56 protein-coding genes and 1 pseudogene (1 of these 57 running past the window's edge) are annotated in these 55,103 nt (G+C 72.6%); 24 read left to right on the top strand and 33 right to left on the bottom strand.

Going from position 1 to position 55,103, the window contains the following annotated elements; all coding sequences use genetic code 11:
- Positions 1-125 carry the 3' end of a DM13 domain-containing protein gene (locus tag AC1DW8_RS22355; protein WP_478095914.1) on the top strand. 427 nt of this gene lie to the left of the window's left edge, so only the last 125 of its 552 coding nucleotides appear in the window; the start codon falls outside the window, past its left edge; it ends in the stop codon at positions 123-125.
- Between the two features lie 169 nt (positions 126-294).
- Here AC1DW8_RS22355 and AC1DW8_RS22350 read toward each other — a convergent pair whose 3' ends face one another.
- A complete protein-coding gene (locus tag AC1DW8_RS22350) occupies positions 295-1,563 on the bottom strand; it encodes an NAD(P)/FAD-dependent oxidoreductase (protein ID WP_056822527.1) in 1,269 nt (422 codons plus the stop codon).
- 141 nt (positions 1,564-1,704) lie between these two features.
- On the opposite strand from AC1DW8_RS22350, the gene AC1DW8_RS22345 reads away from it, so the two are divergent.
- Both AC1DW8_RS22345 and AC1DW8_RS22340 read left to right on the top strand, forming a co-directional pair.
- On the top strand, positions 1,705-3,339 hold the full coding sequence (locus tag AC1DW8_RS22345) for a PucR family transcriptional regulator (RefSeq protein ID WP_478095913.1): 1,635 nt from the start codon (positions 1,705-1,707) through the stop codon (positions 3,337-3,339).
- A 28-nt stretch (positions 3,340-3,367) separates the two neighbouring features.
- Positions 3,368-4,051, top strand: a complete 684-nt coding sequence (locus AC1DW8_RS22340; RefSeq protein WP_056771937.1) for a nucleotidyltransferase domain-containing protein — start codon at positions 3,368-3,370, stop codon at positions 4,049-4,051.
- Here AC1DW8_RS22340 and AC1DW8_RS22335 read toward each other — a convergent pair.
- The gene (locus AC1DW8_RS22335) at positions 4,048-4,491 is read right to left on the bottom strand and encodes a VOC family protein (RefSeq protein ID WP_056771939.1); all 444 of its coding nucleotides are present in this window, start codon (positions 4,489-4,491) and stop codon (positions 4,048-4,050) included. The genes AC1DW8_RS22340 and AC1DW8_RS22335 overlap by 4 nt on opposite strands.
- 137 nt (positions 4,492-4,628) lie before the next feature.
- Here AC1DW8_RS22335 and AC1DW8_RS22330 point away from each other — a divergent pair, with 137 nt between their 5' ends.
- On the top strand, positions 4,629-5,096 hold the full coding sequence (locus AC1DW8_RS22330) for a hypothetical protein (protein ID WP_056822532.1): 468 nt from the start codon (positions 4,629-4,631) through the stop codon (positions 5,094-5,096).
- A 99-nt stretch (positions 5,097-5,195) separates the two neighbouring features.
- Here AC1DW8_RS22330 and AC1DW8_RS22325 read toward each other — a convergent pair whose 3' ends face one another.
- Positions 5,196-5,387: a BldC family transcriptional regulator gene (locus AC1DW8_RS22325; protein ID WP_045191048.1), complete on the bottom strand. Its 192-nt coding sequence runs from the start codon at positions 5,385-5,387 to the stop codon at positions 5,196-5,198.
- Between the two features lie 442 nt (positions 5,388-5,829).
- Between AC1DW8_RS22325 and AC1DW8_RS22320 the strand changes: the two genes are divergently transcribed.
- Entirely contained in the window at positions 5,830-6,024 is a 195-nt protein-coding gene (locus AC1DW8_RS22320) for a DUF3073 domain-containing protein (RefSeq protein ID WP_020142456.1), read from the top strand.
- A 253-nt stretch (positions 6,025-6,277) separates the two neighbouring features.
- On the opposite strand, the gene purM is transcribed toward AC1DW8_RS22320, so the two are convergent.
- The 7 genes from purM to AC1DW8_RS22285 form a co-directional block, all read right to left on the bottom strand.
- Positions 6,278-7,408, bottom strand: a complete 1,131-nt coding sequence (purM, locus tag AC1DW8_RS22315; protein WP_478095912.1) for a phosphoribosylformylglycinamidine cyclo-ligase — start codon at positions 7,406-7,408, stop codon at positions 6,278-6,280.
- A 69-nt stretch (positions 7,409-7,477) separates the two neighbouring features.
- Entirely contained in the window at positions 7,478-9,040 is a 1,563-nt protein-coding gene (gene purF, locus AC1DW8_RS22310; protein WP_056771949.1) for an amidophosphoribosyltransferase, read from the bottom strand.
- 42 nt (positions 9,041-9,082) lie between these two features.
- Positions 9,083-9,643 (bottom strand): RNA 2',3'-cyclic phosphodiesterase, encoded by a 561-nt coding sequence (thpR, locus tag AC1DW8_RS22305; RefSeq protein ID WP_478095911.1) that lies wholly within the window; start codon positions 9,641-9,643, stop codon positions 9,083-9,085.
- A complete protein-coding gene (locus AC1DW8_RS22300) occupies positions 9,640-10,842 on the bottom strand; it encodes a CaiB/BaiF CoA transferase family protein (RefSeq protein WP_478095910.1) in 1,203 nt (400 codons plus the stop codon). Before AC1DW8_RS22300 ends, thpR begins: the two co-directional genes overlap by 4 nt.
- Positions 10,839-11,087: a hypothetical protein gene (locus tag AC1DW8_RS22295; RefSeq protein ID WP_056771955.1), complete on the bottom strand. Its 249-nt coding sequence runs from the start codon at positions 11,085-11,087 to the stop codon at positions 10,839-10,841. Before AC1DW8_RS22295 ends, AC1DW8_RS22300 begins: the two co-directional genes overlap by 4 nt.
- On the bottom strand, positions 11,084-11,464 hold the full coding sequence (locus AC1DW8_RS22290) for a sterol carrier family protein (RefSeq protein ID WP_056771958.1): 381 nt from the start codon (positions 11,462-11,464) through the stop codon (positions 11,084-11,086). The genes AC1DW8_RS22295 and AC1DW8_RS22290 overlap by 4 nt, the downstream gene beginning before the upstream one ends.
- 43 nt (positions 11,465-11,507) lie before the next feature.
- Entirely contained in the window at positions 11,508-12,389 is an 882-nt protein-coding gene (locus AC1DW8_RS22285) for an LLM class flavin-dependent oxidoreductase (RefSeq protein WP_056822539.1), read from the bottom strand.
- An 88-nt stretch (positions 12,390-12,477) separates the two neighbouring features.
- On the opposite strand from AC1DW8_RS22285, the gene AC1DW8_RS22280 reads away from it, so the two are divergent.
- Together AC1DW8_RS22280 and AC1DW8_RS22275 are read left to right on the top strand one after the other, a co-directional pair.
- Entirely contained in the window at positions 12,478-12,903 is a 426-nt protein-coding gene (locus AC1DW8_RS22280; RefSeq protein WP_056771963.1) for a VOC family protein, read from the top strand.
- Positions 12,904-13,014: 111 nt separating this feature from the next.
- Positions 13,015-13,833 carry a spermidine synthase gene (locus AC1DW8_RS22275; RefSeq protein ID WP_478095909.1) on the top strand — a complete coding sequence of 273 codons (819 nt, stop codon included), beginning with the start codon at positions 13,015-13,017 and terminating at the stop codon, positions 13,831-13,833.
- An 18-nt stretch (positions 13,834-13,851) separates the two neighbouring features.
- On the opposite strand, the gene purL is transcribed toward AC1DW8_RS22275, so the two are convergent.
- The 5 genes and pseudogenes from purL to AC1DW8_RS22250 all read right to left on the bottom strand — a co-directional run bounded on the left by purL (position 13,852) and on the right by AC1DW8_RS22250 (position 18,605).
- Positions 13,852-16,152: a phosphoribosylformylglycinamidine synthase subunit PurL gene (gene purL / locus AC1DW8_RS22270; RefSeq protein WP_056822541.1), complete on the bottom strand. Its 2,301-nt coding sequence runs from the start codon at positions 16,150-16,152 to the stop codon at positions 13,852-13,854.
- Positions 16,149-16,844 (bottom strand): phosphoribosylformylglycinamidine synthase subunit PurQ, encoded by a 696-nt coding sequence (purQ, locus tag AC1DW8_RS22265; RefSeq protein ID WP_056822544.1) that lies wholly within the window; start codon positions 16,842-16,844, stop codon positions 16,149-16,151. Before purQ ends, purL begins: the two co-directional genes overlap by 4 nt.
- Before the next feature lie 89 nt (positions 16,845-16,933).
- Positions 16,934-17,182: pseudogene (gene purS / locus AC1DW8_RS22260) on the bottom strand (phosphoribosylformylglycinamidine synthase subunit PurS); the annotation flags it as partial.
- Between the two features lie 94 nt (positions 17,183-17,276).
- On the bottom strand, positions 17,277-17,906 hold the full coding sequence (locus AC1DW8_RS22255) for an LURP-one-related family protein (protein ID WP_056822546.1): 630 nt from the start codon (positions 17,904-17,906) through the stop codon (positions 17,277-17,279).
- A gap of 129 nt (positions 17,907-18,035) precedes the next feature.
- Complete coding sequence (locus tag AC1DW8_RS22250; RefSeq protein ID WP_056822549.1) at positions 18,036-18,605, bottom strand: GNAT family N-acetyltransferase; 570 nt, start codon at positions 18,603-18,605, stop codon at positions 18,036-18,038.
- A 120-nt stretch (positions 18,606-18,725) separates the two neighbouring features.
- Here AC1DW8_RS22250 and AC1DW8_RS22245 point away from each other — a divergent pair, with 120 nt between their 5' ends.
- Positions 18,726-20,486, top strand: coding sequence for an HNH endonuclease (locus AC1DW8_RS22245; protein ID WP_478095908.1), 1,761 nt, complete (start codon positions 18,726-18,728; stop codon positions 20,484-20,486).
- Positions 20,487-20,489: 3 nt separating this feature from the next.
- On the opposite strand, the gene AC1DW8_RS22240 is transcribed toward AC1DW8_RS22245, so the two are convergent.
- Genes AC1DW8_RS22240 through purD form a run of 4 tightly spaced genes read right to left on the bottom strand, consistent with a single transcriptional unit; the run spans position 20,490 to position 23,898 of the window.
- Complete coding sequence (locus AC1DW8_RS22240; protein WP_478095907.1) at positions 20,490-20,963, bottom strand: GNAT family N-acetyltransferase; 474 nt, start codon at positions 20,961-20,963, stop codon at positions 20,490-20,492.
- Positions 20,964-20,986: 23 nt separating this feature from the next.
- Complete coding sequence (locus AC1DW8_RS22235) at positions 20,987-21,892, bottom strand: phosphoribosylaminoimidazolesuccinocarboxamide synthase (RefSeq protein WP_056771980.1); 906 nt, start codon at positions 21,890-21,892, stop codon at positions 20,987-20,989.
- Between the two features lie 56 nt (positions 21,893-21,948).
- The gene (locus AC1DW8_RS22230) at positions 21,949-22,584 is read right to left on the bottom strand and encodes an RNA polymerase sigma factor (protein ID WP_478095906.1); all 636 of its coding nucleotides are present in this window, start codon (positions 22,582-22,584) and stop codon (positions 21,949-21,951) included.
- A 36-nt stretch (positions 22,585-22,620) separates the two neighbouring features.
- Positions 22,621-23,898: a phosphoribosylamine--glycine ligase gene (gene purD / locus AC1DW8_RS22225; protein WP_478095905.1), complete on the bottom strand. Its 1,278-nt coding sequence runs from the start codon at positions 23,896-23,898 to the stop codon at positions 22,621-22,623.
- Between purD and AC1DW8_RS22220 the strand changes: the two genes are divergently transcribed.
- Positions 23,789-24,313, top strand: a complete 525-nt coding sequence (locus tag AC1DW8_RS22220; protein WP_478095904.1) for a mycothiol transferase — start codon at positions 23,789-23,791, stop codon at positions 24,311-24,313. The genes purD and AC1DW8_RS22220 overlap by 110 nt on opposite strands.
- Before the next feature lie 9 nt (positions 24,314-24,322).
- On the opposite strand, the gene AC1DW8_RS22215 is transcribed toward AC1DW8_RS22220, so the two are convergent.
- Positions 24,323-24,955 carry a GNAT family N-acetyltransferase gene (locus tag AC1DW8_RS22215; RefSeq protein ID WP_056771986.1) on the bottom strand — a complete coding sequence of 211 codons (633 nt, stop codon included), beginning with the start codon at positions 24,953-24,955 and terminating at the stop codon, positions 24,323-24,325.
- Between the two features lie 59 nt (positions 24,956-25,014).
- Here AC1DW8_RS22215 and AC1DW8_RS22210 point away from each other — a divergent pair, with 59 nt between their 5' ends.
- Positions 25,015-27,333, top strand: coding sequence for a HelD family protein (locus tag AC1DW8_RS22210; protein WP_478095903.1), 2,319 nt, complete (start codon positions 25,015-25,017; stop codon positions 27,331-27,333).
- A gap of 581 nt (positions 27,334-27,914) precedes the next feature.
- On the top strand, positions 27,915-29,492 hold the full coding sequence (locus tag AC1DW8_RS22205) for a M4 family metallopeptidase (RefSeq protein ID WP_478095902.1): 1,578 nt from the start codon (positions 27,915-27,917) through the stop codon (positions 29,490-29,492).
- A 65-nt stretch (positions 29,493-29,557) separates the two neighbouring features.
- Here AC1DW8_RS22205 and lysS read toward each other — a convergent pair whose 3' ends face one another.
- The 7 genes from lysS to AC1DW8_RS22170 all read right to left on the bottom strand — a co-directional run bounded on the left by lysS (position 29,558) and on the right by AC1DW8_RS22170 (position 37,004).
- Positions 29,558-31,351, bottom strand: a complete 1,794-nt coding sequence (lysS, locus tag AC1DW8_RS22200; protein ID WP_478095901.1) for a lysine--tRNA ligase — start codon at positions 31,349-31,351, stop codon at positions 29,558-29,560.
- 59 nt (positions 31,352-31,410) lie between these two features.
- Positions 31,411-32,721 carry an adenylosuccinate synthase gene (locus AC1DW8_RS22195; protein WP_056771996.1) on the bottom strand — a complete coding sequence of 437 codons (1,311 nt, stop codon included), beginning with the start codon at positions 32,719-32,721 and terminating at the stop codon, positions 31,411-31,413.
- A gap of 271 nt (positions 32,722-32,992) precedes the next feature.
- Positions 32,993-33,796 carry a Cof-type HAD-IIB family hydrolase gene (locus tag AC1DW8_RS22190; protein ID WP_056822562.1) on the bottom strand — a complete coding sequence of 268 codons (804 nt, stop codon included), beginning with the start codon at positions 33,794-33,796 and terminating at the stop codon, positions 32,993-32,995.
- A 25-nt stretch (positions 33,797-33,821) separates the two neighbouring features.
- The gene (locus tag AC1DW8_RS22185) at positions 33,822-34,229 is read right to left on the bottom strand and encodes a DUF3151 domain-containing protein (protein WP_056751827.1); all 408 of its coding nucleotides are present in this window, start codon (positions 34,227-34,229) and stop codon (positions 33,822-33,824) included.
- Positions 34,226-35,254, bottom strand: a complete 1,029-nt coding sequence (fbaA, locus tag AC1DW8_RS22180) for a class II fructose-bisphosphate aldolase (RefSeq protein WP_056822563.1) — start codon at positions 35,252-35,254, stop codon at positions 34,226-34,228. The genes AC1DW8_RS22185 and fbaA overlap by 4 nt, the downstream gene beginning before the upstream one ends.
- Before the next feature lie 102 nt (positions 35,255-35,356).
- Positions 35,357-36,145 carry a hypothetical protein gene (locus AC1DW8_RS22175; RefSeq protein WP_478095900.1) on the bottom strand — a complete coding sequence of 263 codons (789 nt, stop codon included), beginning with the start codon at positions 36,143-36,145 and terminating at the stop codon, positions 35,357-35,359.
- A 13-nt stretch (positions 36,146-36,158) separates the two neighbouring features.
- The gene (locus AC1DW8_RS22170) at positions 36,159-37,004 is read right to left on the bottom strand and encodes a GNAT family N-acetyltransferase (protein WP_156415425.1); all 846 of its coding nucleotides are present in this window, start codon (positions 37,002-37,004) and stop codon (positions 36,159-36,161) included.
- A gap of 29 nt (positions 37,005-37,033) precedes the next feature.
- Here AC1DW8_RS22170 and AC1DW8_RS22165 point away from each other — a divergent pair, with 29 nt between their 5' ends.
- Positions 37,034-38,446 carry an NAD(P)/FAD-dependent oxidoreductase gene (locus tag AC1DW8_RS22165; RefSeq protein ID WP_056822565.1) on the top strand — a complete coding sequence of 471 codons (1,413 nt, stop codon included), beginning with the start codon at positions 37,034-37,036 and terminating at the stop codon, positions 38,444-38,446.
- Between the two features lie 76 nt (positions 38,447-38,522).
- Here AC1DW8_RS22165 and AC1DW8_RS22160 read toward each other — a convergent pair whose 3' ends face one another.
- Positions 38,523-39,650 (bottom strand): M24 family metallopeptidase, encoded by a 1,128-nt coding sequence (locus tag AC1DW8_RS22160; protein ID WP_478095899.1) that lies wholly within the window; start codon positions 39,648-39,650, stop codon positions 38,523-38,525.
- Between the two features lie 79 nt (positions 39,651-39,729).
- Between AC1DW8_RS22160 and AC1DW8_RS22155 the strand changes: the two genes are divergently transcribed.
- The 4 genes from AC1DW8_RS22155 to AC1DW8_RS22140 are packed head-to-tail and all read left to right on the top strand — an operon-like array spanning position 39,730 to position 44,028.
- Complete coding sequence (locus AC1DW8_RS22155) at positions 39,730-41,118, top strand: sensor histidine kinase (RefSeq protein ID WP_478095898.1); 1,389 nt, start codon at positions 39,730-39,732, stop codon at positions 41,116-41,118.
- The gene (locus AC1DW8_RS22150) at positions 41,115-41,819 is read left to right on the top strand and encodes a response regulator transcription factor (RefSeq protein ID WP_478095897.1); all 705 of its coding nucleotides are present in this window, start codon (positions 41,115-41,117) and stop codon (positions 41,817-41,819) included. Before AC1DW8_RS22155 ends, AC1DW8_RS22150 begins: the two co-directional genes overlap by 4 nt.
- Before the next feature lie 35 nt (positions 41,820-41,854).
- Positions 41,855-42,781, top strand: coding sequence for an ABC transporter ATP-binding protein (locus AC1DW8_RS22145; protein WP_478095896.1), 927 nt, complete (start codon positions 41,855-41,857; stop codon positions 42,779-42,781).
- Complete coding sequence (locus AC1DW8_RS22140) at positions 42,778-44,028, top strand: ABC transporter permease (RefSeq protein ID WP_478095895.1); 1,251 nt, start codon at positions 42,778-42,780, stop codon at positions 44,026-44,028. The genes AC1DW8_RS22145 and AC1DW8_RS22140 overlap by 4 nt, the downstream gene beginning before the upstream one ends.
- A 2-nt stretch (positions 44,029-44,030) precedes the next feature.
- Here AC1DW8_RS22140 and AC1DW8_RS22135 read toward each other — a convergent pair whose 3' ends face one another.
- Both AC1DW8_RS22135 and AC1DW8_RS22130 read right to left on the bottom strand, forming a co-directional pair.
- Entirely contained in the window at positions 44,031-45,287 is a 1,257-nt protein-coding gene (locus tag AC1DW8_RS22135; RefSeq protein WP_478095894.1) for an MFS transporter, read from the bottom strand.
- Positions 45,288-45,501: 214 nt separating this feature from the next.
- A complete protein-coding gene (locus AC1DW8_RS22130; RefSeq protein WP_478095893.1) occupies positions 45,502-46,674 on the bottom strand; it encodes a citrate/2-methylcitrate synthase in 1,173 nt (390 codons plus the stop codon).
- Positions 46,675-46,792: 118 nt separating this feature from the next.
- Between AC1DW8_RS22130 and AC1DW8_RS22125 the strand changes: the two genes are divergently transcribed.
- The gene (locus AC1DW8_RS22125; RefSeq protein ID WP_478095892.1) at positions 46,793-47,971 is read left to right on the top strand and encodes a citrate/2-methylcitrate synthase; all 1,179 of its coding nucleotides are present in this window, start codon (positions 46,793-46,795) and stop codon (positions 47,969-47,971) included.
- 1 nt (position 47,972) lies between these two features.
- Here AC1DW8_RS22125 and AC1DW8_RS22120 read toward each other — a convergent pair whose 3' ends face one another.
- Positions 47,973-48,641 carry a TrmH family RNA methyltransferase gene (locus AC1DW8_RS22120; RefSeq protein ID WP_056772038.1) on the bottom strand — a complete coding sequence of 223 codons (669 nt, stop codon included), beginning with the start codon at positions 48,639-48,641 and terminating at the stop codon, positions 47,973-47,975.
- A 176-nt stretch (positions 48,642-48,817) separates the two neighbouring features.
- Between AC1DW8_RS22120 and AC1DW8_RS22115 the strand changes: the two genes are divergently transcribed.
- The 4 genes from AC1DW8_RS22115 (at position 48,818) to AC1DW8_RS22100 (ending at position 52,384) form a co-directional block, all read left to right on the top strand.
- Entirely contained in the window at positions 48,818-49,732 is a 915-nt protein-coding gene (locus AC1DW8_RS22115; protein WP_478095891.1) for an SPFH domain-containing protein, read from the top strand.
- A complete protein-coding gene (locus AC1DW8_RS22110; RefSeq protein WP_056772040.1) occupies positions 49,729-50,355 on the top strand; it encodes a hypothetical protein in 627 nt (208 codons plus the stop codon). Before AC1DW8_RS22115 ends, AC1DW8_RS22110 begins: the two co-directional genes overlap by 4 nt.
- A gap of 258 nt (positions 50,356-50,613) precedes the next feature.
- The gene (locus AC1DW8_RS22105; protein ID WP_442296751.1) at positions 50,614-51,342 is read left to right on the top strand and encodes a DedA family protein; all 729 of its coding nucleotides are present in this window, start codon (positions 50,614-50,616) and stop codon (positions 51,340-51,342) included.
- A 91-nt stretch (positions 51,343-51,433) separates the two neighbouring features.
- Positions 51,434-52,384: a TIGR03086 family metal-binding protein gene (locus AC1DW8_RS22100; protein ID WP_478095890.1), complete on the top strand. Its 951-nt coding sequence runs from the start codon at positions 51,434-51,436 to the stop codon at positions 52,382-52,384.
- A 19-nt stretch (positions 52,385-52,403) separates the two neighbouring features.
- On the opposite strand, the gene AC1DW8_RS22095 is transcribed toward AC1DW8_RS22100, so the two are convergent.
- Positions 52,404-53,144: a LemA family protein gene (locus AC1DW8_RS22095; RefSeq protein ID WP_478095889.1), complete on the bottom strand. Its 741-nt coding sequence runs from the start codon at positions 53,142-53,144 to the stop codon at positions 52,404-52,406.
- 143 nt (positions 53,145-53,287) lie between these two features.
- Between AC1DW8_RS22095 and AC1DW8_RS22090 the strand changes: the two genes are divergently transcribed.
- Both AC1DW8_RS22090 and AC1DW8_RS22085 read left to right on the top strand, forming a co-directional pair.
- The gene (locus AC1DW8_RS22090) at positions 53,288-53,581 is read left to right on the top strand and encodes a DUF1905 domain-containing protein (RefSeq protein WP_478095888.1); all 294 of its coding nucleotides are present in this window, start codon (positions 53,288-53,290) and stop codon (positions 53,579-53,581) included.
- Complete coding sequence (locus AC1DW8_RS22085; RefSeq protein WP_478095887.1) at positions 53,578-54,258, top strand: hypothetical protein; 681 nt, start codon at positions 53,578-53,580, stop codon at positions 54,256-54,258. Before AC1DW8_RS22090 ends, AC1DW8_RS22085 begins: the two co-directional genes overlap by 4 nt.
- On the opposite strand, the gene pyrE is transcribed toward AC1DW8_RS22085, so the two are convergent.
- The gene (gene pyrE, locus AC1DW8_RS22080; RefSeq protein WP_056772055.1) at positions 54,222-54,785 is read right to left on the bottom strand and encodes an orotate phosphoribosyltransferase; all 564 of its coding nucleotides are present in this window, start codon (positions 54,783-54,785) and stop codon (positions 54,222-54,224) included. The two genes, AC1DW8_RS22085 and pyrE, sit on opposite strands and share 37 nt — an antisense overlap.
- An 81-nt stretch (positions 54,786-54,866) precedes the next feature.
- On the opposite strand from pyrE, the gene AC1DW8_RS22075 reads away from it, so the two are divergent.
- Positions 54,867-55,103: maleylpyruvate isomerase N-terminal domain-containing protein (locus AC1DW8_RS22075; protein WP_478095886.1), on the top strand; the 237-nt coding region annotated here is incomplete at its 3' end.

Here is a 55,103-nt window from a genome sequence, read left to right as displayed (position 1 = left end):
CCACGGACGGCAACCAGAACTACGCCGTCCCGGCAGGCACGGACCTGTCGGGCCTGACCTCGGTCGTCATCTGGTGCGACCGGTTCGACGTCGCCTTCGGATCGGCACCAATCCGGTCCGCATGACGTCTCCGAACCACGGTTGACGGCTGCCGCCGCACTGAGGGGTCCGGTGGCAGCCGTCTCCGGCGGGCGCTGACGCGCCGCCGATGCGCGGGGGGACGCGCACGGAGGCCCACCTGACGAGTGTCGTCAGGTGGGCCTTGTCCGTGTCTCCCGGCGCTGCCGGGGGCGCTCAGCGGAGCGGGTTGAAGGGCGCGAGCTGCTCGGGCGCGCGGCCGGTGACCATCTGCTCGGCGAGCAGGCGGCCGGTGACCGGGCCGAGGGTGATGCCCCACATGCCGTGGCCGCCGGCGACGAAGACCTTGGGGTTCTTCGAGGCGCCGATGAGCGGGAGCCCGTCGATGGTGCAGGGACGCGAGCCCACCCACTCGTCCTGGCGGTGGTCGAGGTCGGCTCCCTGGAGCAGCGGGCGCGCCGACTCGACGATGGCCTTGATGCGGCGCGGGTCGAGCGCGGCCTCCGGCTGGCGGAACTCCATCATGCCGGCGACGCGGAGGCGGTCACCGACGGGCGTGCAGGCGACGCGCGCAGCCGGGAAGTAGACGGGGCCGTTGGGCAGGTCGTCGACGGCGACGCTGAAGGAGTAGCCGCGGCCGGCCTGGACCACACGCGTGACGCCGAACTCCCGCGCGAGCTTGCCGAGCCACGCGCCGGTCGCGACGACGACCGCGTCGTAGTGCTCGGCCTGGCCGAAGTCGTTCGTCACGAGCACGCCGGTCGGGGTGTCGGTGATGCGCGAGACGGCACTGCCGGTGACGATCTTGCCGCCGCGGGCGGTGACCGAGTCGGCGAGCGCGGCGACGTAGGCGCCCGGGTTGATGAAGCGCTGACCGTGCAGCACGATCGCGGCGCCGATCTCGTCGGACAGGGCCGGCTCGATGGCACGGGCCTCGTCGCCGCTCAGGACGTCGAAGGTGATGTCGCCGCCGGAGGCGTGGATGTGCTCGATCTCCTCGAGCAGGGTCTGGCGCTCCTCGGCCGTGCGGTAGGCGGCGGTGAAGGACTTCGCCTCGTAGGTGTCGGCGTCGACCCCGCCGGCCTTGAGGAGGTCGAAGCTCTGGAGCGAGAGATCGTTGACGGGCACGAGGGCCCCCATGGCCTTCTTCCACGCCGTCATGGTGCTGTGGCGCGTGAAGCCGGTGACGAAGCGGAGGAAGTCCGGGCGCGCGCTCGGCGGCACGTAGACGGGCGAGCTCGGGCTGAGGACGGCGCGCAGGCCGTACTTGAGCACGGCGGGCTCGGGCAGCGGCGTCGCGATGCCGGGCGTCAGCCAGCCCGCGTTGCCCCAGGACGCGCCGGCGGCCACGCCGTCGCGGTCGATGACGGTGACCTCGACGCCACGCTCCTGGAGGAACCAGGCGGTGGCGAGACCGACCATGCCGGCGCCGACGACGGCGACGCGCTCGGGGACGGGGGTACCGGCGGGGGTCACAGCGGCCATGCGATCGACTCCTGGGTCTGGTGCTCGGGTGGTGCCTTGCCTCCATGGTGGGGCCGCGCGTGAACGGGCCCATGGTGCTGCGCTGCCAGTGTTTGCGATCCTTGTTGTGCTGGGAGCACCACACAGGGCCACAATGGTCGTATGCCGTCCACCCCGTCCCGCTCGACCCGACGGTCCGCGACCCGCACCTCGTCGACGACCCCGGTCGGCCTGCCCATCGCTCAGCTCGTCGGCACCCTCGGCGGCGGCCTGCTCACGGTGGTCGTCGACGTCGGAGGTCCGACGGTCGACGACGTCACGCTCGCCGAGCCCGGCTCGGGCGTCTTCGGCCAGGCCGGCGACCTGCTCCTCGGCGTCGGGGTCGAGCGGCCGGCCGAGGCGGCCGCCCTGCTCGAGGGCGCGGCGGCCGTCGACTGCGGCGCCGTCGTGCTGCGGCGGGCCGCGGCCCGCAACCAGCAGGTGCGCGCCGCGGCGGCCCGCTTCCGCGTCAGCCTCGTGGAGCTCGCCGACCACGCGTCGTGGGCGCACGTCGTGTGGCTGCTGCGCGGTGTCCTCGACCGCGCGGCGAGCGGACCGGCGGTGCGCGCGGAGGGCCCGGTGCTCGACGAGCTCTTCGCCCTTGCCGACGCGTGCGCGGCCCTCGTCGCGGCTCCCATCACCATCGAGGACACCCAGTCGCGGGTGCTCGCCTACTCCTCGACACAGGACGTCGCCGACCCGGCGCGCGTCTCGACCATCGTCGGCCGGCGGGTGCCCGACGAGGTCATCGCCAACCTCCGCGGGCGCGGGGTGTTCCGCCGGCTCGCGCGCTCCGACGAGCCCTTCTTCGTCCCGGCCGGGCGCGGCCTGCGGGCCCGCGTCGTCGTACCGGTGCGGGCCGGCACCGAGTGGCTGGGCTCGATCTGGGCCGTCGTCGACGAGGAGCCACCCGAGCAGGTCATGGGCTCGCTCGCCCAGACGGCGTCGGTCGTGGCCCTGCACCTGCTGCGCCTGCGGTCGCAGGCCGACCTCGCCCGACGGGTCTCGGCCGACCGGCTCCGGGCCGTGCTGAGCGGCGACACGCTCGAGGCCGAGGGCTGGCTGCCGGCGCCGCCGTGGCGGGTCGTCGTCCTCGCCGGTGCGCACCGGCCGCGCACCGACCCGACCGGTGAGGGCGCGCCCCGTGACACCGAGCACGAGCTCGACGTGTGGGAGTCCGCTGCTCGGCGCCGCTCGTGGCGCCAGCCGCTCCTCGCGATCTTCGACGGCGTCGCCCTGACCCTCGTGCGAGACGTGCCCGGCGACGCGTCCCCCGGCACGTGGGAGTGGCTGCTCGGCGTCGTCGAGGAGGTCGCGGGTGTCACGCCGACGGCCACGGCGAGCGCCGGCGGCCGGGTCTCGCGCACCGTCGACCTCGACCGCTCGCGACGCGAGGCCACCGAGGTGCAGCGCCTGCGCGACGTCGGCCGCGTCTCGGGCACGACCACGACGGTCGAGGACGCCTGGGCGGCCGTCACCAACGCCCGCGCCCTCGGAGGCATCTGGACCGAGGAGCTGCTCGGTCCGGTCGCCGCCCTGCGCGAGCACGACGAGGCCCACCACACGGCCTACCTCGAGACGGTCGCGGCGTGGCTCGACCACCCGGGCGACCCGCGGGCGGCCGCGGCGCGGGTCCACGTGCACCCCAACACGCTCCGCTACCGGATGCAGCGCCTGTCCGGCGTCGTCGAGCTCGACCTGCACGACCCCGAGACGCGTCTCGCCCTGCGCCTCCAGTTGCGCGCACTCGGCCACTGAGGCGAGCCGCCGGCGCTAGCGTGGCGTCGTGGGCGAGCAGGAGGCGGACGAGCAGGACGAGGTGACGACCGGCGGGCAGCAGTGGCTCGCACCGGACGAGTTCCAGCGGATCTACGGTCCGCAGCACCCGTGGACCCCCGCCGAGGTCCGGGACCTCCTCGCCGGGCTCGACGTGCCCTGGTGGGTGGCCGGCGGCTGGGCCCTCGAGGCCTTCACCGGCGTGGCCCGCGACCACGAGGACATCGACGTCTCGGTGCTCCGTCGCGACGTCGGCGCGATCCGAGCCCACCTCGAGCCGCACTGGCACCTGTGGTCCGCCGGCGACTCAGGCCTGCTGCACCTGCGGCCCGGACGGGAGGTGCCCGAAGACTCCGGCCAGATCTGGGTCCGCGAGCACGCGCTCGCCCCGTGGCGCGGGGAGATCCTGCTCAACCCGGACGTCGACGGACGGTGGCAGTTCAAGCGCGACCCCTCGCTCGTGGTGTCACTGGACGATGCCACGTGGGAGCGCGACGGTGTGCGCTACCTGCGCCCCGAGCTCGTCCTCGCCCACAAGGCCGCCTCGCCACGCCCCAAGGACGACGCCGACCTCGAGGCCGCGCTCCCCCTGCTCGGTGCCGCCCAGGTGGCGGTGCTCCGGCGAGTCGTCGACGCCCAGCCGGCCGGCCATCCGTGGCGGGCTCGCCTGGACGGGGTTCGAGGCGGCGCCTAGGCAGGCGCCTCGCCCAGGTGGACCGTGCCGTCGGCGTCGACCCGGAAGTTCGGGTTGTGCACGAGATCCCAGCGGAAGCCGTCCGGGTCGGCCACGCACGCACTGACCCCACCCCACTCGCGCTCGGTCGGGGCGGAGACGGAGGTCGCGCCGGCAGCCAGCGCGGCGGCATACAACGCCTCGACCTGGCCGACCTCGGTGACGTTGTGGCCCAGCGACACGGGTGGCGCCGAGGAGCCGTGCGCGACGTCGCCGTACTCGCTCGGCATCTGCGCGACGTCCCACAGGGCGAGGAGCACGCCGGGGGCACCCTGGACGAAGGTGATCTCCGGCAGGTGGAGGACGGAGCGGAAGCCGAGCCCGTCGACGTAGAACGCGCGGGAGCGCTCGACGTCGCGGACGCCGAGGGTGATGGCGGTGATCTCGGGTGGGTTCGTCATCCCGCCACGATAGGACCGGCCACCGACGTCGCCGAGCCGTAAGGACCGGATAACCACCTCGTCATGGAGTGCACGACCGGGACGGGATTGACTCGGTGGTGAGCCGGTCAGGGTGACCGGACGAAAGGTGGAAAGCCATGTCTCACAAGCTGACTCGCAGGACCATCCGGTCTCTCTGTGTCGCCGCGGTCGCCCTCCCCGCCCTCGCCGCGGGCACCTCCGCCCAGGCGGGCGGCGTGTCGGGGCCGGCGTTCTACGTCGACCACGAGCTCTACCGGACGGTCGCGACGCCGACCGACCTCAGCGGCACCGGCGCACCCGCGCAGTCGTGGGACACGATCTACAGCTTCGGCGCCGTGCAGCGCAGCGTCGCCACCGCGGCCCCCGGCGACCCCGGCTACAACGGCGGGCGCTGGCAGGTGCACGCCGTCTCGCTGACGAGCACGTATGCCGCGGCGCTGGCGGCCGGCGACCGCGACGGCAACGGCGTGCTCGACGCCGCGGACGAGGTGCAGGCGGCCATCGGCGCCGGAGCCCTCGTCGACGGCGGCGTCGTGAAGTACTTCGTGTGCACGGTCAACCCCGTCCCCCACGGCCGGGCCTGACCACCACGTCCAACCACCGGGTAGCAGTCGGGGGAGGAACACCGTGTGGTGCGCCTCCCCCGACGATCTGACCGGTTTACCCCCAACTTTCCGTCGAGATCAGTGCCCGCCACCCAGAAGGTCGCGCACCTCTGACTCGCGATACCTCCGGTGCCCACCAAGGGTCCGGATCGAAGTCAGCTTTCCTGCCTTGGCCCACCGCGTGACCGTCTTCGGGTCCACACGGAACAGGGCCGCAACCTCGGCAGGAGTCAGTAGCTTCTCGGTCTCGTGTCGATCCTGAGTCGTCATTGTCATATCCCCACCACCCTGTCGCTAGGTGCAGCGACACGCATGCGCCCCAATCGGGGCTCAGTAAAGCAAGGGTAAAGTCTCGGCCAGTCTAATGGCGGTTAAACACTGAAAAGAGTCAAATCGTCCCGCTTCCGAGACACAAGGTGTATACGCCCGACCGGCCGCCCGGAAGCGTACCCGCGACCCCTGACGGTCCGTGGCGGACCCCCGAGCAACCCCCGAGCAACCCCCGAGCGACCTCCGGCCGGTCGGCCCGCTTCGAGCAGGTGCGACGCGCCGCCGATCAGGGGGTGGGGCGGGCGCAGGATTTGCCTCACTCATGTAGCGTTAGCACCACGAGAACACACACATTCCCGGGGCCGCTACGCGGACATCGAAGAACCACCCGGTTCTCCGAGGAGCGATGCCGTCCCGGCACGACGCACGAGGGGGTCACGCCATGGGGCGCGGCCGAGCCAAAGCCAAGCAGACCAAGGTCGCACGGCAGCTCAAGTACTACACACCTGACACGGACTTGAGCGCGCTGGAGCGTGAGCTGCACGGGCCGTCGCAACGCGACGTGTCCAACCAGCCACGATCCGTCGACGACGACGAGTACGACGAATACGGGAAGTGGGCCTCGGGCGGGCGCTGAGCCTGCCTTCCTCTTCCGTCTGCACCTCGTGCGTCGGGTGTTCACACCCGGCGCGCGATCGGTGCTGCCCTCGAGGCGCCTGAGGCTTCCGCCCACGCGGCGAGAGCGTCGGGGTGACGCATCGATGCCCGCACACCCTCCGGGGTGCTGCGGGCTTCGTCATGCCCGCGTCCGCCGGGCGTATGCCGTGTGCCGCGGTACTCCCGTCGGGTCGGGTGTGCCGCCCGGCCGGGTCCCGCGTGACCGCCCGGGCTCAGGCGGTCGGGTGCTGCCCGACGACCTGCACGGCGCCGCCGTCGACGCCCTTGGCGCCGCGCACGATCTCGGCGTCACCGGCGACGAGGCCGTCGGCGTGCGCCCGCTCCTCGGTGGCGACCTCACCGAGACGCCACGCACGGATGCCGCGGGCCTCGCTCAGCTCGATGGCGCGCTCCGCCTGGGCTTCGGGAAGCACCGCGACGAAGCCGATGCCCTGGTTGAGGGTGCGCTCGATGTCGGCCTGCGGCACGCGGCCGAGGTCCTGCACGGTGCGGAAGACGGCAGGCGGGGTCCACGTCGAGCGGTCGACCCGGGCGAAGGTGCCGCTCGGGAGCACACGGGCGAGGTTCGCGGCCAGGCCACCGCCGGTGACGTGGCTCAGGGCGTGCACGTCGACACCCTCGGCGGCGATGAGCTCGAGCAGCGGCTTGGTGTAGATGCGGGTCGGCTCGAGCAGCTCCTCGCCGAGGGTGCGGCCGAAGTCGTCGACGTGCCGGTCGAGCTGCCAGCCGGCGCTCGCGATGACGCGACGCACGAGGCTGTAGCCGTTGCTGTGCAGGCCACTGCTCGCGAGGGCGACCACGACGTCTCCGTCGGCGACGCGCTGGGGACCCAGCACGGCGGAATACTCCACGACGCCGGTGGCAGCGCCGGCGACGTCGTACTCGTCGGGTTCGAGCAGGCCCGGGTGCTCGGCGGTCTCGCCGCCGACGAGGGCGACCCCCGCCTCCTCGCACGCGCGGGCGATGCCGCCGACGATGGCGGCGATGCGCTCCGGGACGACCTTGCCCGTCGCGATGTAGTCGGTCATGAAGAGCGGCTCGGCGCCGCACACGACGATGTCGTCGACGACCATGCCGACGAGGTCGAAGCCGATGGTGTCGTGCACGTCGAGGGCCTGGGCGATGGCGACCTTGGTGCCGACGCCGTCGGTGCTCGTGGCGAGGATCGGGCGGGTCATCCGGGCGATCGCGGTCGCGTCGAACATGCCGGCGAACCCGCCGAGGCCACCGACGACCTCTGGTCTGGTGGCGCGCCGCACCGATGCCTTCATCAGCTCGACGGCCTTGTCACCTGCCTCGACGTCGACTCCGGCCGAGGCATACGTGATGGGGGCATCGCTCACGGGCCCCAGCCTACCGGCGCCAGAGGGACGCCCGGTCCGGCGTCCAGCCGACCGCCCGCCGGAGGGCGGTCAGGGGTGCTGGAGGGCGTTCTCGCCGCCGAGGCCGACCCCGAGGGTCACCCCGTCGACGTCCACCGAGCGGTCGTGGCCGGTGCGCACCGTCAGCGGCAGCGTCTCGAGGACGTGCTTGCCGATGCGACCGTCCTCGGGCAGCTCGATGGGGTACTTCCCGGTGAAGCACGCGGAGCAGAGCTCGTCGGCGGGCTGGTTCGTCGCGCCGATCATGCCCTCCTCGGAGATGTAGCCGAGGGAGTCGGCGCCGATCGAGGCCCTGATCTCCTCGACCTTGAGGCCGGTCGCGATGAGCTCGGCCCGCGTCGCGAAGTCGATGCCGTAGAAGCACGGCCACTGCACGGGCGGCGAGCTGATGCGCACGTGCACCTCGGCCGCGCCGGCCTCGCGGAGCATGCGGATCTGCGCCCGCTGGGTGTTGCCGCGCACGATCGAGTCGTCGACGACGACGAGGCGCTTGCCGCGGATCGTGTGCTCGAGCGGGTTGAGCTTGAGCCGGATGCCGAGCTGGCGCAGGGTCTGCGACGGCTGGATGAAGGTGCGGCCGACGTAGGCGTTCTTGACGAAGCCCTGGCCGAACGGGATCCCCGACTCCTGCGAGTAGCCCACGGCCGCAGGCACGCCCGACTCCGGCACACCGATGACGAGGTCGGCGTCGACGGGGTGCTCGCGCGCCAGCACCCGGCCCATCTCGACGCGGGCCTCGTGCACGACCCGGCCGCGGATGACGGCGTCGGGGCGGGCGAGGTAGACGTACTCGAACACGCAGCCCTTGGGCTGGGGCTCGGCGAACGTGTGCGAGCGCAGGCCGTCCTCGTCGATGACGATGAGCTCACCGGGCTCGACCTCGCGGATGACGGCGGCGCCGATCGTCTGCAGGGCCGCGGTCTCGGACGCGACGACCCAGCCCCGCTCGAGGCGGCCGAGCGCGAGGGGACGCACGCCCCACGGGTCGCGGGCGGCATACAACGTCGTCTCGTCCATGAAGACGAAGGAGAACGCGCCCTTGAGCTTGGGCAGCAGCTCGAGGGCGGCCTGCTCGGGGGTGCGGTCCTCGTCGGCCGCGAGCAGCGTCGTGACGAGGGCGGTGTCGGAGGTGTTGCCGCGGGCGAGCTCGCCGGTGATGCGGGTGCCGCCGAAGTGCTCGTCGACGAGGGCCTTGAGCTCGACCGTGTTGATGAGGTTGCCGTTGTGGGCCAGGGCCAGCGTGCTGTGGCCGGTGCCGCCGAGCGTCGGCTGGGCGTTCTCCCACGTCGAGCCGCCGGTCGTGGAGTAGCGCGTGTGGCCGATCGCGATGTGGCCGCGGAGCGAGCTGAGCGCGGTCTCGTCGAAGACCTGCGACACGAGGCCCATGTCCTTGTAGACGAGGATCTTCTCGCCGTCACCGGTCGCGATGCCGGCCGACTCCTGACCGCGGTGCTGCAACGCATAGAGCCCGAAGTACGTCAGCTTCGCGACGTCCTCTCCGGGAGCCCAGACGCCGAAGACCCCGCAGGCGTCCTGCGGGCCTTTCTCGCCGGGGATGAGGTCATGGTTCAAACGACCGTCGCCACGTGCCACAGCGCCAGTGTCGCACACGCCGGTGGGCGACTCGTCCGCGGTTCACGACCGCAGCGGCAGCTCGGCGAGCACCTCGTAGCGCGGCCGCCGCCCCCGCCCCTCACCGAGGTGGGACTCGACGAGCGCGAGGTGGTCGACCCGCCAGGCCGGCCCCTCCCAGGCGTCGAGCGCGCGGATCCAACGGGTCGCCTCGGTGGGGCGGTGGAAGCGGCCGAGCGTCAGGTGCGGGTGGAAGCGCGTCCCGTCGGGCGTCGCCCCCGCCGCCGTCGACGCACGGCGTATGCCGCCCGCCACCGCTCCGAGGTCACCGCGGACCTGCTCCACGCCCGCCCAGAGCACGCGGGCGGCGTACGGGTTCGGGAAGGCGCCGGCCCCCGCGAGCTGCAGGACGAGGGGATCGCGCCGTGCTGCGGAGCGCCCGAGCGCCTCGGTGAGGTCGTCGAGGCGGGCCTCCGGGACGGCGCCGAGGAAGGCGAGGGTGACGTGCCACTGGTGGCGGTCGGTCCAGCGGATCTCCGGACCCGCCTCGCGCCGCGGCTCGACGTGCGCCTCGAGGTCGTCGAGCACGTCGTCGGGAGGGACGACGGCGACGAAGAGCCTCACGGTGTGGAGGCAGCGCCCGAGGCGATGAGGGCGTCGACGTCGTCGATGCCCCACGCGGCGAGGGCGGCGCGGGTGTCGGCGCCGGGTGTGGACGGTGGGGTGCCGAGTGCGGCCGGGGTGCGCGAGAAGCGGGGCGCCGGGGCCGGCTGGACGAGGCCGTGGTGCTCGACGTAGGTGCCGCGCGCGGCGAGGTGCGGGTGGCCGGGTGCCTCGGCGTAGCTGAGGACCGGCTCGACGCACGCGTCGGTACCTTCGAGGGCAGCCGTCCACTCGTCGCGGGTGCGGCTGCGGAAGGTGTCGGCGAGCAGGGCGCGCAGGGCGGGCCACGTGCGCGGGTCGAGGCGGTCGGGCGCGGTGTCGGTGAGACCGGTCAGGCGCAGCAGCTCGACATAGAACGCGGGCTCGAGCGGACCGACAGCGAGCCAGCCACCGTCGCTCGTCTCGTAGACGTCGTAGAAGGGGGCGCCGGTGTCGAGGAGGTTGGTGCCGCGGCGGTCGGACCACAGCCCGGCGCCCACGAGGCTCATGACGAGCGAGGAGAGGTGGGCGGTGCCGTCCACGATCGCGGCGTCGACGACCTGTCCGCGGCCGCTCGTGCGGGCCTCGAGGAGGGCGGCGAGGACGCCGACGACGAGGTAGAGGGCTCCTCCCCCGAAGTCGCCGACGAGGTTGACGGGGACCTGCGGAGGTCCGCCGGCGCGGCCGATGGCGTGCAGCGCGCCGGTGATGGCGACGTAGCCGATGTCGTGCCCGGCGGCGTGGGCGAGCGGGCCGTCCTGCCCCCACCCGGTCATCCGGCCGTAGACGAGGCGTGGGTTGCGACCGAGGCAGTCGGTGGGCCCGAGCCCGAGCCGCTCGGCGACACCGGGCCGGTAGCCCTCGAGGAGCACGTCGGCCTGCTCGACGAGCGCGAGCGTCGTCGCGAGACCGTCGGGATGCTTGAGGTCGAGGGCGACGGAGGGGCGGCCGCGGCGCAGCAGGTCGCCCTCGGGCGACAGCGGGACGGGCAGCGAGCCCTCACCGGGCCTGTCGATTCGGATGACGTCGGCGCCGAGGTCGGCGAGCAGCATCGCCGCGAAGGGCGCGGGGCCGATGCCGGCGAGCTCGACGACGCGGATGGCGGCAAGGGGTCCCGTGCGCGCGGCAGGTGCGCCCTGGGCGTCCGGCACGCCCTCGGCGTGGCCGACCGGCGGGGTCACGACTGGTCGCGACCCGACCGGTCGAGGAGGATGCCGAGGACACCGGCCAGGCCGGTGCCGATGAAGGCGCCGAGGGCGCCGATGTAGAGCGCGCCCGTGGTCGTCGTGTAGCCCTGCACCTCGTCACCCACGATCGAGATGGCGGCACCCACGATGAAACCCAGCACGGCGCCCGTGATGAGGAAGCGCTTGAAGTTGGGGATGCGGGGACGCTCGGGGCGGGTGGTCGGCGAGGGCTGGGTCACGAGTCCAGCCTAAGCGAGGTGAGCGGAAGCAGGCCGTCGAGGTGGGCCCGCTGACCGCTGGCCCGGACCCGCGCCCCGTCGAGGGCCGCCTCCCAGGCCAGGTCACCGACGGCGAGGCGCAGCCACGTCGCCGCGTCGGTCTCGATGACGTTGGGCGGCGTGCCGCGGGTGTGGACCGGGCCCTCGATGCACTGCACCGCGCCGTGCGGGGGGACGCGCACCTCGACGGTGCGGCCGGGGGCGATGGTCGCGAGCTCCTCGAGCGTGTAGCGGACCGCCGTCGCCGTGGTGCGGCGGTCGGCCTCCCAGCCCGCCTCACGGCAGGCAACGAGGGCGGCATGTCCCTCGGCGACGGGCGTACGGCGGCGTGGCGGCATACCTCGCAGGCTATCGGCGTGCGCCGACGGCCGACCGACGCCCTCAGCGCAGGCGGGGGATGACGTCGGCGACGACCTCGTCGAGGACCTCGCGGGTGGTGTGGAAGGGTTCCGTCGTGCGCGGCCAGTGGGTGATGACGTCGGTGAAGCCGAGGGCCGCGGCGCGGCCCACGGCGTCCTCGAACGCGGCAGCGCTCGACAGCGAGAAGGTCGGAGCCGAGTCGAGGTTGAGGTAGCGGCCGAAGCCCGCGGCGTCGCGGCCGGCGACCTCGAGGGCGGCGTCGACCCTCCGGCTGTGACCGGCCACGAGCTCCCACCACTCGTCGTCGGTGTCGGCGGTGCCGCCGTAGGTCATCCAGCCGTCGCCGCGCTCGACCGCCAGGCCGATCGACTTGGGGCCGTTGGCCGCGATGACGAGCGGCACCCGGTTGCCGGTGTCGCCGCCGCGGACCGGCCCGGGGAGGGTGCGCACGTCGCGGGCGGCATAGAAGCGGCCGTCGACGGTGACGTGGTCGTCACGCAGGAGGCGGTCGAGCAGGTCGGTGAACTCGGTGAAACGGGCGACGCGGTCACGGAGCGTGAGGTCCTCGCCCATGATCCGTGAGTCGAGGTCGCCGCCCGTGCCGATGCCGAGGAGGAACCGTCCGCGCGAGATGTCGTCGAGGGCCAGCACCTCGCGCATGAACTGCACCGGGTGGTGGTTGTTGGGCGACGACACGAACGTGCCGAGACCGATGCGCTCGGTGACGGCAGCGGCCGCGGCGAGCGTCGGCACCGCGGCGAACCACGGCGACTCGGGCAGGCCGCCCCACGTCACGTGGTCGAAGGTCCAGGCGTGGTCGAAGCCCATCTGCTCGGCCGCCCGCCACATCGGCTCGGCCTCGGACCAGGGGTGCTCGGGCAGGATCGCCAGACCGAATCGCATCCCCTGACGGTAGTCCAGAACCGTTGTCGCCGACGGTGCCGGGCCGTAGCGTCGGAGAGGACAACCCACGCCCGCCGAAGGAGCAGCCATGTCCAATCTCGTCGTCCACTTCGAGATCCACGGCTCGGACCCCGCGCGCCTCGCCGACTTCTACGAACGGCTGCTCGGCTGGTCGTTCCAGCAGTTCGGCGACATGCCCTACTGGGCCATCGACACCGGCGACGAGGCGGCGAGTCAGGGAGGCGTCGGCCACGGCATCAACGGGGGCCTGACGCAGCGCCAGGGCCCCGCACCCGAGATCGGCGGGGCCGTCAACGGGGCCAACCTCGTCATCGCCGTCGACGACGTCGACGGCCTCTTCGCCCAGGGCCTCGAGCTGGGCGGGTCCGAGGCCCTCGCGCCGGCCGACATGCCAGGCGTCGGGCGCCTGGCCTACCTCCACGACCCCGACGGCAACGTCTTCGGCCTCATCTCCCCGGTCCTGTCCGACGGCACCACCGCGATGGGGTCGTGACGCCACTGCCACCTACGCTGGTCGCGTGACGCCAGCCCGAGGATCCGACCCCGCTGCACCGTCGTGGGCTACCCCACCGACTGCTGCCCGCACTCTCGCCCTGGATCTCACGTGAGCGCGGGATCGACTGCGGCACAGCACGTCTCGCTCGAGTGGGACGAGCGCGGCGGCGTCACGGTCCACATGGACGGCTCGCCGCAGTCGCACGTCCAGCCCGACGACCCGACCCTGCTCGTCTTCGAGTACATCCAGCACCTGGCGCTCGCCATCGACACCATGCCGCCGGGCCCGCTCGGCGTCACGCACGTCGGCGGCGCCGGACTGACGTTGCCGCGTTGGGTCGAGGCGACCCGTCCGGGCTCGCCCCAGATCGTCCTCGAGCCGGACGAGGCCCTGACCGACCTCGTCCGTCGCGCGATCCCCCTGCCCCGGCGCCACCGCATCCGCGTCCGCCCGGTCGACGGCCTGACGGGCGTGCGCGCGCTCAGGTACGACTCCGCCGACGTCGTCGTGACGGACGCCTACGCGGGAGGGCGCGTGCCGGCGGAGCTCGTCGGGACGGCATACGCCCACGAGGTGGCGCGCGTGCTCAAGCCGACGGGCATCGCTCTCTGGAACCTCGCCGACGAGCCCGGGATGCGCTGGGTCGCAAGGGTGGTCGCGACGGTGGCCACGTCGCTGCCGCACATCGCGGTGACCGCGACGCACGAGGTGCTCAAGGGCCGACGGTTCGGCAACTCGGTGCTCGTCGCCAGCGCGTCGCCGTTGCCGGCGGAGGCGCTGAGGCGGGACGTCGCCCGAGCCAATCTGCCGACCGGGCTGCGTGAAGGCGCGGCACTGACGCGGCTGGTCGCGGGCGCAAAACCCTTTGACGACAGGGGAATGCAGAGCCCGCCACCTCCCGAGGCCGGGAGGTGGCGGGCGCGTTGACGAGCTGAAGCCGGGAGCTCAGGAGCCGAAGACCGCCGGGAGCGTGAACTCGTGCGCCGACGTGAGCTCGGCGACCGAGACGGAGAAGTGGCCGACGACCTCGAGGTCGCGCCCACCGGTCACGCCGATGCGCGCGTGCGGCACGTCACCGAGCATCGCCTCGAACTCGGCCGCGTGACCGGCCGGCACCGCGACGAGCGCGCGGGCGCTCGACTCGGAGAAGAGCGCCGTGAAGGCGTCGAGGGGGTTGCCCTCGGCGTCCGCACCGATCGCGTCGAGTCCGTCGACGGTGACACCGACGCCGTGACGCATGCACGCCTCGGCGAGGGCGATGGCGAGACCACCCTCGGAGAGGTCGTGCGCGGCCTCGACGATGCCGGTGCGCGCCGCCTCGACGAGGACCCGACCGAGGGCCTGCTCGGCCGCGAGGTCGACCTTCGGCGGGAGCCCGCCGAGGTGCTTGTGGACGACGTGCGCCCACTCGGACCCGTCGAGCTCGTCACGCGTCGTGCCGAGGAGGTAGACGTGCGCGTCGTCGCTGCGGAAGCCCGAGCCGGAGCGCTTGGAGACGTCGTCCATGACCCCGAGCACGCCGATGACGGGCGTCGGGTGGATCGCGACGTCGCCGGTCTGGTTGTAGAACGACACGTTGCCGCCCGTGACGGGGATGCCGAGGAAGCGGCACCCTTCGGCGATGCCGCGGATGGCCTCACGGAACTGCCACATGACGCCGGGGTCCTCCGGCGAGCCGAAGTTGAGGCAGTCGGTGACGGCGAGCGGGGCGGCGCCGGCGGTCGCGACGTTGCGGTAGGCCTCGGCGAGCGCGAGCTGCGCACCGGCATACGGGTCGAGCTTGGCGAAGCGGCCGTTGCAGTCGGTCGACACGGCGACGCCGCGGCCCGTCTCCTCGTCGACGCGCACGACGCCCGAGTCATCGGGCTGCGCGAGAGCGGTGTTGCCGAGTACGTAGCGGTCGTACTGGTCGGTGATCCACGACTTGTCGCAGAGATTGGGCGAGCCGAGCAGCGTCAGCAGCTGCGCCCGGATCTCCTCGCCCGTCTGCGGCTTGGCCAGCTCGGCCGTGCCCGCGGCGTTGAGACCGTCGAGGTATGCCGGCCGGGCCAGCGGGCGGTTGTACGTCGGGCCCTCGTGGGCGACCGAGCGCGGCGGCACGTCGACGATGACCTCGCCGTGCCAGGTGATGACGAGGTGGTCGCCGTCGGTGACCTCGCCGATGACGGTGGCCTCGACGTCCCACTTCTCGGTGATGGCCATGAACTCGTCGAGGTGCTTCGGCTCGACGACGGCCATCATGCGCTCCTGCGACTCCGACATGAGGATCTCCTGCGGCTGCAGGCTCGCGTCGCGCAGCGGGACGAGGGAGAGCTCGACCTGCATGCCGCCGTCACCGTTGGAGGCGAGCTCGCTGGTGGCACAGGAGAGCCCGGCACCGCCGAGGTCCTGGATGCCGTCGACGACGCCGGCCGCGTAGAGGTCGAGACAGCACTCGATGAGCACCTTCTCGGCGAACGGGTCGCCGACCTGGACGGCGGGGCGCTTGGTCGGGCCGCCCTCGTCGAAGGTCTCGGACGCGAGCACCGAGACGCCGCCGATGCCGTCGCCGCCGGTCTTGGCGCCGAAGAGGATGACCTTGTTGCCGGGACCCGACGCCTTGGCGAGGTGGATGTCCTCGATGCGCATCGCGCCGACGCAGAGGGCGTTGACGAGCGGGTTGCCCTGGTAGCAGTCGTCGAAGACGACCTCGCCGCCGATGTTGGGTAGGCCGATGCAGTTGCCGTAGCCGCCGACGCCTGCGACGACGCCCGGCAGGACGCGCTGGGTGTCGGGGTGGTGCAGGTTGCCGAAGCGGAGTGGGTCCATGACGGCGATGGGGCGCGCACCCATCGACATGATGTCGCGGATGATGCCGCCGACGCCCGTCGCGGCGCCCTGGTAGGGCTCGACGTAGGACGGGTGGTTGTGCGACTCGACCTTGAAGGTGACGGCCCAGCCGTCACCGATGTCGACGACGCCGGCGTTCTCACCGATGCCGACGAGGAGCTTCTCGCGCATCTCGTCGGTGGTGTTCTCGCCCCAGAGGGAGAAGTGGATCTTGCTCGACTTGTAGGAGCAGTGCTCGCTCCACATGACGGAGTACATCGCGAGCTCGGCGATGGTCGGACGGCGCCCGATGATCTCGCGGATGTTGGCGTACTCGTCGACCTTGAGGCCGAGCTCGGCCCACGGCTGCTCGACGTCGGGCGTCGCCGCGGCGTGCTCGACGGTGTCGAGGAGGGGCGCGGTCTGGGTGTCGCTCATGCGGTGGCTGCGCTCTCGAGGGTCTGCTTGATGATCGAGGTGAAGAAGCCGCGACCGTCGAGGCTCGGGCCGTAGCCCTCCTCGACGGCGTGCTCCGGGTGCGGCATCAGGCCGACGACGTTGCCGCGCTCGTTCGTGATGCCGGCGATGTGGCGGTAGGAGCCGTTGGGGTTGCGCCCCTCGGCGTCGGGGACGTAGCGGAAGACGACCCGGCCCTCGCCCTCGAGCGTGTCGAGCGTCTTCTCGTCGGCGACGAACCCGCCCTCGCCGTTCTTGAGGACGATCGTGATCTCCTGGCCGGCCTCGAAGTCGGACGTCCAGTCGGTGGAGGCGTTCTCGACGACCAGCCGCTGGTCGACGCAGTTGAACTTGCGGTGGTCGTTGCGGATCAGCGCGCCGGGGAGCAGGTGGCTCTCGGTGAGCACCTGGAAGCCGTTGCAGATGCCGAGGACGGGCAGGCCGCCCCGGGCCGCGGGCACGAGGGCGTCCATGACCGGCGCGAAGCGTGCGATGGCGCCGCACCGGAGGTAGTCGCCGTAGGAGAAGCCACCGGGCAGGATGACCGCGTCGACGCCCTTGAGGTCTGCGTCGCCGTGCCAGAGTGGGACGGCCTCGCCGCCGCACTCACGGACGGCGCGCGCCGCGTCACGGTCGTCGAGCGAGCCGGGGAACGTGACGACGCCGATCCTCACTGCTCGCCGTCCTCCGCCTCGTCGGGCTCGCCGTCGGCGTCCTCTGCGGGAGCGTCGGCCTCGTCGGCAGCGCTCTCGTCCGCCGCGCTCTCGTCGAGCACGTGCACGGAGACGACGTCCTCGATGACCGGGTTGGACAGCAGGGTCTCGGCGGCCTCACGGGCCGCGGCGAGGTGCTCGTCCGTGACGTCACCGTCGACGGTGAGCACGAAGCGCTTGCCCTGACGGACGTCGGTGAATCCGTTGAACCCGAGCCGCGGCAGTGCGCCACCGACGGCCTGCCCCTGGGGGTCGAGGATCTCGGGCTTGAGCATGACGTCGACGACGATGCTTCCCATCAGTGGTGCTTCTCCCTGCGCTGGATGGGGGATGGAGGCGTCCCGAGGGACGGCCAGAGTCTATCGGGCGCCGTGCAGGCCACCGGACAGCGTCTCAGCGCGACTGCAGGGCGTCGAGCGCGACGGCCATCGCCATGCCGACGCGCCAGTCGATGGGCTTGCCGTCGGCGAGCGCCGGGAGGGTCACGTGGTAGACGTCCTTGACGCCGACCTTCTTCGTCGAGCTGAGCGCGACCGACCCGTCCTGGGCGGCGAAGTCGAAGTGGAAGAGGAAGGGCACGGGGATGTCGCCGACGACGGGGACGATGTCCCAGAGCCTGCGCACGACGGCGACCTTGGCGTTGCGCTCCTTGCCGACGAACTCGCGTCCGTCGGGGAGGCCGAGCGTCCACGTCGAGTTCACGAGCGAGGCCTTGAACTGCTTCTTGAACCAGCCGATCGGCTGGCCCTGGCTGTCGGTGACGTCGTATCCGGAGCTCAGGTCGATGCGCTTGCGGGCCTTGAACCCGAAGAGCGGGTGGGTCTTGGCCGAGTCGGTGTAGAAGGTCACCTGCTCCTTGGCGGCCATCCGCTTCTGCTCGGCGAAGCACAGCAGACCGAGCTCCTTGCCGAACTCGTCCTGACGGACGATCTCGTAACGGTTGACCATCATGGTCAGCTTCTGGCGGAGGAGGTAGCGCTCGGCAGGGGCGTCGGAGGTGGCGTCGGCGACGGGCTCGGTCATGAGCCCAGCGTCCCACAGCGGCACCGCGCGACAGCGTGCGTATGCCGCCGGGCTCGGGAGGTGCCGACGCTCGCCGGGTGCCGGAAACGCATACGACAGCTGCCCTCCGGGCTGGGTGGGACGGACGGCTCAGACGGGCGCGAGCCGGGCGTGGAGGTGCATGTCGTGCCATCCGTCGGGGTGGAGCAGGGCTGACCGGCGGGTGCCCTCGAGATCGAAGCCGTTCCTGACCGCCACACGACACGACGGCTCGTTGAGGACCGAGTGCATGAGCTCGACGCGGTGGAGCCCGAGCTCGAAGAGCCAGTCGGTCATGGCGGTGAGCGCACGTCCGGCCACGCTGCGACCGCGACCCTCGGGCAGCACCCAGTAGCCGACCTCGGCGACACCTTCGTCCAGGTGCAGGACCGGGAGACCGACCCTGCCGACGACGACACCTGCTTCGACGACGGCCCACTCGGCCCCGGTCTCAGCCTGCCAGCGGTGCCACGCCCGCCCGCGGACCCACTCGAGGGCCTCCTCACGCGTCAAGGTGCGACGGTGCCAGCGCTCGATGGCCGGGTCGGCATACGCCCGGACGAGCACCTCGGCGTCGGCCTCGACGAACGGTCGCAGGCTGAGCCCCGCGCCTGCGTCGATGACCGGCTGGGGCTGACCACTGACCGCGCCGGCAGGGACGGCCACAGGAAGCGACGACATGCGCCCATCCTCGCAGGCGGCACCGACAGAGGCACCGAGGCGGGAGAAGCATTGGAGCACAAGTCAATTCGATGTGGACAAGCATTGTCGGTCGCACGATCTCCATCTAGAATGGAACACATGTTCGGACGTGCGACGGATGCAGACGTGTGGAGAGCCGACCCGCTCGGCGACTCCGTCGACACGTCCGCCGCCACGTCCGCCCTGCTGCGAGAGGTGGCAGGCCTCGACGGTCGTGACCTCGACGACGCCGACCTCATCTCGGCCATCGACGCCCTCGAGCGGGCCAAGGCCGCGTGCGCGGCGGCCCAGGCACGGTTGACGACGCGCTTCGTCGAGTCGCAGGCACGCACCGCGACGCGTCTCCGGGCGGAGGCGCAGGCGTGCTCCGACGCCGGCGACTTCGGCGGCTGGGTGGCGGCACGCGACCGGGCGCGCACCCTCGAGCTCGAGCGGGTGCCGTTCGAGACGCCGGGCCGTCGCCCTGGTCCGTCGCGGTCCGATCGCCGGACGACGCTGTCGCGCACCGGGGTGTCGGCGCAGGTCGGCCTCGCGCGTCGGGAGTCACCGTCCCGGGGCGCTCGACTGGCGAACGCGTCGGTCGCCCTCGTGCAGCACCTGCACCACACGCTGGAGGCGCTGGGCGCCGGCGTCCTCAACGAGCGTCGCGCCGAGATCGTCGTGCGCTGCACGAGCCACCTCGACCCCGAGCTCAGGACGAAGGTCGACAGCGAGGTCATCGGGGCGCACCTCGACCTGTCCGACCCCACTGCGCCGGGCGGGGTCGGCTCCTGGGGTGACCGCGAGCTCGAGCGTCGCCTTCGCGCGTGCGCCGACCGCCTCGACGCGGCGGCCGCGGTCGAGCGGTGCCGCATCGCCGAGGGCGAGCGGCGGGTCACGATCCGACCGGTCCCCGACGCCATGGCTCTGGTCACTGCCCTGCTCCCCGTGGCCCAGGCCGTCGCGGTGCATGCCGCCCTGACGCGGGCCGCCCTGTCCGGCAAGGCAGCAGGCGACGAGCGCGGCAAGGGCCAGCTGATGGCCGACGCGCTCGTCGAGCTCGTCACCGGACAGTCCGTGGCCGACGACGTCCCGGTCGAGGTGCAGGTCGTCATCACCGACCGGGCGATGCTCGCCGGAGACGAGACCCCCGCCCACGTGCCCGGCTACGGCCCGGTTCCGGCCGGCTGGGTCCGCGAGCTCCTCACCCGGCATTCCGAGACGGAGACGGACGACCGTGCGGACCCCGCCACGACCGCGCTTCGCGCCGGACAGTCGCGCCCCGGACAGTCGCGCCCCGGACAGGCCGACGCCCCGTCGGGCGTCCCGCCTGACTGCCGCGGCTCCAACGACTCGGAACCACGCCATTCCCCGAACGAGCACACCGCCAAGATCTGGGTGCGTCGACTCTTCACCCACCCGTCCAGCGGGACCCTCGTGGCGATGGACAGCGCCCGGAGACTCTTCCCGGCAGCCCTCCGCCGCTTCGTCGTCGCGCGTGACGGCACGTGCCGCACGCCCTGGTGCGACGCGCCCATCGCGCACGCCGACCACGTCGAGCCGCACGCCGACGGCGGTCCGACGAGCGCGGCCAACGGCCAGGGCCTCTGTGTGCGCTGCAACCTCGTCAAGGAGGAGCCGGGCTGGTTCTCGGAGGTGCTGCACGACGGACTCGGTCCCACCGACGCTCGCCCGCACACCGTGCGCACCACGACGCCGACCGGGCACCGCTACGGCTCGACTGCTCCCCCGCTGCTCCCGATGCCGCCACCTGCCGCTGCACGGCCACGAGCGGACCGGCGGGCGCGCGACGGGCAGGCCGAGGTCATCCGGCTCGACCTCTACCGGCGCGCCGACCTCGCGGTCGAGCTCACCGGTTGACCGTCAGAGCACGAGCTTCATCCTCGGCGCACTCGTCAGGACAAAGCCGAGCCGTTCGTAGAGCCGTCGCCCGTCGGGAGTCGCGCTGAGATCCACGCGGTCCGCATCGATCGATCGGGCCCACTCGACCACGTCGCCGACGAGGAGGGTGCCGATTCCGTGCCCGCGATGCTCCGGCACGGTGATGACGTTGGCGAGCCGCACCGTGCGGCCGCGAGCGCAGTGCGGGTTGGGAACCCCGAGCTCGAGCGTGCCGACCGCCGTCGCGACGACGACGCCGTCCACCTCTACGACCGGGAACCGAGCCGTGGCACCGTCATCGACGACGCGAACGAACCAGTCCCGCGCCGATTGCGCCCAGCCCTCACCCAAACCGCCCTCGTCGCCGCCCTCGTCGCCGTCGCCGTCGTACACGAGCGCCCACAGCGAGAGCAGGCGCGCGAGATCGGACTCGGTGGCCGGACGGAGACGTCCCACCGACGCGCCGGCCCGGTCGCCGGTCAGAAGGTCTCTCCGGTCAGGCGCTCGTAGGCCTCGACGTACTTCGCCCGCGTCTGGTCGACGACGTGCTGGGGCAGCTCGGGCGGAGGCCCACCCGCCTTGCGGTCCCAGCCCGACTCGGGCGAGGTCAGCCAGTCGCGGACGAACTGCTTGTCGTAGGACGGCTGCGGGTGTCCGGGCTCCCACCGCTCCGCCGGCCAGAAGCGCGACGAGTCCGGGGTCAGCACCTCGTCGGCGAGCACGAGCCCGCCCGTACCGTCGGACGACAGGCCGAACTCGACCTTCGTGTCGGCGATGAGGATGCCGCGCTCGGCGGCGATCTCGTTGCCCCGCGCGAGGATCGCGCGCGTCAGGCGCGACACCTCGGCCGCGACCTCGGCACCGAGCTCCGCCTCGACCTCGTCGGGCGCCATCGGCAGGTCGTGCTCTCCCACGGGCGCCTTGGTCGTGGGCGTGAAGACCGGGTCGGGCAGCCGCGAGCCGTCGACGAGCCCGTCGGGCAGCACGACACCGGAGACGGATCCCTTCTCGCGGTACTCCTCGAGCCCCCCGCCGGTCAGGTAGGCCCGCGCGATGGCCTCCACCTTGAGCATGTCGAGCCGGCGCACGAGCACCGCACGTCCTGCGACGGCGTCGGGGACCTCGGTCGAGATGACATGGTTGGGCACGAGGTCGGCGAGCTGGTCGAACCACCACAGCGACAGCCGGGTCAGCACGGCGCCCTTGTCGGGGATCTCCGGGGACATCATCCAGTCGTAGGCCGAGAGCCGGTTCGAGGCGACGAGCAGCAGCTGGTCCTCGACCACCTGGCCGTCGTCACCGACCGGCGCGTAGAGGTCACGCACCTTGCCGGAGTAGATGTGCTCGTAGCCAGGCAGGTCGATCGGTAGGTCGGTCACGCGCACAGCCTGCCACCTGCCCAACTGATCGGGCAGGGTGCGCTCGGGGGGAACGGGCAGGTTCACGACAGTGCCTCCTTGAGGGCATCGATCTCGATCACGGTGGACAGGCTCTGACGGGCCCGGTGGAGACGGGACTTCACGGTCCCCTCGGAGACACCGAGCGCGCCGGCCGCCTCGGCGATGGAGCAGTGCGACCAGACGACCAGCTCGATCGCCTCGCGCTGGACCTGCGGGATGAGCCTCAGGGCTCGGCGCACCTCGCTCATCTGCAGCTCGTCGTCGACCCGCTCCGCCGTCGATCCGGCGTGGTCGGGCGAGACGGCACCACCGGAGTCGCCCTCGATGCGCCCGTGCAGCAGTCGCTGCCGCCGCGCCGTACGTGCGGCGTTGGCGCACTCCTGCCCCGCCATGACGAGCAGCACGGCCCGCGCCGTCTCGGACCGCAGCGCGTCCACGGTGCCGGCACGAGCCCGTCGCCAGACGGCGGTGAAGGTCGCCTGCACCACGTCCTCGGCGGCCGCCCAGGACGCCGTGCGCCGGAACGCGAAGTTGTAGACGGCGTCGCAGTGTCGCCGGTACAGCTCGGTCAGCGCCGCATCGTCGGCTCCCGCCAGCCGCGACCACAGCACGCGGTCGTCCGCCGCCATGGCGGCAGCGGACCTCGGCTCTCCTCGGCTCGTGGTCGTGGTGCTCATGCCCAGGAGAGTCCGGCTCGGCCGGAACGGTTCGCCTCAGCCGACCGTGATCTCGCCGCGCTCGGCGCGGAGCGCGATGTCGGAGCGGTGGTGCGACCCCTCGAGCTCGATGACCGCGACGGCGTCGTATGCCGCCTGGCGCGCCTTCGACAGGGACGGCGCCACCGCGACGACGTCGAGCACACGCCCGCCTGCCGAGACGAGCGCACCCGACCCGTCGAGCGCCGTGCCTGCGTGGAGGACGACGGTGCCGGGCACCTCGGCCGCGGCGTCGAGCCCGGTGATGAGGTCGCCGGTGCGGGGTGACGCGGGGTAGTCCGAGGCTGCGATGACGACGACGACCGCGTGGTCCGACGACCAGCGCAGCCGGCCGAACTCGCCGAGCCCACCCGTGGCCGCGGCGAGGAGCAGCTGCGCGAAGGGCGTCTCGAGGCGGGCGAGCGAGGCCTGCCCGTCGGGATCGCCGAAGCGCGCGTTGAACTCGATGACCCGCGGTCCCCGCGACGTCAGGGCCAGGCCGACGTAGAGCACCCCGACGAAGGGCGTGCCACGGCGGCGCATCTCGTCGATGGTCGGCTGGGCCACGCGCCGCACGATGTCGTCGGCGAGACCGTCGGGCGCCCAGTCGAGGGGCGAGTAGGCGCCCATGCCACCGGTGTTGGGTCCGGCGTCGTCGTCGCCGACGCGCTTGAAGTCCTGGGCAGGCGCGAGCGCGACGACGGTCTCGCCGTCGCTGATGCAGAAGACCGACACCTCGGGCCCGTCGAGGAACTCCTCGACGACGAGCCGACCGTCGGGCTTGGCGAGGCAGGCTCGCGCGTGCTCGACGGCCACCTCACGCGAGTCGGTGACGACGACGCCCTTGCCGGCGGCGAGACCGTCGTCCTTGACGACGTGCGGTGCGCCGAGCGCGTCGAGGGCGGCCTCGACCTCGTCCATCGTCGTGCAGACGTGGGCCAGGGCGGTCGGCACGTCGGCCGCGGCCATGACCTCCTTGGCGAAGGACTTGCTGCCCTCGAGACGGGCAGCCTCCGCAGAGGGCCCGAAGACGGCGAACCCGGCCGCACGGCATACGTCGGCGACGCCCGCGACGAGCGGGGCCTCGGGTCCCACGACGACGAGGTCGACGTCGTGCTCACGGGCCAGCGCGGCTACGGCAGGGCCGTCGAGGATGTCGACGGGGACGCACAGCGCGGTCGCGTCGATGCCCGGGTTCCCCGGCGCGGCGATGACCGCGTCGACCTCGGGGTCGGCAGCGACAGCCTTGACGAGAGCGTGTTCACGGGCGCCGGAGCCGAGGACGAGAACCTTCACGGCGCCCACCCTATTGGCTCACCGGGCCGGCCCTGCCACGCTGTCTCGATGCCCGACACCCATCCGGCACCGGACCTCCTCGGACTCGTCAAGCACCTCGCCTACGTCGAGTTCGGATACCGACCTCTACCGCGCGGCCTGGCGGCACGGCGAGGGCATCATCGCCCTCGGTCTCGACACGATGGGTCGCGTGCCGCACTGGCCGGAGGAGCGCGCCCATGTCGACGTCCGCTTCGTGCTCGGTCACCTCGTCGCCGAGACCGCACGGCACGCGGGGCACGCCGACATCCTGCGTGAGCAGCTCGACGGGGCGGTCGGACGCTTCCGCGACCGCGACAACATGCCCGGGGTCGACGCCGCCTGGTGGGCCGCCTACCTCACGCGCGTCCAGGCCGCCGCAGACGCGCACCGCTGAGGCCGCCCCTCAGCCGAGCCGCTCGAGCAGTCCGGCCCGCACCCGGGGCCACTCGTCGACGAGGATCGAGTGGACCGCCGAGTCGCGCCACGAGCCGTCGGCCCGCCTCACGTCGCGCCGCGTGATCCCCTCGAACGTCGCGCCGAGCTTGAGAATGGCGGCCCGCGAGCGCGCGTTGACGACGTCGGTCTGGATCTTGACCCGCCCGAAGCCGCACGTCTCGAACGCGTGCGCGAGCAGCAGGAACTTCGCCTCCGGGTTGACCTGCGTGCCCCACCAGCGCGAGCCGTACATCGTCCAGCCGAGGTGCACGTGCTCGCGGTCGGTGTCGACGTCGCCGAGCGAGCTCGACCCGACGACGGTGCCCGCCGGGCCGAGGTCGCCGTCGGCGACGAGCCTGATCGTGTATGCCGTCCGGCCCGTCCCGTGGGCACCGCGCGCCGCGACGGCGGCCGCCACGAGGGCCTCGGTCTCAGCCACCGACGTGTGCGGTCGCATCATCACGAAGCCCTGCTCGTAGCACCGCGGGTCGGAGTAGACGGCGAACAGTCCGGGGGCGTCGTCGGGGGTCGTGACGTCGAGGCGGACGAAGCGGCCGACGAGCGGCGCGCCGGTGGGCGGGACACAGACCTCGATGGGCATGAACTGACAGTAGACTTGATGGTTCCCGCGCCACCCGGCGCGTCCCTCAGAGTCCTTGGATGTCAGTGAGCACTTCGAACGCATCGTCCCAGCGGACCAGCGCGCCCGGATCGCGGGGCGCCTCGCCGGTGTCGACCAAGAGCATCCCCGACGAGCTCGCGCGCGAGATCGCGGTCGAGCAGGCCCACGTCGACCGCGTCCACGAGGAGCTGGAGAAGGCCGGCGTGCGCGCCGACAGCGTCCAGGCCGAGGGCCTGGCTCGCAGCCACTTCGGCCGTCAGGTCGAGGTCGGCGACGCCGAGGGCGCGGCCCTCTTCGAGCGCGACGCGCTGATGTTCCACGCCGCCAAGCGACGCACCGCCCTCGACACGCAGTACGAAGGCCTCGTCTTCGGGCGCCTCGACATCGACCACGCGATGCTTCGTGCCGCGGCGGTCGAGTCCAACGGCAACGGCCACCGCCCCGCCGACGGCAGCTCGGGCGGGGACCGCGAGATCCGATACATCGGCCGCCTCGGCGTCCGCGACGACGACTACGAGCCGCTCGTCATCGACTGGCGCGCCCCGGCCGCCTCTGCCTTCTACCGCGCGACCCCGACGCAGCCGATGGGCGTCCTGCGCCGCCGCGTCCTACGCAGCCGCGGCACCGTCGTCATCGGCATCGAGGACGACCTCATGGTCCCCGAGGCTCCCGACGACCTCGTCATCGTCGGTGACGGTGCACTCATGGCCGCCCTGACCCGCAGCCGCGGCGAGCGGATGCGCGACATCGTCGCCACGATCCAGGCCCACCAGGACGAGGCGATCCGGGCCAGCGCCCGCGGCATCACCGAGATCACGGGTGGCCCGGGCACCGGCAAGACCGTCGTCGCGCTGCACCGCGCGGCCTACCTGCTCTACTCCGACCGCCGCCGCTTCGAGTCCGGCGGCATCCTCGTCGTCGGCCCGTCCGGCGCTTACACCGCCTACATCGAGCGTGTGCTCCCCTCGCTCGGCGAGGACAGCGTCATCCTGCGCGCCCTCGGCGACGTCCTCGACGTCGTGCACACCGAGCGGTTCGACCCGCCGGCCGTCGCGCGCACCAAGGGATCGACCCGCATCCGGCCCCTGCTCGGCGCCGCCGCCCGTGGCCGCGTGCCGGGCACGCCGACCGAGTTCCGCGCCATGGTCGCGGGCCGCCCGGTCCGCCTCGAGATGCGCGAGCTCGACCGCGTGCGCGCCCAGGTGCTGCGCCAGCACCAGCGCAACACGGGCACGGCCGCCGCCCAGGACGCCCTCGGCGAGGCCGCCTGGACCTCCCTCGGCATCACGGGCGACCGGGAGGCCAAGGAGGAGTTCCTCGACAAGTGGGAGGACCACCTCGACGTCGAGGCGTTCATGCAGGTCTGGTGGCCGCAGGTCGACCCCCGCGAGGTTCTCCTGTGGCTCGGCGACCCCGAGCTCGTGCGCCGGCACGCCCGCGGCACCCTGCGCGACGACGAGATCGAGCCCCTGGCAGCCTCGTTCCGGCTCGCGCTCGAGACCGGCACGTGGTCGGTGGCCGACGTCGCGCTCGTCGACGACATCGCCGCCCGCGTCGGTCCCGTGCAGGAGGCTCCCAAGGAGGAGCGCGGCTTCTACGAGATCGAGGAGCTCGACGACCTCAGCCAGTACGGCGTCACCGAGGTGCAGCCCGTCGTCAGCGCGGCGCGCGACGCCGGTGCCCCGCGTGTGCTCACCGACCCGCGCGACAAGCTCCTCGCCGGGCGCATCGGCAAGCCCGACGAGTACGCCCACGTCCTCGTCGACGAGGCCCAGGACCTCTCGCCCATGCAGTGGCGGATGATCGGCCGTCGCGGTCGGTATGCGTCGTGGACCGTCGTCGGCGACGCCGCCCAGGCGTCGTGGCCCGACGCCGCCGAGGCCGCCGCCGCGCGCGAGGAGGCCTTCGGGTCGCAGGCGCGCCAGCAGTTCCACATGGACACCAACTACCGCAACGCGCGCGAGATCTTCGACTACGCCGCCGAGGTCGTGCGCCGCGAGGTGCCGGACGCAGACATCCCCCAGGCCGTCCGCGAGACGGGCATCGACCCCGTGGAGGGCGTCCTCGGACCGGACGCCCTGGCCTCGGTCCGTGCCGCCGTCGAGTCGCTGCTCGAGCAGGTCGAAGGGGCCATCGCCGTCATCACCCCGGCCGTGCACGCCACCCTTCTCGAGCCGGTGGCCCAGCTCGGTGAGGGACGCGTCCAGGTCATCGACCCGATGTCGACGAAGGGCCTCGAGTACGACGCCACCGTCGTCGTCGACCCCGACGAGATCACCCGCGAGTCGCCCGGCGGGATCCGGGTGCTCTACGTCGCCCTGACCCGTGCGGCGCACCGGATGACGATCCTGGCCTGACCCGCGCGGAGCGGTGGCGGTCCTCGCCCTCCGGCCTCCCGGACGAACCGACGTGATCGGTTCGTCCTGATGTCGGGGCCGTTCGGCGCAGACTTCGCCGTCTCGACGGTGCCCTGTCGTCCAATGTGGACCGGCAGCCTCGCCCGGGCGCAGGAAGGCTCGTTCCGGCCAGTTTTCTTTAGGTAAAGACTTGTTCAAGGATTCTGCGAACCGTCGACTGTGCCTCCACCCGGGGGGATGATTGCTTCAACGTCAAGGCGCGCGAACCTACCCTCCCCGCCGCCTCCTCCCCCCTGAGGCCCTTGGCGTTCGGCGAAGTCCCGCCCCCAATGTGGACGACGCACCGGGCGAGGGACGAGATGCAACCCCCCTGCATCTCGCCCCTCGCCCGCTTCCATGCCCGGGCCGTCCCACCCGCTTCCTGAGAGAAGTCTGGGAACAGCCATCGGTCCGGTTCATTTCTTGTTCAAGCACCGGCAAACATTGACCCTGCCCTCTGGCGTCGCGCCCTCAAACCGACAAATGTGGCGGAACGGTCATCCGACCGCCCTCGGGGGCACCTCGGTAGCCAGGAGTACGCCTTGAAGAAGAGCTTCATCACGACGTCGGTCGCCACCGCAGCGATCGCCGCCACCGCCCTTGCGACGATCGCCACGAGCGGCGCGCAGGCAGCCACCCGGTCCGCCTCGGGAGCCGGCCTCGACCGGGCCGTCGCCGCGGCCAGGGCCCACGGTTCGGCCTTCGGCCTCGACCGGGACCAGGGCCTCACGTCCCGCAGCGTGGCCACCGACAAGGACGGCACCACGCACGTCCGCTTCGACCGCACGTTCAAGGGCCTGCCCGTCGTCGGTGGCGACCTCGTCGTCCACACCGACGAGGCGGGCGCCTGGAAGGGGGTCAACGCCGCGTCCACGTCGGTCCGGGTCGCGTCCACGACCCCCACCGTCGCCCCGGCCACGGCGGCCGCCACGGCTGCTCGCACCGTCGACTACACCGTCAGCGCATCGAAGCCGACCCTCGCCGTCTACGCGATGAGCGGCCCCGCCCGCCTCGTGTGGAAGACCCAGGTCGACGGTGTCGGCGCCCACGGTGAGCCGGCCGGCACGGACGTCTTCGTCGACGCGCGCTCCGGCGCCGTCGTCGACCACTGGGCGACGGAGGTCAACGACGCCGGCACGGGCAACAGCCTCTACCTCGGCACCGTGACACTCCAGACCACCGCGTCGGGCGGCCAGTGGCAGATGATCGACTCGACCCGCGGCGGGGCCCGCACCGAGGACGGCAACAACGGGTCGACGACCTCGACGACGGGCACCCTCTTCACCGACGCCGACAACGTCTGGGGCACCGCCGGCTCCACCACGAACCGGCAGACCGCCGCCGTCGACGCGGACTTCGGCGTCGGCGCGACGTGGGACTTCTACAAGAACACGTTCGGCCGCAACGGCATCAAGAACGACGGCAAGGGCGCCCGCAGCCTCGTCCACGTCGGCACGAACTGGGTCAACGCATCGTGGAGCGACACGTGCTTCTGCATGCGCTACGGCGACGGTGACGGCGCCAGCTACGGCCCGCTCGTCTCGCTCGACGTGGCCGGCCACGAGATGACGCACGGCGTCACCTCGGCGACGGCGGGGCTGACCTACGCTCGCGAGTCCGGCGGCCTCAACGAGTCGACCTCGGACGTCATGGGCACCATGGTCGAGTTCACCGCGAACACGAGCGGCGACCCGGGCGACTACCTCATCGGTGAGCGCTTCGCGAAGAACGGCGCGGGCCCGCTGCGCTACATGGACAAGCCGAGCAAGGACGGCGCGTCCGCGGACTGCTGGAGCAAGCGGGTCGGCACCCTCGACGTGCACTACTCGTCGGGCGTCGGCAACCACCTGTTCTACCTGCTCTCCGAGGGCAGCGGCGCCAAGACGATCAACGGCGTCAGCTACAACAGCCCGACCTGCAACGGCGGCGCGGTGACCGGCATCGGTCACGACGCAGCGGCTGCGATCTGGTACCGCGCCCTGACGACGTACTGGACCTCGTCGACGAACTACGCCGGTGCCCGCGCCGGCATGCTCTCGGCCGCCACCGACCTCTACGGCGCCGGCAGCGCCCAGTACGCCGCCACCGCCACCGCCTGGTCGGCCGTCGGCGTCAACTGACGCGCACGCCTCTCTGAGTCGAAAGAGCAGCTCGCCCAGCTCGGGCGAGCTGCTCTTTCGCTGCCTCAGTGGCCGACGAGGCTGCGGACCCGGTCGGCGCCCACGGCCAGCAGCAGCGTCGGCAGGCGGGGGCCGGTGTCCTTCGACACGAGCAGCCGGTAGACGAGCACGAAGAAGGCGCGCTGGGCGGCCGACAGCTCGGGGTCCTTGACCTTGGCCTCCGGGTCGATGCCGCGCTGGATCTTCGGCACGCCGTAGACGAGGTGGGTCAGGCCGTCGAGCGACCAGTGCCCGTCCAGCCCCTCGGCGAGCAGGCGCAGCGACTCCTGCTGCTGCTCGTCGAGGCTGCCGAGCAGCTCGGCGTCCGGCTCGGTGCGCACGATGGTGCGGTCCTCGGCGGGCACGTAGCCGAGCATCCAGCGCTCGGCGCAGTCGAGCCGGGGCCGCAGGTCGTCGGTGGAGGCCACGGGGTTGTCGGGCTCGAGCTCGCTGAGGATGCGGACGGCCTGCTCCTCGTCACCCTGCGTCACGTCGATGACCGACGCGATGGTGCGGAAGGACATCGGTCGCGGCGTCGAGGGCAGCGGACCCGCGGCCGTCGACGTGGCGCGCAGGTGCGCGGCGAGGTCGCCTGCCTGGGCCGAGCCGTCGGCGACCTTGCGGCCCAAGGCATCCCACTCGTCGTAGAGGCGCTGGAGCTCCGGACCGAAGGCGACGTCGAAGCTCTGGTTGGGCCGGCGCCGAGCGTAGAGCCAGCGCAGCACGGGCGCCTCCATGACCTCGAGCGCGTCGGTGGGGATCGGCACGCCGCCCTTGCTCGAGCTCATCTTGGCCATCCCGGCGATGCCGACGAAGGCGTACATCGGCCCGACGGGCCGCTCCCAGCCGAAGATCGGCGCGAGGTCCTTGCCGACGACGAAGCTGCTGCCCGGGCTCTGGTGGTCGACCCCCGACGGCTCGAACATCACGTGCTCGTGCCCCCAGCGCATCGGCCAGTCGACCTTCCACACGAGCTTGCCGTTCGTGAAGGTGTCGAGGTCGACGGTCTCGGTGTGCCCGCACTTCGTGCAGTCGTAGGTCAGCTCGTGGCTGTCGTCGTCGTAGGCCGTGACGGTCGTGAAGTCGGTGCCGCACGAGGAGCAGAAGGGCTTGAACGGGTAGTAGCCGGCCTTGCCCTCGCTGCCGTCGTCCTCGGACGCCGCGCCGGAGCCGCGCTCGGCCTCGGTCGCCGCGGCGGCCTGCTCCTCGGTGAGCTTCGCCGCCTTGCTGCCGCCACCACCGCCGCCGCCCTTGCCCTTGCCCTTGCCACTGGACTTCTGGCGCGCCGCCTCGACGGCCTCGAGCGTGCGGTACTGGTCGAGCACCTTGTCGATGGCGAAGCGCTCACGCATCGCGAGCAGCACCTGGTCGCGGTAGACGCCCGCGCGGTACTGCTCGGTCTGGCTGATCTGGCGCACCTCGATGCCCGTGGCCACCATGGCCTCGAGGAGCGGCGCCTTGAAGTGGTCGGCCCAGCTCGCGTGCGCCGAGCCGGCGGGCGGCGGCACCGAGGTCAGCGGCATACCGATGTACAGCTCCCACGAGTCGTCCACTCCCGCAAGGTTCTTCGGCACGCGGCGAAAGCGGTCGAAGTCGTCCCAGCTGAGGATGTGCTCGCAGTCGATCCCCCGCCGCTTGATCTCGTCGGCGACGAGGTGCGGCGTGATGAGCTCGCGGAAGTTGCCGAGGTGGATCGGTCCGGACGGGCTGATGCCCGACGCGCAGATGATCGTCTCGCCGGGGTGGCGCTCCTGCGCCTCGGCGATCACGTCGTCGGCCAGACGCGTGACCCAGTCGAGCGGGGTGACCTCTTCAGTCATGGGTTTCCTTCAGTTACAGAGGCTTTCGTATGCCGTGTGCGTGCGACCGCGCGACCGCGTCAGTTCGCGACGGCCGGCTTGAGCGGGAAGCGCTCGATGATCTCGTCGCGGCCCGGGCCGACACCGATCGCCGAGACGCGGGCGCCGATGAGCTCCTCGACACGCAGCACGTAGGCCTGGGCGTTGGCGGGCAGGTCCTCGAAGCTGCGGCAGCCGGTGATGTCCTCCCACCAGCCGTCGAGCTCCTCGTAGACCGGCGTCGCGTGGTGGAAGTCGGTCTGGTTGACCGGCATCTCGTCGTGGCGCACGCCGCCGACGTCGTAGGCGACGCAGACCGGGACCTTCTCGAGGCCGGTGAGGACGTCGAGCTTGGTGATGACGAAGTCGGTGACGCCGTTGATGCGGGTCGCGTAGCGGCCGACCACGGTGTCCATCCAGCCGCAGCGGCGCGGGCGTCCGGTCGTCGTGCCGTACTCGGCGCCCGTCTTGCGGAGGAACTCGCCGCTGTCGTCGTGCAGCTCGGTCGGGAAGGGACCCTCGCCAACGCGGGTCGTGTAGGCCTTGAGGATCGCGATGACCGAGTCGATCCGGGTCGGAGGCACGCCGGAGCCGGTGCACGCGCCGGCCGACACGGCGTTGCTCGACGTGACGTAGGGGTAGGTGCCGTGGTCGACGTCGAGCAGGGTCGCCTGCCCCGCCTCGAAGAGCACCGTGTCGCCGCGGTCGAGCGCCTGGGTCAGCACGAGGCTCGTGTCGGCGACCATGGGAGCGAGGCGGGCGGCATACGACAGCAGCTCCTCGACGACGTCGTCGACGGCGGAGGCGCGGGTGTTGTAGATCTTCGCGAGCACCTGGTTCTTCAGCTCGAGGGCGGCCTCGACCTTCTGGCGCAGGATGCCCTCGTCGTAGAGGTCCTGGATGCGGATGCCGACGCGGTTCATCTTGTCGGCGTAGGTCGGGCCGATGCCGCGGCCGGTGGTGCCGATGCGGCGCTTGCCGAGGAAGCGCTCGGTCACCTTGTCGATGGTGCGGTTGTAGCTCGGGATGACGTGCGCGTTGGCGCTGACGAGCAGCTTGCTCGTGTCGACGCCGCGCGCCTCGAGACCGTCGAGCTCCTCGAAGAGGACGCCGAGGTCGATGACGACGCCGTTGCCGATGACCGGCACGCAGTTGGGGCTGAGGATGCCGGAGGGCAGCAGGTGCAGCGCGTACTTCTCGCGCTTGCCGTCCTTCTCGATGACGACGGTGTGGCCGGCGTTGTTGCCGCCGTTGAACTTGACGACGTAGTCGACGCTGCTGCCCAGCAGGTCGGTCGCCTTGCCCTTGCCCTCGTCACCCCACTGCGCTCCGACGAGCACGATTGCCGGCATCGGTCTGCCTTCCGGTTGTGGTCCAAGCCAACCGCAAGGTTATCGGTTCGAGACCCGTGCCCCGGACGCGGCTTCTCCGCCCCGGCCGAGTTGGGGTGGCGGATCGGGCCACCCGACCCCGATTCCTCCGCCCCGGTGGAGAAAGGTGAGGCGGATCGGGCCACCCGGCCCCGATTGCTCCGCCCCGGCGGAGTTGTGGCGGCGACGATCGCCTCGCCACCCAGCGTGCAGCGCGCAAGCGACGGGCCGATCCGGTCCAGCTGCGCACCGGTCAGTGCGAGGCGAGCCAGTCCTCCAGGTAGGCGGCGACGCCGTCCTCGCGGTGGTGGCCCGTGACGACCGTGGCCGCGTCGAGGGCCGGGTCGACGGCGTTGGCGACGGCGACCGCGGTGCCCGCCACGGCGAAGGCCGAGACGTCGTTGTGGTTGTCGCCGAAGAAGACCGTGTCGGAGACGTCGACGCCGAGCTCGTCGGCGAGGGCGCGCAGCCCGTCACCCTTGGAGCAGGCGGCGTTGGCGATCTCGAGGTAGGTCGCCTTGGAGCGGTAGGTCACGAGGCCGGCTCGACCCGTGAGCGCCGCCTCCAGCTCGTCGACGAGCGCCGGCTCGCCCATCGCCATGACCTTGTGCGGCGGCTGCACGTCGACGCGACCGCCCGACACGTAGTCGTGCGCCGACTCCGGGCTCGGGTCGACGGCGGTGATCGTCGCCTCGCGCTCGGTCCACTCGTCGGGACCCCAGGCGTACCAGTCGTCCCCGGCGAAGAAGCTCGCGTGGAGCGCGAGCCGCTCGCACACGGCATACGTGGCCCTCGCGTCGTCGGGCGTGATCGCGACGTCGGTGACGACCGAGCGGTCTGCACGCAGCACGAGCCCGCCGTTGTACGCGATGAGCGGGGTGGGCTCGACGCCGCAGAGACGCTCGAGACCCTCGAGGGACGCGGGCATGCGCGAGCTGCAGAGCACGAACGTGTGGCCGGCCTCCCGCACCGCCCGGATGGCGGCCACGGTGCGGGAGGACAGCGTGCGTCGGTGGTCCAGCAGCGTGCCGTCGACGTCGGAGCAGAAGAGCGTCATGCGGTGCAGTGGCCGAGCAGGCCGGTCAGAGACCGAGCTCGCGCGCCGCCTCGGCCGAGCTGTCGCGCAGGAACTGCGTGCAGCGGGCCTCCTCGTCGCTCTCGCCGATGGCGCGCGCCGCCCGGGCGAGGGCCGCGAGCGCACGCAGGAAGCCGCGGTTGGGCTCGTGCGACCACGGCACCGGACCCTGGCCGCGCCAGCCGGACTTGCGCAGCGAGTCGAGCGCCCGGTGGTAGCCGGTGCGGGCGTACGCGTACGCCTCGACGTCGCGGTCACCGTCGGCGAGCGCGTCCTCGGCGAGGACGGCCCACGCGAGCGAGCTCGCGGGGTACGTCGCCGCCACCTGCACCGGGTCGACCCCGGCGTCGAGCTTCTCGGCGGCCGGGTCGACGGCGAGCCGGGTCTCGGGGATGCCGAGCAGGTTGTCGCTCACTGGTGCGTGCCCGCCGAGCGCAGCGCGTCACAGGCCTCGACGACGCGCTTGGCCATGGCCTCCTCGGCCGACTTGCCCCAGGCGCGGGGGTCGTACTGCTTCTTGTTGCCGACCTCGCCGTCGATCTTGAGCACGCCGGCGTAGTTGCCGATCATCCAGCCGGCGATGTCGCGCGTGAAGGCGTACTGCGTGTCGGTGTCGACGTTCATCTTGATGACGCCGTTGTCGACGGCGGCCGAGATCTCCTCGGGCAGCGAGCCCGAGCCGCCGTGGAAGACGAGGTCGAAGGGGCGCGCATCGTCCGTCAGGCCGAGCTCCGTGGCGGCGGCGTGCTGGGCCTGCAGGAGGATCTCGGGGCGCAGCTTGACGTTGCCCGGCTTGTAGACGCCGTGGACGTTGCCGAAGGTGAGGGCCGTCAGGTAGCGGCCGTTCTCGCCGGAGCCGAGGGCCTTGATCGTCGCGATGGCGTCCTCGGGGGTCGAGTAGAGCTTGTCGTCGATGGCTCCCTCGACGCCGTCCTCCTCGCCGCCGACGACGCCGACCTCGATCTCGAGGATGACGTTGGCGGCCTTGGCGAGGGCGAGCAGCTCCTGGGCGATCTGGAGGTTCTCGTCGAGCGGCACGGCCGAGCCGTCCCACATGTGCGACTGGAACCACGGCGTGCCGCCGGCCTGGACGCGCTCGGTGCTCGCCGCGAGGAGCGGGCGCACGAAGGAGTCGAGCTTGTCCTTGGGGCAGTGGTCGGTGTGCAGCGCGATGTTGACGGGGTAGTTCTTGGCCACCTCGTGCGCGTAGGCCGCGAAGGCCAGCGAGCCGCTCACCATGTTCTTGATGCTCGGGCCGGAGAGGTAGTCGGCCCCACCCGTCGAGACCTGGATGATGCCGTCGGAGCCGGCGTCGGCGAAGCCCTTGAGCGCGGCGTTCAGCGTCTGTGAGCTCGAGACGTTGATGGCGGGGTACGCGAAGGAGCCGGCCTTCGCGCGGTCGAGCATGTCGGCATACACCTCGGGGGTGGCGATGGGCATTGCTACTCCTGCTGTCTGGTGAGCGGGTTCACGATCCGCCGTGAATCCTGCCACGTATGCCGCCGCGTGCCCACGGGTGCCCACCCACCGGTGAGCGCCCGCTCAGAGAAGGCGCGCGACGAGCACTGCGAGGGCCCTCTGCTGCTCCCCCGGCCGCCACCCGCTGCCGTCGAGCGTGGCCCACACGAGGTGGGCTCCGCGGCGCAGCAGGACCACCTCGGCGGACCCGGCGCCGTACTCCGAGGGGACCGTCCCGATGCGGGCGCCGACCCCGGCCACCCGGCTCGGCGACGCCTTCGCGCAGGTCGTGAACGCGGCGTCGAGATAGGCGACGAGGCCTCCCGGGTCGCCTGCGGCGAGGTCGACGAGGCTGAAGGTGACGACCTTCGTGCCGGCCGAGCTCTCGGGCGGGGCCTGGTTGCCGGCCTGCTTGGGCATCGTCAGGAGGTAGCCCTCGACGACGCGTCGCGCCCGGCTCGCCGGGATGAACGCATCGTTGAGCAGGCCGGTCCACGGCACGAGGCCGTCGCACTGCGGTCGGGAGGGCAGCTCGCCGGGACACTGCGCCCGGTCGGCGGCGTCGGGACCCGGCACCGCCTCCTTGGGGGCGGGGAACGCGCTCGTCTCGGCGCCGGGGAAGACGGCGTCGAGGGGCACACGGCCCGTGCCGGTGAGCGGCCGCGTCGTGGTGCACCGCGGGGCGGCCTCGATGAAGGTCATCCCGGGATCGGGCTGGGCCGTCCCCGTCGTCGACGTGGCGCTGCGGACGGCGGGGTCGGCGCTCTCCGTGGTGCACGCGCCGAGGAGCGTGGTGGCCAGCGCCCCGAAGGCCAGGGCGGCCAGGGCGGCACGAGCGGCCGTGGCTGCGCGCCGCCGTGGCGCCCGCGTCACCACCGTCGCCCCGTCAGGCCCTGGGATCGAAGACGTACGGGGTCGTCGTCGCGACGCGGTGCAGGCCGAGGCGACGGAGGATCGGCTCGGAGTCGGGCGAGGCGTCGACGCGGACGTACTCCTTGCCGCGGTCGAGGCCGAGGCGGGCCCGGTGGAGCAGCGTGGCCCGGTAGAGCCCACGGCCCCGCCACTCCGGCAGCGTCGAGCCACCCCAGAGGCCGGTGAACCCGCTCGCGTCGTACTCACCACGGGCCGCGCAGAGGACCGGCCCCTCGCGGGACTCCTCGACGACGACGACGTCCATCGAGTCGGGCCGGGCGACCCACTCGGGATAGAGCGACTCGGTCACCCAGGCGTGGTCGTCGCCCCACACCGTCTCGGACATCGTGCGCATCCGGGCGAAGTCCTCGAAGCCGTCGGCAGCACGCACGACGACGCCCTCGGGCAGCGCGAGGTCCTGCGCCGCGAGTGGGCCGGCCTCGCCGAGGATCAGCGCCTCGTCGTCCTCGCGGACGAAGCCTGCAGCCTCGAGGCGCGCGCCGAGGTCGCTCGGCTCGTCGTAGTCGTAGGTCTTCCACTCGACCTTCTGGCCGCGCTGGGCGAAGAAGTCACGCACCCGGAGGACGAGACCGTCGGGGTCGTCACCGAGACCGTCCGGGCTCTCGACCATCGCGAAGTGGCCGGCCGGGTCGAGGTCGTAGTGCTTGCGCACCGGGCCGTCGAGCTCGAGCGGGCGCTCGGCCGTCCCGAGCGGGACGGGGGCGCGCGTCTGGTCGTGGAAGACCCGGAGCAGCTGCTCGGGCAGGGGCGCCGACGCCGGCGCGGCATCGCTCTGGAACGAACGGGGGTTCACAGGCACCAGCCAAGCATGGTCTGATCCGTCTCGTCATGCCTGTTTCCCCGCTCTCGCCCCGCGCCGCCACGGCTCTCGCCGACGCGCGCCCCGTCCCCTTCTGGACCGACCGTCCCGAGCGGCCCGACCCGCGGGCGCCCCTGACGGGCGCAGCGCCCCGCACCGACCTGCTCGTCGTGGGCGGCGGGTTCACCGGGCTGTGGGCCGCGATCCAGGCCAAGGAGGCCGACCCGTCGCGCGACGTCGTCGTCGTCGAGGCCGGCCGGCTGGCCGACGGCGCGTCCGGGCGCAACGGCGGCTTCATGGCGCCCTCGCTGACCCACGGCCTCGCCCAGGGCGTCGGCTGCTGGCCCGACGAGATGGAGACCCTCGACCGGCTCGCGGCCGAGAACGTCGCGGGCATCGAGAGGACACTGACGGCCTACGGCATCGACGCCGACCACCACGTGCCCGGCGAGCTGACGCTGGCCCTCACCGAGCACCAGGTCCCTTCCGTCCGCGAGTCCTTCGAGCTGCACCGCGCCCACGGCGTCCCGGTCGAGCTGCTCGACGCCGCGCAGGCGCGGGCCCGCGTCGACTCACCGCGCTACCTCGCCGGGATGTACGACCCCGAGGTCGCGCTCGTCGACCCCGCGCGCCTGGTCTGGGGGCTGGCCCGCGCGGCCGAGTCGCTCGGCGTGCGGCTCCACGAGCACACGCGTGCAACGGGGTTCGACACCGAAGGCGACGGCGTGAGGGTGACGCTCGACGAGGGCTCGATCCACGCGCGACGCGTCGTCATCGGGACGAACGCGTCGCAGGGCGTGCTCAAGCGCTTCAGCGCGTGGGTGCTGCCCGTCTACGACCACGTCCTCATGACCGAGCCCCTGACGCCGGCCCAGCTCGACGCCATCGGCTGGAAGGGGCGCGAGGGACTGACCGACGCGGGCAACCAGTTCCACTACTACCGAAGGACGCTCGACGACCGGGTGCTCTTCGGCGGCTACGACGCGAACTACCACTTCCCCGGACGCATCGACCCGGCGCTCGAGCAGTCGGATGCCTCGCACGGGCTGCTCGCCGACCACTTCCTCGACCTCTTCCCGCAGCTCGAGGGCATCCGTTTCACGCACCGCTGGGCCGGCGTCATCGACACGACGTCCCGTTTCACGCCGGTCTTCGGCACGGCGCTCGGCGGGCGGATGGCGTATGCCGTCGGCTACACCGGGCTGGGCGTCGCCTCGACCCGCTTCGGCGCGGCCGTCGCCCTCGATCTCGTCGACGGCAAGGACACCGAGCTCACCCGGCTCGGGATGGTGCGGCGCAAGCCGATCCCCTTCCCGCCCGAGCCGATCCGGTATGCCGCCGTGCGCGCCACGCGGTCGTCGCTCGCGGCCGAGGACCGCACCGGCCGGCGCAACCTGTGGCTCCGCGCGCTCGACCGGATCGGCGTGGGCTTCGACTCCTGAGGTCGGGCCACCTGGGCCCCTGGGAGAGCGGGGCCACTCGACGCTCGAGTGGCCCGGTCGTCACACCCGTTCCAGGTCAGAGGACGACGAGGTCGGTGGGTCTCGTGTTGAAGCGCTCGACACCGTCGTCGGTCACCGCGACGATGTCCTCGATGCGTGCGCCCCAGCGGCCCGCGAGGTAGACGCCCGGCTCGATGCTGAAGGTCATGCCGGGCTCGACCGGGAGGTCGTTGCCGGCGACGATGTAGGGCTCCTCGTGACCGTCGAGGCCGATGCCGTGGCCGGTGCGGTGGATGAAGTGCTCCGCGAGACCGGCCGCCGCGAGCACGTCGCGGGCCGCGCGGTCGATGGCCTCGCACGTCACGCCGGGCCGCACGAACTCGACGGACGCCTGCTGCGCCGCCTGCAGCGCGGCATACGCCTCGGCCACGTCGGGCTCGCGGGGCGACCCGACGGCATACGTGCGCGTGCTGTCGGAGCCGTAGCCCGAGGGCAGCGGGCCCCCGATGTCGACGACGACGACGTCGCCGTCCTCGATGACACAGTCGCTGACGGAGTGGTGCGGGCTCGCGCCGTTGGGCCCCGACCCGACGATGACGAATTCGGCTGTGGCGTGGCCCTCCTCGACGATCGCAGCGGCGATGTCGACCGCCACGTCGGCCTCGGTGCGACCCGCGCGCAACCACTCCCCGACCCGGGCGTGCACGCGGTCGATGGCGGCGCCGGCCGCGCGCAGCTCCGCGAGCTCGGCCGCGTCCTTGCGCATCCGCAGCTCGCGGAGGACCGGGCCGGCGAGCTGCTGGTCCGCCGCCCCGGCGTCACGCAGCCGCAGCAGGTGCAGGGCCGGTGTCATGTCGGACACCGCGACGCGACCGGTCGGCACTCCGCCGAGCGCCAGGGCGTAGGGGTCCTCGCCGTCGACCCACGTGCGCACCTCGACGCCGAGCTCGCCGAGCGGCACGTGACCGAGACCGGCGTACTCGAGCGCAGGAGAGACGAAGACGGGGGCGACCGCGGCGTCGCTCGGCACGACGAGCGCCGTGAGCCGCTCGAACGACGAGCCCGCGATGCCGGTGAGGTAGCGCAGGTCGGAGCCGGGTGACACGACGGTCGCCGCGACGCCTGCATCTGCCGCGTGGTGTCGCAGCCGGTCGAGCCGGGAGCGCATCGTCGGGACGTCGAGGACGGAGGAGGTGACACCCATGCGCCCGAACCTACCGCCGCCAGGCCCTCCACCTCGAGGGGGAACCGGCACGGGCACCGGTCTGCCTAGGCTGGCCCCCATGGACGGCCGGTGGACTGCCCTCGTGGCGCGGGTGAGGGCCTACTTCGGTGTCGACACCGACTGGGAGCGGGTCCCCGACAACTCGCCGCGCCAGCGGCGTGCCGACCTCTGGGTCGCCCTCGGCTTCCTCGTCGCGGGGTCGCTCGGCGTCGAGCTGCTGCGCAGCATCGACTCACTCGGCGCGCAGCAGGACTCGTGGGTCTGGCCGCACGTCGCCGTGGCCCTCGGCACGCTCCCGCTCATCTGGCGTCACCGGTGGCCCCTGCTCGTCGCGGCCGGGCTGTCGCTGCACCTCTTCGTCTTCGGCCTGCTCATGCCGGCGGTCGCGGTGTCGATGCCGATGCAGGTCGTCTACTTCCTCGCCCTCTTCACCGGCGTCGCCTGGGCACGTGACCGGCAGGCGATGCTCGGCGTCGTCGCCGGTGTCGTGCTGCTGATGTTCGGCTGGCTCGCCTGGCAGCTCGCGGTGGGCAGCGGCGTCGAGGAGGCGATGAGCCGCGGCGACGAGCCCCTCGTCCACCAGGGCCTCTTCAGCCCGGCCGGCGCCTACGTCGTCTACACCCTGCTCATCAACGTCTTCTACTTCGGCGGCGCCATCATCGGCGGCCAGGCCGCCTGGCGCGCCGCGCTCCAGCGCGACCGCCTCGCCGCCCAGGCCCGCACCATCGACGCCCAGGCCACGAGCCTCCAGAGGCAGGCCGTCGTCGAGGAGCGGCTGCGGATCGCCCGTGAGCTCCACGACGTCGTCGCCCACCACGTCTCGGTCATCGGGATCCAGGCCGCCGCGGCCCGTCGCGTGCTGCGACGCGACGCGGATGCCGCCGAGGGTGCCCTGCGCTCGGTCGAGACGTCGTCGCGCGACGCCGTGGCCCAGATGCGGGGGCTGCTCGGCACGCTGCGCGCCGACGACCACGAGGGGACGTCGGACGGGTCGGGACCCGGGGGCCGCACCCGGGCGCCCGAGCCCGGGCTCGCGGACGTGACGACCCTGGCCCGTGAGGCCTCGACCCACGGCCTCGAGGTCGAGTGCCACGTCGTCGAGGACGTGCCCGGCGCGGCCGCCTCCGTCCCGGCACCCCTCGGGCTCTCGCTCTACCGCACCGCGCAGGAGGCGCTCGCCAACGTGCGGCGGCACTCGACGGCCTCGTCCGCGACGGTCTTCGTCCGCGTCGACCGGCGACCCGAGCACGGCTTCGCGCACGGCTACGCCGAGGTCGAGGTGCTCGACGGCGGGCGGCCGCGGTCGGGCACGTCGGGGACCGGCCTGGGTCTCCTCGGCGTCCGCGAGCGCCTGTCGACGCACGGCGGCGTGAGCGAGATCGGGCCCCGGGTCACCGGCGGCTACCGCGTCCGCGTGCGCATGCCGCTGCCCGAGGAGGCCTCGTGAGGGCACCCGTCCGCGTGCTGCTCGTCGACGACCAGCTGCTCGTCCGGTCCGGCTTCTCGCTCATCCTCTCGGTGGAGGACGACATCGAGGTCATCGGGCAGGCGAGCGACGGCGAGGAGGCCGTGCGGCTCACCCGCGAGCTGCGACCCGACGTCGTGCTCATGGACGTGCAGATGCCGGTCATGGACGGCATCGAGGCGACCCGGCGCATCGTCGCCGACGACCTGGCCAGGGTCGTCATCCTCACGACCTTCGACCGGGACGACTACGTCTTCGCCGGCCTCGCCGCCGGGGCGAGCGGCTTCCTGCTCAAGAACGCCGACGCCGACCACCTCATCGAGGCGGTGCGGGCCGTCTCGGGTGGCCACGCCCTGCTCGCCCCCGAGGTGACGCGGCGCGTCATCGAGCAGATGACGAACGGGCCGGTCGTCGACGCCGAGGCCGCCCCACGGCGGGACGACCGCGACCCGCGGCTCGACGACCTCACGCCACGCGAGTTCGAGGTGCTCGGTCTCGTCGGTCGAGGCCTCTCCAACGCCGAGATCGCCGCCCGGCTCTTCGTCGGTGAGGCGACGGTCAAGACGCACCTGTCCAACGTCTTCGCCAAGCTGCACCTGCGCGACCGCGTCCAGGCGGTCGTGCTGGCCTACGAGGCAGGTCTCATCCTCCGGGGGGACCCCGAGGATCAGCCGAACGGCTGATCCTGTGCACCCCCGCGCGGCCTAGCGTGGGTGGCATGAGCGAACACGGGGACCGCCTGACCAGACCACGCGCCACGGCCGACATCGAGCTGCGGCACCTGACCCGCACCTTCGGCGAGATCCGGGCCGTCGACGACATCAGCTTCACGGTCGGGGCCGGCCGGCTGACCGGCTTCGTCGGCGGCAACGGCGCCGGCAAGACCACGACGATGCGCATGGTCATGGGGGTCCTGTCGCCCAGCGGCGGCGAGGTGCTCTGGGACGGTCGCCCGATCACCGCCCTCGACCGGCGGCAGTTCGGCTACATGCCCGAGGAGCGCGGGCTCTATCCCAAGCAGGCGGTGCTCGACCAGCTCGTCTACCTCGGACGGCTCCGCGGCCTGAGCGCCTCGGCGGCCAAGGCCTCGGTGACGATCCACCTCGAGCGCCTCGGTCTCGCCGAGCGCGCCAAGGACCACGTCGAGAAGCTCTCGCTCGGCAACCAGCAGCGGGTCCAGATCATCGCCGCGCTCATGGGCCGGCCCCGGGCGCTCGTGCTCGACGAGCCGTTCAGCGGCCTCGACCCCGCCGCCGTCGACAACATGGCCGACCTCTTGCGCGAGCACACCGCACGCGGAGTTCCGGTCCTCTTCTCCTCCCACCAGCTCGACCTCGTCGAGCGGCTCTGCGAGCGCCTCGTCGTGCTCGCCAAGGGTCGGGTCGTCGCGTCGGGCAGCCCGGACGAGCTGCGCGCGACCTCCATCTCGCGGCACCGGCTCGTCCTCTCGGTCGATGCCGGGTGGGTGCGCGGTGTCGGTGGCGTGCACGCCGTCGACGTCGAGGGACACACGGCCCTGCTCGAGATCGTCGAGCACGGCGCCGAACGGGCTCTCCTCGAGGAGGCCCTGAGACGCGGCGAGGTGCACGAGTTCTCGCCGCAGCGACCCACCCTGGCCCAGATCTACCGTGAGGTGACGGCATGACCACCCTCCAGCACCGACCGGACCCCGACACCGCCGGCGCCGGCGAGGCCTCCGGGCCCGCCGACGAGCAGACGTCCGGGGGCGGGCGTCCGTGGCTCATCGTGGCCGTGCGCGAGGTCGTCGTCCGCGTCACGAACCGCACGTTCCTCTTCTCCACGCTCTTCACGCTCGTCTTCATCGCCGGTTTCGCGGCCTTCTCGGCGTGGCAGGCGGGGAAGACGACCACCTACACCATCGCCGTGTCGTCGGCCGAGGGCACACGCCTCGTCGAGCAGGCCGCGTCGACCGCGCGCTCGACGAGCGACACCGTCGTCATCACCCCGAGCACGGTCCCGGGCGAGGACGCGGCGCGCGCCGCCGTCGACCGGGGCGACGTCGACGCGTGGCTGCACGAGACGTCGGCCGGCTGGACGCTGACGTCCGGCGACGACGTGGAGGTGTCGCTGCGGACACCCCTCGAGGGAGCCGTGCGCGACGCCGCGCTCGACCGCAACGCGGCTGCGGCCGGCACGACGGTCGAGGCCCTCGAGCGCGGGGCGACCCTGGGCGCCGACCGCTTCGACGGGCAGACGACGAACCGCGGCTTCGTGCAGGCCGCCACCTTCGCCTTCGCGCTGCTCTTCTTCATGGGCGCCTTGATGTTCGGCCAGCAGATCGCCGCGAGCGTCGTCGAGGAGAAGCAGTCGCGGCTCGTCGAGATCATCGCGACGGCGATCCCGCTGCGCGCCCTGCTCGCGGGCAAGGTCGTCGGGAACTCCGTCATCGCGATGGGCCAGGTGGTGCTCTTCGCCGGGGTCGGGCTCGTGGCCGTGTCGTTGACCGAGTGGTCCTCGCTGCTGCCGGCGCTCTCGACCGCGGTCGTGTGGTTCGTCCTCTTCTTCGCGGTGGGCTTCTTCGCCCTGGCCTGTCTCTTCGCCGTCGCGGGCGCGCTCGCCTCGCGCACCGAGGACCTCCAGTCGACGACCTCCCCCCTGACGACGCTGCTCATGCTCGTCTACTTCGCGAGCTTCGCCCTGACCGGCACGGCCCTCAAGGTCGCCTCCTTCGTGCCGATCGTGTCGGTCGTGGCGATGCCGGGCCGCATCATCGCGGGCGACGCCGCCTGGTGGGAGCCCGTCGTGGCCCTCCTGCTCATGGCAGCCTTCTCCGCGGTGACCGTCGTCATCGGTGAGAAGGTCTACCGCCGGTCGCTCATGCAGACCCGGGGCCGGATGTCGTGGACGCAGGCCCTGCGCACGGCGGACTGACCTCAGGCGCGGCCCTGCACCGGGCGCTCACCCGGCGCCGTCACGTGACGGTACGGCGAGCTCCAGAGCAGCAGGGCCGCGACGGCGAGCCCGACCACCCCGATGGCGATGGCGACCCGGTTGCCCCACGTCGCGGCGACGAGGCCCCCGAGGGGAGCCGCGACGGCGATCGAGCCCCAGTTGAGCGACCGGATCGTCGCGTTCATCCGCCCGCGCAGCCGGTCGGGCGTCACGAGGTTGCGGTAGCTCATGTCGAGTGGGTCGCGCAGCCCCATCGCCAGGCCGAAGAGCGCGTTGGCGACGAGCGGCCACACGATGGCATACGGCCCCGGTTGGGCGAGCAGCAGGAGGGCGTATGCCGCCGGGCTCAGCCACTCCGTCGTCGTGATCACGCGGCCGGTGCCGAAGCGCACGCCGAGTCGCGGGGACAGGCCCGCTCCGAGGACGCCGGTCACGCCGGTCGCCGCGAGGACGAGCCCGACCGCGAGCGGGTCGAGGTGCAGCTCAGTCGTGGCGAAGTAGACGAGGACCGTCGTGACCATGGCGTTGGCGAAGAACCAGAGGTGCAGCGAGATGGCGTACGGGCGCAGCACCGTGTGCCCGTAGACCCAGGCCGCGCCCTCGCGCAGCTCGCGCCACACGTGCCGCTCGGGGGTGCGCTCGGGAGCCCGCTCCTCGACGCGGACCGTCATGAGCACGAGGGCCGACACGGCATACGACACGGCGTCGACGAGCACCGCGACGGGCGCGGACAGCAGCCGCACCAGCGCACCGCCGACGAGCGGACCGAGCGACTGCGTCGCGGCGTACGTCTGGGCGAGCCGGGCGTTCGCCGAGGCGAGGCGGGTCTCCGGCACGACCGTCGGCAGGAACGACAGGTGGGCGGCGCTGAAGAACATCGAGGCCGAGCCGGCGCAGAAGACGAGGACGGCGACGAGCGGCACCGTCAGGTGGCCGGTCAGGGCGAGCACCCCGATCGTGCCGATGAGCAGGGCGCACAGCAGGTCGGCCGCGACGAGCAGCGGCCGGCGCCGCACCCGGTCGACGACGACGCCGGCGAGCATGCCGAAGAGGAGGTAGGGCAGCCACGTCGCCGCCCGGACGATCCCGAGCTCGGTCTGGTCGGCGTGGAGGGTCTCGATGAGGAGCAGCTGGAGGGCGAGCGCCGAGACGAACGTGCCGAGGTTGGAGACGGCATCGGCGACCCAGAACCGGACGAATGCCGCATTACCGGGCGATTCGACCGACGTTCGTGACACCCCGAGCCCCCTCCTTACGCGATGCCTACCCTTCCTTGACACCACCTTGTCGAGTCCTGACCTGAACGTCGACCCGAGACTCCGATTCTGTCCTACCGTGGACATGACGTTCGGAGGGCTCCGGGCGACCACCAGCGACCGGATGCTCCCCCGGTCGCGCCGAGCAGGCCCCGGCAACCGGATGCGTCGGGGCCTGCTCGATGCCCTCCCCCGGTCAGGCCGGTTGCGGGGCGCGCGTGCCGGTGGGCACCGGCTGGGGCGGCGGCGGCCCGACGTAGCGTGCGGCCGGCCGGATGATCTTCGGGTCGCGGCTCTGCTCGAGGACGTTGGACGTCCAGCCGACGACGCGCGCGACGCAGAAGGTCGGCGTGAACATCGACGGGTCGAGCCCCGCGAGCTTCATGACGACGCCGGCGTAGAACTCGACGTTGGCGTGCAGCTCGCGCCCCGGCTTCAGCTCGGCCAGCGCACCCTCGATGGCGTCCTCGACCCCGACCGCGAGGTCGACGAGCGGGTCGTCCCAGCCGCGGGCGATCTGTTTGAGCATCTCCGAGCGCGGGTCGCGCGTGCGGTAGACGGCGTGGCCGAAACCCATGATCCGGTCGCCGGACCCGATGCGGTCGCGCACCCAGCCGTCGGCCCGGTCCAGGATGCCGATCTCGTCGAGGGCCTCGAGCGCCCGGCTCGGCGCGCCGCCGTGCTTCGGGCCCGAGAACGAGCCGATGGCCCCGACGAGGCAGGCCGCGAGGTCGGCGCCGGTGCTCGCGATGACCCGCGCGGTGAAGGTCGAGGCGTTGAAGCCGTGGTCCATCGTCGCGACGAGGTACTGCTCGACGGCGCGGGCGTCCCGCGCCGAGGGCAGCCGCCCCGTCACCATCCGCAGGTAGTCCTCGGCGTGGCCGAGGGTCGGGTCTGCCGGCACCGGCTCGAGCCCGTGGTGGAGACGATGCGCGGCCGCGAGGATCGTCGGCGTGACGGCGACGGCCGCCAGGGCGGCCGCGGCCTTCTCGTCCTCGTCGCAGTCGTAGAGCGGACGCAGGCCGGCGATGCCGCCCCACGCCGACAGCGTCGTGCGCAGCACCTGGAGCGAGTCGGTGGTCGTCGCGCAGATGGCGGGGAGCAGGTCGGCGAGGCCGGGCGGCAGCACGCGTAGTCGCCCCACCTCTGCGGTGAAGGCCGCCAGCTCCGCGTCGTCGGGCAGGTGGCCGCGCTCGAGCAGGTGCCAGGCCTGCTCGAAACCGACCTGCTCGGCGAGCTCGACGGCGGAGTACTGCCGGTAGTGGAAGAAGCCCTCGTCGCCGCGGACGTCGCCGAGCTCGGTGTCAGTGACGACGACCCTGGCGAGACCCTTCGGGACGGTGATGAATCCGGTGGGAGTGGTGGACATGGGGTCCTCCTTTCAGGTTCACTCGTCACTCTCAGCGATGTTGATCAACATCGTCAATGTTGATCTCGTCAACGGTTGACCCGATCAACCCCATCGACCAGACCCGCCCGGAGGCGACGTGACGACCGCACGAGGCACGTGGATCACGACGACGGAGGCCGCCCAGCGACTCGGCGTCAAACGGGCGACCCTCTACGCGTACGTCAGCCGCGGGCTGCTGCGGAGCGAGCGCCGGCCGGGCCAGCAGGAGAGCCTCTTCGACCGGGCGCAGATCGACGCCATGGCCTCGGCGACCCGTCCCCCGGGCGGACCGCAGCCGGTCCTGCGCTTCCGGAGCATCGCCACCGCCGTGAGCCGACAGGCAGAAGGGGAGCTCTTCTACCGCGGCCGCGCGTTGAGCGACGTCGTCGCCCTGCGGTCGCTCGAGGAGGCTGCGGGGGTCGTGCTGGGGACGACGGTGCCGCAAGGCTTCTCGGGGTTGCCGGAGACGGCCGCCATCGACCTGACGAGTCTGCCGCTCGAGCGGCGGATGCCCGTGGCCGTGCAGCTGCTCGCGGCGGCCGACCCCTTCTCCTCGGACACGGACCCCGAGCGGGTCAGGCACGCGGCGCTGCCCGCGGTCCGGGCCGCGCTCGCCCTGGCGGGGGCCTCGTCGCTCGGTCCGGCGGCCCGCGCCCGGTCCGGCGACCTCACGGCCCTGACGCTGACCGCCCTCGGCGGGGACCCGACGGCCGGCGGCGACGTCGCCGTGCTCCGGGTGCTGCTCGTGGCCCTCCTCGACCACGGCCTCACCGCCTCGACCGTCGCCGCGCGCGTCGCGGCCTCGACACGCGCCGGGCTCCACGACTGCCTGTCGGCCGCGTACGCCGCGATGGCCGGCCCGCTCCACGGCGCGGCCCCGGTAGCCGCCCACGCGCTGCTCGCCGAGGGCGTCGACCCCGCCGTGCTCGTGGCGCGGTCGCTGCGCGAGCGGAGCGTGGTGGCCGGCTTCGGACACTTCCTCTACCCCGAAGGCGACCCGCGCGCCGACGTCGTGCTCGAGGCCCTGTGGCGTCGGCGCGGCACCGCCCGGCTGCGGCGGCGCGTCGACGCGCTCGCGGCGCTCGTCGCAGAGCGCACGGGAGCGCTGCCCAACATCGACCTCGCGAGCGCCGCCGTGCTCCACGCCCTCGGCCTGCCCGCCGAGTCGGGCGAGGTGGTCTTCCAGGTCGCGAGGTCGGTCGGCGTCGCCGCCCACGTCGTCGAGGAGTATGCCGAGGAGCCCTTGCGCTGGCGCGGTCGCGACCCGCAGGGCTGAGCTACACCCGCTGGTCGAAGACGTGCCGGCGCACCCAGGCGTGCATCGCGATGGCAGCAGCCGCGCCGGCGTTGATCGAGCGGGTCGAGCCGAACTGCTCGATGTGGAGCACGGCCGTGCACTCGGCCCGCATCGGCTCGGACAGCCCGGGGCCCTCCTGGCCGAAGACGAGGACGCACCGGCGCGGCAGGTCGAACGTCTCGATGGGCACCGAGCCGGGCAGGTTGTCGACACCGACGAGGGCAAGCCCCTCGCCCCGCGCCCACGCGGCGAGCGCGGCGGCGTCCGGGTGGTGGTGCTCGTGCTGGTAGCGGTCGGTGACCATGGCCCCGCGTCGGTTCCACCGCCGCTTGCCGACGATGTGGAACGCGCGGGCGCCCATGGCGTTCGCCGTGCGGATGACCGACCCGATGTTGAAGTCGTGGCCCCAGTTCTCGACGGCGACGTGGAAGTCGTGGCGTCGGGCGTCGAGGTCGGCGACGATCGCGTCGTGGCGCCAGTACCGGTAGGCGTCGACGACGTTGCGCCGGTCGCCGTGCTCGAGCAGCTCGGGGTCCCAGTGGTCGCCGGACGGGCGCGGGCCCTGCCACGGGCCGACCCCGACCGCGACGGTCGGGCCGTTCGGTGCGTCCGGCCCGTTCGGGGTCTCACCCCCTTCAGGCGATGCCACGGGTCCCCTTCCGGTTCAGTCTGGAGTCACATCGGATGCCCGGAAGACTAACGACCGGGCGAACGGCCGGACGACCCACCGGGGCGGTCCGGTGGCGACAGGAGACCTGCCATGCGTTCCACGACCCCGGCGACCGGCTCGGTCACCACGCTCGCCGCGACCGGCCGGAGCCGGTCATGAGCACCGCCGCCACCGTGATCCTCGTCGTGCTCCTCGTGCCGATCCTCGCGATCTTCGCGTGGATGGTGGTCACGGCCTCGATGATCAAGGTGCCGGCCGGCGCCCTCGGCCTCGTGCTCAAGAACGGCCGGGCGACCGACCACTCCCTGACGCCCGGCCGGCACTGGGTGCCGCTCCTGCGCAAGACGATGGTCGTCGAGTACCCGTCGGTGGAGATGGCCTATCGAGCCGGCGAGGACGCGTCGTCGGCGGTGTCGCAGCTCGACCGCACCGGCCCCAGCCTCAGCTGCGCCCTCGGTGACCGGGCCCTGGCCGGCGTCGCGTACACGGTGCGCTACGCGATCATCCCCGAGCGGCTGCGCACGGTGCACGAGCGGTTCGGGCCCGAGGGCGTCCACGGACTGGTCCGGGACGAGAGCGGCCGGGCGATCAGCCGGGCCCTGAGCGACCCCGCCGTCACGGTCGAGACCCTCTTCGGGCGCGCCCGCTCCGACACCGAGACCCGGCTCGCGGAGGCCGTCACCGCCGCGCTGGAGGAGCACGGCCTCCGCGTCACCGGCTTCGTACTCGGGCCGGTCGACCTGGGCCGGACGGGGGAGGTCATCCAGGCCACGGTGCGCGCCACGTTCGAGCTCGCTCTCGAGGAGGCCGAGGCCGCCACGCGGATCGCCCAGGCCCAGAACGACGGCCGGCTCGAGCAGGAGATCACGACCGCACGCGAAGACGCCTGGCGCTACCGCGAGACCGACCTGTGGCGCGACCTCGTGCAGCGTTCGGACGGCGTTCAGGTGGGCCGTCGCCGTCCCGGCTACGGTCCCGGCCGGATGGGGCTCACGGTCCGCGAGGACCCTGCCGCTGGCCAGGGCGCCGCCGCGGCGGCCGACCAGCCTCCGGGCACTGAGCAGCAATGAACCGCGAGGGCTCCTTCGTCGACCGTCTCATCGAGATGGTCACGGTGCTCGTCCTCGGGCTCGCGACGGTCGGGACGGCCTGGTGCGGCTACCAGGCGTCCCAGTGGAGCGGGGCGCAGAGCACCGCGACGAGCACCTCGACCGACCAGCGCGTCGAGGCCAGCCGGCTGTTCGGCGTCGCGACCCAGAAGGTCAGCTACGACAGCAGCATGATCGCGCAGTACGCGCAGGCGGTGCAGGCGAAGAACACCCAGCTCGTGGCGTTCTACCGCGCGACCCTGATCCGCGAGGAGCTGCTCCCGGTCATCGACCGGTGGGAGGCCGAGATCCGGGCCGGCGGCACCCCGACGAGGCTCGTCGACGACACGAGCTACATGGACGACCAGCTCGGGCCCTACCAGGCGGCCACCGCGAAGGCGGACGCCTCGGGCAAGCAGGCGCTCCAAGCCGGGGAAACGGCGCACGACTACGTCATCAACACCATCCTGCTCGCGGTCGCACTCTTCTTCTCCGGCGTCCTGTCGAGCTTCCGCTACCGGCCGGCGCGCCTGCTGCTCGTCGTGGCCGCCATCGCGACCGTGGCCGTGGCCGCCGTGAACCTCGCGGACCTGCCCATCGCCTGACGACGCGGCCGCACGCGCAACGGGATCAGGAGGAGGACGGCACGCGCGCCGTCGTGGGCGCCGCAGCGTCCTCGACCCCGAGTGTCCGGCAGGTGCCGCCACTCCTCCTTCGCTCCCGCGTCCATCGTGAACCGGGTCCGCGCGCCGACGGAAGGGACGTCGTCCCATCGATATCCCTTCGAGACCCGCTCGAGACCCCACAGCGCGCTGACAGCGCGGATTCAGGCGCTCCCGGGCACACGGCATACCCTGTCACCCATGCACGCACTCGCCTCCGTCCTGCCGGCCATCGCGCCGGCCCTCGGCCCCAAGTGGATGGACCCCACCTACCTGCTCCAGCAGTACGGCGAGGCCTTCTTCTGGATCGCCGTCGCCATCGTCTTCATCGAGTGCGGCCTCCTCTTCCCGATCCTGCCCGGCGACTCCCTCCTCTTCGCGGTGGGCCTGTTCATCGCCACCGGCCAGGTGCACGTCAACCTCGGCGTGGCGATCGTGATCCTGTGCGCGTCGGCCTTCCTCGGCAACGTCGTCGGCTACGAGATCGGTCGGGCCCTCGGCACACCGCTCTATGCCCGCGACGGCAAGGTGCTCAAGAAGAAGTACTTCGACCAGACGACGGACTTCTTCGACCGGCACGGCAACAAGGCCCTCGTCATCGGCCGGTTCGTCCCGATCGTGCGCACCTACATCACCGTCGTGGCCGGCGTCAGCCGGATGGAGCGCCGCCGCTTCTTCACGTGGAGCGCCGTCGGCGCCGTGCTGTGGGCGGCCGGCCTCACCCTGCTCGGCTACTTCCTCGGGCAGGCCTTCCCGCGGCTCACCGACAACATCGAGGTCGCGATCCTGCTCGTCGTCGCCGTGTCGCTGCTGCCGATGGTCTACGAGTTCGTCAAGCACCGCCGCCGGGCCAAGGCGCTCGCTGCCGAGACCGCCGACGCGGCGGGCGACATCGCGGACCACGCGACGGGCAGCGATCGCGCCTCCTGACCGCGCCTCCTGACCGCGTCTTGACGTGATGTCCTGACGCGCCTCCCGAGCCCGGGGCACACTGGTGCTGCAGGGGTGATGGGAGGACGTCATGGAGGCAACGACCGAGACCCCGCACACCGGGTCCGACCTCGGCGGCGCCTACCGCCGCAGCGTGCAGTGGTGGTCGCAGCAGGTCGCCTCGGTGGCCGACGACCAGTGGGGCCTGCCGACGCCGTGCAGCGAGTGGACGGTGCGGGACCTCGTCAACCACGTGACGGGCGAGGACCTCTGGACCTCGCCGCTGATGCGCGGCCGCACCATCGCCGACGTCGGCAGCCGCCTCGACGGCGACCTCCTCGGTGAGGACGCCCGGGACGCCGCGGCGTCGGCCGCGACCGAGGCCCTCGGCACCGTCGCCGAGAAGCTCTCCTCGCACGGCACCGTGCAGCTGTCCTACGGCGAGGAGTCGATGGACGAGTACGTCCGCCAGCTCGTGGCCGACCACCTCGTGCACGGCTGGGACCTCGCCGCGGCGATCGGGCAGGACCGCGCGCTCGATCCGGGGCTCGTGGCCGACGTGGCGACGTGGTTCGACCGCATGGAGGAGGCCTACCGCTCCGGCGGGGCCGTCGGACCGCGTATGCCGTCCGGCGGCGACGCGCAGACCGACCTCCTCGCGCGCTTCGGACGGGATGCCACGTGGGGTCCGAACCATGCGGGTTTCACCGCCTTCGTCGCGGCGTTCGGACGGGGCGACGTCGACGCGATCATGTCGCTCATGACCGACGACTGCGTCTTCGAGGCCACCGGACCAGCGCCGGACGGTCTACGCCATGAGGGCGCGACCGACGTGCGCTCGGTGTGGGAGTCGCTCTTCACCGAGACGGGCAGCCCGCTCTTCACGGCCGAGGAGTCCTTCGTCGCCGGCGACCGCGGGGTGCTGCGCTGGCGCTTCTCCTGGGTCGCCCCGGACGGCTCGCCCGGCCACGTGCGCGGCATCGACGTCGTGCGCCTGCGCGACGGCAAGGTCTGCGAGAAGCTCTCGTACGTCAAGGGCTGACGCCCCGAACACCCTCCGGTCAGGCGCCGGACGTGCCCGGGCCGGCCGAGTCGGACGTCGGGTCGGGCTGGGTGGCACCGGGGGCCTGGGCCTGCGGCAGCGCGCCGGGCGCGCCACCCGGCTGGGTCGACGAGCCGCCGACGGCACCGGGCTGGGTGGACGCCGAGACGGCCGGGGTGCCGGAGCCCCCGACGGCGCTGTCGCCCCCGAAGGCGACGCTCGGGGCGACGGCCTCGGTCGCGGGGGTCTCGAAGTACTCGGCGCGCTTGACGCCCGCCATGTTGGCGACGATGTTCGAGGGGACGGACTCGACCTTGGTGTTGAGCTCGCGCACGAGGGCGTTGTAGTAGCGGCGCGAGCTCGCGATGCGGTCCTCGGTGCTCGTCAGCTCCTGCTGGAGGGCGAGGAAGTTCTGGTTGGCCTTGAGGTCGGGGTAGGCCTCGGCGACGGCCATGAGGCGACCGAGCGCCTGGCTCAGCTGGCCCTCGGCCTGCGCCGCCGCAGCGGGGGTCGACGCGCCCGACATCGCGGCGGACCGGGCCTGCATGACCTCCTCGAGCGTGCCGCGCTCGTGCGACGCGTAGCCCTTGACCGTCTCGACCAGGTTGGGGATGAGGTCGTGGCGACGCTTCAGCTCGACGTCGATCTGGCGCCAGCCCTCCTCGACCTTGTTGCGCAGGCCGATGAGGCCGTTGTACATGACGACGCCGACGACGGCGAGGAGCACGACGAGGCCGAGCAGGATCCAGACGATGATCATGGGTTCTCCCGATAGAGGGCGGCGGGTCGGTGTGCCGATCGAGCCGATCCTAGTGCTGGGCGCACGCGTGCGGACCGGGTCGCGGGTGCGACGCAGGCGCTGCTCGCCCGGTTCCTGTCGGTGCCGGGCCCTAGCGTGGACGCATGACGACGCTCCGGTTCACGGCCGACCTGTGGCGCTGGGAGGCGCAGACGGGATGGTTCTTCGTGACGGTCGGCGACGACGCGTCGGCACGCATCCGCGAGGTCCCGCGGCCGTCGCGGGGCTTCGGCTCGGTGCGCGTCCGGGCGACCGTCGGAGCCACGTCGTGGACGACGTCCGTCTTCCCGGACGCGAGCCGGGGCGCCTACGTGCTGCCGGTCAAGAAGGCGGTCCGCCACGCCGAGGGTCTCGGCGAGGGCGACCCCGCCGACGTCGTCCTCGAGGTCCTCGAGTGAGCGGCCTCGACGCACCGGCCCGCAACCGGGTCGACCCCTTCGGCGACGTCGTCGCCGCCCCCGGGCGCGGCGACCTCATGGGCAACCGGGGCCGCCTCCACGACGGCGCCGGCACGCGCGACGTCCGCCGGCACCACGTCGGACGCGCGTGGATCACGTGCCTGCTCAAGTTCCGCGACCGCCGCGTGCGGCAGTGGGACCCCAGCCACTACACGCCGCTCTTCTTCCTCGACGAGGCGCTCGCCCTCGCGGCCGGGCATCGTCCGTGCGCCGAGTGCCGTCGCGCCGACTTCAGCCGGTTCCGCGACCTCGTCGCGGCGAGCCACCGCACGACCCACCTGCCGGCGCCCGGTCTCGACCGGCTGCTCCACGACGAGCGCTGGGACCCGCGGCGGCGCACCCGCCGGCTGCATGCCTACGCCTGGGGTGACGTGCCCGACGGCACCTACGTGCTGCTGGGTTCGGGTCCTGCCGTCGTCACCAGCGGCGGCCTGCTGCCGTGGCTGCCCGACAACACGTATGCCGCCACGCCCGTCGAGCGCCCGCGCGCCGGCGTCGCGACGGTGATCACGCCACCGTCGTCCGTCGAGGCGCTGCGGGCGGGGTTCGAGGTGCGCGTCGGGCGGCGCCCGGGAGGCCCTCAGGCGAGCCCGAGCTCCTCGAGCGAGAAGGCGTAGCGGTACTCCACGCCGGCCTCGGCGGTGATCCGGTCGCCGGCGCCGGTGGCGCGGTCGGCGATGGTGGCGACGGCGACGACCTCGGCGCCGTCCTCACGGGCTGCCTCGACGGCGGCGAGCGGCGACGCACCGGTCGTCGTCGTGTCCTCGACGACGAGCACCCGTCGACCCGTGATCGACGGCCCCTCGATGCGCTGCTGGAGGCCGTGCGCCTTGCCGGCCTTGCGCACGACGAAGGCGTCGAGGCGCTCACCGGCGGCCGCGGCCGCGTGCAGCATCGAGGTCGCGACGGGGTCGGCGCCGAGCGTGAGGCCACCGACGGCGGCATACGTGAGGTCCTTGGTCAGCTCGCGCATGACGATCCCGACGAGGGGCGCGGCCTCCCCGTCGAGGGAGATGCGGCGCAGGTCGACGTAGTAGTCGGCCTCCTTGCCGGAGCTGAGGGTCACGCGACCGTGGACGATCGCCTTCTCTCGGATGATCTCGAGCAGGCGGGCACGGGCAGCGGCGGTGTCAGTGACGGTCACGAGGCTCCATCGTAGGGCCCCACGTCAGTCGGGCCGGAAAAGCGCTGTCGGGCGGGCGCGCCCGGGTGGTAGACATCCGGCGTGACGAGCGAGCTCGAGTTCCCCGACCTGCTGCGCCTCATCGACGAGCGGTCGCAGGCCTTCCGCTCCGCCGTCTCGACGGCGGCCAGCCTGGACGTGCCGGTCCCGACCTGTCCCGAGTGGACGCTGCTCGACCTGGTGCACCACCTGGGCGAGGGCCGTCGGTCGTGGGCCGCCACGGTCGCGGCCGGCCCGGCCGCCACCTCCCGGGTCCGGCCGCCGTCGGACGGCGAGCGA

The organism is Terrabacter sp. P2_E3 (assembly GCF_056403915.1).
Note: the sequence above shows the minus strand (reverse complement) of the source record. Positions and strands in the feature narration are given on the sequence as shown.

What these genes read in the sequence shown, in the direction of transcription:
- AC1DW8_RS22350 (WP_056822527.1), bottom strand. Translation starts at nt 1,563, where the DNA reads ATGGCCGCTGTGACCCCCGCCGGTACCCCCGTCCCCGAGCGCGTCGCC.
- AC1DW8_RS22160 (WP_478095899.1), bottom strand. Translation starts at nt 39,650, where the DNA reads ATGGGTGTCACCTCCTCCGTCCTCGACGTCCCGACGATGCGCTCCCGG.
- AC1DW8_RS22215 (WP_056771986.1), bottom strand. Translation starts at nt 24,955, where the DNA reads ATGCCCATCGAGGTCTGTGTCCCGCCCACCGGCGCGCCGCTCGTCGGC.
- AC1DW8_RS22195 (WP_056771996.1), bottom strand. Translation starts at nt 32,721, where the DNA reads ATGCCGGCAATCGTGCTCGTCGGAGCGCAGTGGGGTGACGAGGGCAAG.
- AC1DW8_RS22345 (WP_478095913.1), top strand. Translation starts at nt 1,705, where the DNA reads ATGCCGTCCACCCCGTCCCGCTCGACCCGACGGTCCGCGACCCGCACC.
- AC1DW8_RS22145 (WP_478095896.1), top strand. Translation starts at nt 41,855, where the DNA reads ATGAGCGAACACGGGGACCGCCTGACCAGACCACGCGCCACGGCCGAC.
- AC1DW8_RS22320 (WP_020142456.1), top strand. Translation starts at nt 5,830, where the DNA reads ATGGGGCGCGGCCGAGCCAAAGCCAAGCAGACCAAGGTCGCACGGCAG.
- AC1DW8_RS22335 (WP_056771939.1), bottom strand. Translation starts at nt 4,491, where the DNA reads ATGACGAACCCACCCGAGATCACCGCCATCACCCTCGGCGTCCGCGAC.
- AC1DW8_RS22140 (WP_478095895.1), top strand. Translation starts at nt 42,778, where the DNA reads ATGACCACCCTCCAGCACCGACCGGACCCCGACACCGCCGGCGCCGGC.
- AC1DW8_RS22100 (WP_478095890.1), top strand. Translation starts at nt 51,434, where the DNA reads ATGGAGGCAACGACCGAGACCCCGCACACCGGGTCCGACCTCGGCGGC.
- AC1DW8_RS22330 (WP_056822532.1), top strand. Translation starts at nt 4,629, where the DNA reads ATGTCTCACAAGCTGACTCGCAGGACCATCCGGTCTCTCTGTGTCGCC.
- AC1DW8_RS22245 (WP_478095908.1), top strand. Translation starts at nt 18,726, where the DNA reads ATGTTCGGACGTGCGACGGATGCAGACGTGTGGAGAGCCGACCCGCTC.
- AC1DW8_RS22115 (WP_478095891.1), top strand. Translation starts at nt 48,818, where the DNA reads ATGAGCACCGCCGCCACCGTGATCCTCGTCGTGCTCCTCGTGCCGATC.
- AC1DW8_RS22090 (WP_478095888.1), top strand. Translation starts at nt 53,288, where the DNA reads ATGACGACGCTCCGGTTCACGGCCGACCTGTGGCGCTGGGAGGCGCAG.
- AC1DW8_RS22280 (WP_056771963.1), top strand. Translation starts at nt 12,478, where the DNA reads ATGTCCAATCTCGTCGTCCACTTCGAGATCCACGGCTCGGACCCCGCG.
- lysS (WP_478095901.1), bottom strand. Translation starts at nt 31,351, where the DNA reads ATGACTGAAGAGGTCACCCCGCTCGACTGGGTCACGCGTCTGGCCGAC.
- fbaA (WP_056822563.1), bottom strand. Translation starts at nt 35,254, where the DNA reads ATGCCCATCGCCACCCCCGAGGTGTATGCCGACATGCTCGACCGCGCG.
- AC1DW8_RS22230 (WP_478095906.1), bottom strand. Translation starts at nt 22,584, where the DNA reads ATGAGCACCACGACCACGAGCCGAGGAGAGCCGAGGTCCGCTGCCGCC.
- AC1DW8_RS22105 (WP_442296751.1), top strand. Translation starts at nt 50,614, where the DNA reads ATGCACGCACTCGCCTCCGTCCTGCCGGCCATCGCGCCGGCCCTCGGC.
- AC1DW8_RS22325 (WP_045191048.1), bottom strand. Translation starts at nt 5,387, where the DNA reads ATGACGACTCAGGATCGACACGAGACCGAGAAGCTACTGACTCCTGCC.
- AC1DW8_RS22095 (WP_478095889.1), bottom strand. Translation starts at nt 53,144, where the DNA reads ATGATCATCGTCTGGATCCTGCTCGGCCTCGTCGTGCTCCTCGCCGTC.
- AC1DW8_RS22190 (WP_056822562.1), bottom strand. Translation starts at nt 33,796, where the DNA reads ATGACGCTCTTCTGCTCCGACGTCGACGGCACGCTGCTGGACCACCGA.
- purL (WP_056822541.1), bottom strand. Translation starts at nt 16,152, where the DNA reads ATGAGCGACACCCAGACCGCGCCCCTCCTCGACACCGTCGAGCACGCC.
- AC1DW8_RS22130 (WP_478095893.1), bottom strand. Translation starts at nt 46,674, where the DNA reads ATGTCCACCACTCCCACCGGATTCATCACCGTCCCGAAGGGTCTCGCC.
- AC1DW8_RS22255 (WP_056822546.1), bottom strand. Translation starts at nt 17,906, where the DNA reads ATGACCGAGCCCGTCGCCGACGCCACCTCCGACGCCCCTGCCGAGCGC.
- AC1DW8_RS22290 (WP_056771958.1), bottom strand. Translation starts at nt 11,464, where the DNA reads ATGCCGCCACGCCGCCGTACGCCCGTCGCCGAGGGACATGCCGCCCTC.
- AC1DW8_RS22155 (WP_478095898.1), top strand. Translation starts at nt 39,730, where the DNA reads ATGGACGGCCGGTGGACTGCCCTCGTGGCGCGGGTGAGGGCCTACTTC.
- AC1DW8_RS22250 (WP_056822549.1), bottom strand. Translation starts at nt 18,605, where the DNA reads ATGTCGTCGCTTCCTGTGGCCGTCCCTGCCGGCGCGGTCAGTGGTCAG.
- AC1DW8_RS22220 (WP_478095904.1), top strand. Translation starts at nt 23,789, where the DNA reads ATGCCCGGGTTCCCCGGCGCGGCGATGACCGCGTCGACCTCGGGGTCG.
- AC1DW8_RS22110 (WP_056772040.1), top strand. Translation starts at nt 49,729, where the DNA reads ATGAACCGCGAGGGCTCCTTCGTCGACCGTCTCATCGAGATGGTCACG.
- AC1DW8_RS22285 (WP_056822539.1), bottom strand. Translation starts at nt 12,389, where the DNA reads ATGCGATTCGGTCTGGCGATCCTGCCCGAGCACCCCTGGTCCGAGGCC.
- AC1DW8_RS22165 (WP_056822565.1), top strand. Translation starts at nt 37,034, where the DNA reads ATGCCTGTTTCCCCGCTCTCGCCCCGCGCCGCCACGGCTCTCGCCGAC.
- AC1DW8_RS22210 (WP_478095903.1), top strand. Translation starts at nt 25,015, where the DNA reads ATGTCAGTGAGCACTTCGAACGCATCGTCCCAGCGGACCAGCGCGCCC.